54 protein-coding genes and 2 pseudogenes (1 of these 56 running past the window's edge) are annotated in these 54,773 nt (G+C 62.6%); 36 read left to right on the top strand and 20 right to left on the bottom strand.

The genetic code is table 11. The annotated features are described in order from the left end of the window. Nucleotides 1–8: 8 nt before the first annotated feature. Together C2L66_RS36600 and C2L66_RS36595 are read left to right on the top strand one after the other, a co-directional pair. The gene (locus tag C2L66_RS36600; RefSeq protein ID WP_060608886.1) at nucleotides 9–893 is read left to right on the top strand and encodes a LysR family transcriptional regulator; all 885 of its coding nucleotides are present in this window, start codon (nucleotides 9–11) and stop codon (nucleotides 891–893) included. A 73-nt stretch (nucleotides 894–966) separates the two neighbouring features. Beyond that, a complete protein-coding gene (locus C2L66_RS36595; RefSeq protein ID WP_060608883.1) occupies nucleotides 967–1,896 on the top strand; it encodes a LysR family transcriptional regulator in 930 nt (309 codons plus the stop codon). Nucleotides 1,897–1,926: 30 nt separating this feature from the next. Here C2L66_RS36595 and C2L66_RS36590 read toward each other — a convergent pair whose 3' ends face one another. Then, nucleotides 1,927–3,477, bottom strand: a complete 1,551-nt coding sequence (locus C2L66_RS36590; RefSeq protein WP_060608880.1) for an alpha/beta fold hydrolase — start codon at nucleotides 3,475–3,477, stop codon at nucleotides 1,927–1,929. A 118-nt stretch (nucleotides 3,478–3,595) separates the two neighbouring features. Between C2L66_RS36590 and C2L66_RS36585 the strand changes: the two genes are divergently transcribed. Further along, complete coding sequence (locus C2L66_RS36585; RefSeq protein WP_060610536.1) at nucleotides 3,596–4,978, top strand: FAD-dependent oxidoreductase; 1,383 nt, start codon at nucleotides 3,596–3,598, stop codon at nucleotides 4,976–4,978. Nucleotides 4,979–5,166: 188 nt separating this feature from the next. Here the strand turns inward: C2L66_RS36585 and C2L66_RS36580 are convergent, their stop codons facing one another. Next, complete coding sequence (locus tag C2L66_RS36580) at nucleotides 5,167–5,358, bottom strand: hypothetical protein (protein WP_060608877.1); 192 nt, start codon at nucleotides 5,356–5,358, stop codon at nucleotides 5,167–5,169. A gap of 257 nt (nucleotides 5,359–5,615) precedes the next feature. Here C2L66_RS36580 and C2L66_RS36575 point away from each other — a divergent pair, with 257 nt between their 5' ends. Together C2L66_RS36575 and C2L66_RS36570 are read left to right on the top strand one after the other, a co-directional pair. Then, nucleotides 5,616–6,428 carry a gamma-glutamylcyclotransferase family protein gene (locus C2L66_RS36575; RefSeq protein ID WP_054931045.1) on the top strand — a complete coding sequence of 271 codons (813 nt, stop codon included), beginning with the start codon at nucleotides 5,616–5,618 and terminating at the stop codon, nucleotides 6,426–6,428. Between the two features lie 20 nt (nucleotides 6,429–6,448). After that, a pseudogene (locus tag C2L66_RS36570) lies at nucleotides 6,449–6,994 on the top strand (AAA-type ATPase lid domain-containing protein); the annotation flags it as partial. A gap of 101 nt (nucleotides 6,995–7,095) precedes the next feature. On the opposite strand, the gene C2L66_RS36565 reads toward C2L66_RS36570, so the two are convergent. Next, nucleotides 7,096–8,136 carry a hypothetical protein gene (locus tag C2L66_RS36565; RefSeq protein WP_233445064.1) on the bottom strand — a complete coding sequence of 347 codons (1,041 nt, stop codon included), beginning with the start codon at nucleotides 8,134–8,136 and terminating at the stop codon, nucleotides 7,096–7,098. 406 nt (nucleotides 8,137–8,542) lie between these two features. Here C2L66_RS36565 and C2L66_RS36560 point away from each other — a divergent pair, with 406 nt between their 5' ends. The 6 genes from C2L66_RS36560 (at nucleotide 8,543) to C2L66_RS36535 (ending at nucleotide 14,172) form a co-directional block, all read left to right on the top strand. Beyond that, on the top strand, nucleotides 8,543–9,415 hold the full coding sequence (locus C2L66_RS36560) for an ABC transporter substrate-binding protein (RefSeq protein ID WP_060608872.1): 873 nt from the start codon (nucleotides 8,543–8,545) through the stop codon (nucleotides 9,413–9,415). Between the two features lie 86 nt (nucleotides 9,416–9,501). After that, on the top strand, nucleotides 9,502–11,013 hold the full coding sequence (locus C2L66_RS36555) for an amino acid ABC transporter permease/ATP-binding protein (RefSeq protein ID WP_060608869.1): 1,512 nt from the start codon (nucleotides 9,502–9,504) through the stop codon (nucleotides 11,011–11,013). 8 nt (nucleotides 11,014–11,021) lie between these two features. Beyond that, nucleotides 11,022–11,705, top strand: a complete 684-nt coding sequence (locus tag C2L66_RS36550) for a GntR family transcriptional regulator (protein WP_208459769.1) — start codon at nucleotides 11,022–11,024, stop codon at nucleotides 11,703–11,705. A 77-nt stretch (nucleotides 11,706–11,782) separates the two neighbouring features. Then, nucleotides 11,783–12,622: an urea carboxylase-associated family protein gene (locus C2L66_RS36545; protein WP_060608867.1), complete on the top strand. Its 840-nt coding sequence runs from the start codon at nucleotides 11,783–11,785 to the stop codon at nucleotides 12,620–12,622. A gap of 108 nt (nucleotides 12,623–12,730) precedes the next feature. Beyond that, nucleotides 12,731–13,288, top strand: coding sequence for a carboxymuconolactone decarboxylase family protein (locus C2L66_RS36540; protein WP_060608864.1), 558 nt, complete (start codon nucleotides 12,731–12,733; stop codon nucleotides 13,286–13,288). Nucleotides 13,289–13,326: 38 nt separating this feature from the next. Further along, nucleotides 13,327–14,172: a helix-turn-helix domain-containing protein gene (locus C2L66_RS36535; RefSeq protein WP_060608861.1), complete on the top strand. Its 846-nt coding sequence runs from the start codon at nucleotides 13,327–13,329 to the stop codon at nucleotides 14,170–14,172. 69 nt (nucleotides 14,173–14,241) lie between these two features. Here C2L66_RS36535 and C2L66_RS36530 read toward each other — a convergent pair whose 3' ends face one another. The 3 genes from C2L66_RS36530 to C2L66_RS36520 form a co-directional block, all read right to left on the bottom strand. Continuing rightward, nucleotides 14,242–15,123, bottom strand: coding sequence for an NmrA family NAD(P)-binding protein (locus tag C2L66_RS36530; protein ID WP_060608859.1), 882 nt, complete (start codon nucleotides 15,121–15,123; stop codon nucleotides 14,242–14,244). 126 nt (nucleotides 15,124–15,249) lie between these two features. Beyond that, a complete protein-coding gene (locus C2L66_RS36525; RefSeq protein ID WP_060608856.1) occupies nucleotides 15,250–15,822 on the bottom strand; it encodes a TetR/AcrR family transcriptional regulator in 573 nt (190 codons plus the stop codon). A gap of 257 nt (nucleotides 15,823–16,079) precedes the next feature. Beyond that, entirely contained in the window at nucleotides 16,080–16,580 is a 501-nt protein-coding gene (locus C2L66_RS36520) for an HD domain-containing protein (protein ID WP_322789562.1), read from the bottom strand. 90 nt (nucleotides 16,581–16,670) lie between these two features. On the opposite strand from C2L66_RS36520, the gene C2L66_RS36515 reads away from it, so the two are divergent. Continuing rightward, on the top strand, nucleotides 16,671–17,690 hold the full coding sequence (locus tag C2L66_RS36515; RefSeq protein WP_060610533.1) for a GlxA family transcriptional regulator: 1,020 nt from the start codon (nucleotides 16,671–16,673) through the stop codon (nucleotides 17,688–17,690). Between the two features lie 174 nt (nucleotides 17,691–17,864). On the opposite strand, the gene C2L66_RS36510 is transcribed toward C2L66_RS36515, so the two are convergent. After that, entirely contained in the window at nucleotides 17,865–18,545 is a 681-nt protein-coding gene (locus tag C2L66_RS36510; protein ID WP_054931041.1) for a glycoside hydrolase family 19 protein, read from the bottom strand. 394 nt (nucleotides 18,546–18,939) lie between these two features. Here C2L66_RS36510 and C2L66_RS36500 point away from each other — a divergent pair, with 394 nt between their 5' ends. Beyond that, nucleotides 18,940–20,301: a hypothetical protein gene (locus tag C2L66_RS36500; protein ID WP_060608854.1), complete on the top strand. Its 1,362-nt coding sequence runs from the start codon at nucleotides 18,940–18,942 to the stop codon at nucleotides 20,299–20,301. A 411-nt stretch (nucleotides 20,302–20,712) separates the two neighbouring features. After that, entirely contained in the window at nucleotides 20,713–21,081 is a 369-nt protein-coding gene (locus tag C2L66_RS36490) for a hypothetical protein (RefSeq protein ID WP_224100789.1), read from the top strand. 63 nt (nucleotides 21,082–21,144) lie between these two features. Here C2L66_RS36490 and C2L66_RS36485 read toward each other — a convergent pair whose 3' ends face one another. Together C2L66_RS36485 and C2L66_RS36480 are read right to left on the bottom strand one after the other, a co-directional pair. Further along, nucleotides 21,145–22,224: a LacI family DNA-binding transcriptional regulator gene (locus C2L66_RS36485; protein WP_060610530.1), complete on the bottom strand. Its 1,080-nt coding sequence runs from the start codon at nucleotides 22,222–22,224 to the stop codon at nucleotides 21,145–21,147. 102 nt (nucleotides 22,225–22,326) lie between these two features. Further along, nucleotides 22,327–22,779, bottom strand: a complete 453-nt coding sequence (locus tag C2L66_RS36480; protein WP_035993333.1) for a MaoC family dehydratase — start codon at nucleotides 22,777–22,779, stop codon at nucleotides 22,327–22,329. A gap of 266 nt (nucleotides 22,780–23,045) precedes the next feature. Between C2L66_RS36480 and C2L66_RS36475 the strand changes: the two genes are divergently transcribed. The 5 genes from C2L66_RS36475 (at nucleotide 23,046) to C2L66_RS36455 (ending at nucleotide 28,384) form a co-directional block, all read left to right on the top strand. After that, nucleotides 23,046–24,656 carry an acyl CoA:acetate/3-ketoacid CoA transferase gene (locus C2L66_RS36475; protein WP_060608852.1) on the top strand — a complete coding sequence of 537 codons (1,611 nt, stop codon included), beginning with the start codon at nucleotides 23,046–23,048 and terminating at the stop codon, nucleotides 24,654–24,656. Beyond that, nucleotides 24,653–25,450: a shikimate dehydrogenase family protein gene (locus C2L66_RS36470; RefSeq protein ID WP_060608849.1), complete on the top strand. Its 798-nt coding sequence runs from the start codon at nucleotides 24,653–24,655 to the stop codon at nucleotides 25,448–25,450. Before C2L66_RS36475 ends, C2L66_RS36470 begins: the two co-directional genes overlap by 4 nt. Beyond that, nucleotides 25,447–26,112 (top strand): hypothetical protein, encoded by a 666-nt coding sequence (locus C2L66_RS36465; protein WP_224100786.1) that lies wholly within the window; start codon nucleotides 25,447–25,449, stop codon nucleotides 26,110–26,112. Before C2L66_RS36470 ends, C2L66_RS36465 begins: the two co-directional genes overlap by 4 nt. Nucleotides 26,113–26,126: 14 nt before the next feature. Beyond that, a complete protein-coding gene (locus C2L66_RS36460; protein WP_060610527.1) occupies nucleotides 26,127–26,987 on the top strand; it encodes a fumarylacetoacetate hydrolase family protein in 861 nt (286 codons plus the stop codon). 83 nt (nucleotides 26,988–27,070) lie between these two features. Continuing rightward, nucleotides 27,071–28,384, top strand: a complete 1,314-nt coding sequence (locus C2L66_RS36455; protein ID WP_233445063.1) for an MFS transporter — start codon at nucleotides 27,071–27,073, stop codon at nucleotides 28,382–28,384. A 48-nt stretch (nucleotides 28,385–28,432) separates the two neighbouring features. Here C2L66_RS36455 and C2L66_RS36450 read toward each other — a convergent pair. Then, nucleotides 28,433–28,675, bottom strand: a pseudogene (locus C2L66_RS36450) (SDR family oxidoreductase); the annotation flags it as partial. Here C2L66_RS36450 and C2L66_RS42005 point away from each other — a divergent pair. Genes C2L66_RS42005 through C2L66_RS36435 form a run of 3 tightly spaced genes read left to right on the top strand, consistent with a single transcriptional unit; the run spans nucleotide 28,614 to nucleotide 30,571 of the window. Continuing rightward, nucleotides 28,614–28,865, top strand: a complete 252-nt coding sequence (locus C2L66_RS42005) for a hypothetical protein (protein ID WP_060608846.1) — start codon at nucleotides 28,614–28,616, stop codon at nucleotides 28,863–28,865. The pseudogene C2L66_RS36450 and the gene C2L66_RS42005 overlap by 62 nt on opposite strands. A gap of 59 nt (nucleotides 28,866–28,924) precedes the next feature. Continuing rightward, complete coding sequence (locus C2L66_RS36440) at nucleotides 28,925–29,698, top strand: ABC transporter substrate-binding protein (protein ID WP_060610520.1); 774 nt, start codon at nucleotides 28,925–28,927, stop codon at nucleotides 29,696–29,698. A 30-nt stretch (nucleotides 29,699–29,728) separates the two neighbouring features. Continuing rightward, on the top strand, nucleotides 29,729–30,571 hold the full coding sequence (locus C2L66_RS36435) for a phytanoyl-CoA dioxygenase family protein (RefSeq protein ID WP_060608844.1): 843 nt from the start codon (nucleotides 29,729–29,731) through the stop codon (nucleotides 30,569–30,571). 16 nt (nucleotides 30,572–30,587) lie between these two features. Here C2L66_RS36435 and C2L66_RS36430 read toward each other — a convergent pair whose 3' ends face one another. Then, entirely contained in the window at nucleotides 30,588–31,535 is a 948-nt protein-coding gene (locus C2L66_RS36430) for a LysR substrate-binding domain-containing protein (protein ID WP_060608841.1), read from the bottom strand. 128 nt (nucleotides 31,536–31,663) lie between these two features. Here C2L66_RS36430 and C2L66_RS36425 point away from each other — a divergent pair, with 128 nt between their 5' ends. From C2L66_RS36425 to C2L66_RS36415, 3 genes are read left to right on the top strand one after another with little or no spacing between them, the layout of a single operon-like run. Further along, nucleotides 31,664–32,737, top strand: a complete 1,074-nt coding sequence (locus tag C2L66_RS36425) for an aromatic ring-hydroxylating dioxygenase subunit alpha (RefSeq protein ID WP_060608838.1) — start codon at nucleotides 31,664–31,666, stop codon at nucleotides 32,735–32,737. Between the two features lies 1 nt (nucleotide 32,738). After that, nucleotides 32,739–33,890: an FAD-binding oxidoreductase gene (locus C2L66_RS36420; RefSeq protein ID WP_060608836.1), complete on the top strand. Its 1,152-nt coding sequence runs from the start codon at nucleotides 32,739–32,741 to the stop codon at nucleotides 33,888–33,890. A gap of 11 nt (nucleotides 33,891–33,901) precedes the next feature. After that, nucleotides 33,902–35,023, top strand: coding sequence for a DUF2817 domain-containing protein (locus tag C2L66_RS36415; RefSeq protein WP_060608833.1), 1,122 nt, complete (start codon nucleotides 33,902–33,904; stop codon nucleotides 35,021–35,023). Between the two features lie 5 nt (nucleotides 35,024–35,028). Here C2L66_RS36415 and C2L66_RS36410 read toward each other — a convergent pair whose 3' ends face one another. From C2L66_RS36410 to C2L66_RS36385, 6 genes are all read right to left on the bottom strand, one after another. After that, nucleotides 35,029–35,856: an ABC transporter permease gene (locus C2L66_RS36410; protein ID WP_054930975.1), complete on the bottom strand. Its 828-nt coding sequence runs from the start codon at nucleotides 35,854–35,856 to the stop codon at nucleotides 35,029–35,031. A gap of 37 nt (nucleotides 35,857–35,893) precedes the next feature. Further along, nucleotides 35,894–37,147 (bottom strand): ABC transporter permease, encoded by a 1,254-nt coding sequence (locus C2L66_RS36405; RefSeq protein WP_060608830.1) that lies wholly within the window; start codon nucleotides 37,145–37,147, stop codon nucleotides 35,894–35,896. 78 nt (nucleotides 37,148–37,225) lie between these two features. Continuing rightward, the gene (locus C2L66_RS36400) at nucleotides 37,226–38,281 is read right to left on the bottom strand and encodes an ABC transporter substrate-binding protein (RefSeq protein ID WP_054930973.1); all 1,056 of its coding nucleotides are present in this window, start codon (nucleotides 38,279–38,281) and stop codon (nucleotides 37,226–37,228) included. A gap of 1 nt (nucleotide 38,282) precedes the next feature. Further along, nucleotides 38,283–39,470: an ABC transporter ATP-binding protein gene (locus tag C2L66_RS36395; RefSeq protein WP_060610517.1), complete on the bottom strand. Its 1,188-nt coding sequence runs from the start codon at nucleotides 39,468–39,470 to the stop codon at nucleotides 38,283–38,285. Nucleotides 39,471–39,502: 32 nt separating this feature from the next. Further along, nucleotides 39,503–40,651 (bottom strand): SRPBCC family protein, encoded by a 1,149-nt coding sequence (locus C2L66_RS36390; RefSeq protein ID WP_060608828.1) that lies wholly within the window; start codon nucleotides 40,649–40,651, stop codon nucleotides 39,503–39,505. Between the two features lie 190 nt (nucleotides 40,652–40,841). Next, nucleotides 40,842–41,768 carry a LysR family transcriptional regulator gene (locus C2L66_RS36385; protein ID WP_054930971.1) on the bottom strand — a complete coding sequence of 309 codons (927 nt, stop codon included), beginning with the start codon at nucleotides 41,766–41,768 and terminating at the stop codon, nucleotides 40,842–40,844. 243 nt (nucleotides 41,769–42,011) lie between these two features. Between C2L66_RS36385 and C2L66_RS36380 the strand changes: the two genes are divergently transcribed. The 7 genes from C2L66_RS36380 (at nucleotide 42,012) to C2L66_RS36350 (ending at nucleotide 49,064) form a co-directional block, all read left to right on the top strand. Beyond that, nucleotides 42,012–43,349 carry a flavin-containing monooxygenase gene (locus tag C2L66_RS36380; RefSeq protein ID WP_060608825.1) on the top strand — a complete coding sequence of 446 codons (1,338 nt, stop codon included), beginning with the start codon at nucleotides 42,012–42,014 and terminating at the stop codon, nucleotides 43,347–43,349. A 54-nt stretch (nucleotides 43,350–43,403) separates the two neighbouring features. Beyond that, the gene (locus tag C2L66_RS36375) at nucleotides 43,404–43,841 is read left to right on the top strand and encodes a RidA family protein (protein WP_060608822.1); all 438 of its coding nucleotides are present in this window, start codon (nucleotides 43,404–43,406) and stop codon (nucleotides 43,839–43,841) included. 10 nt (nucleotides 43,842–43,851) lie between these two features. Beyond that, nucleotides 43,852–44,529: a DUF1028 domain-containing protein gene (locus C2L66_RS36370; RefSeq protein ID WP_054931034.1), complete on the top strand. Its 678-nt coding sequence runs from the start codon at nucleotides 43,852–43,854 to the stop codon at nucleotides 44,527–44,529. Continuing rightward, nucleotides 44,522–45,691, top strand: coding sequence for an acetylornithine deacetylase (argE, locus tag C2L66_RS36365; RefSeq protein WP_060608820.1), 1,170 nt, complete (start codon nucleotides 44,522–44,524; stop codon nucleotides 45,689–45,691). Before C2L66_RS36370 ends, argE begins: the two co-directional genes overlap by 8 nt. Nucleotides 45,692–45,784: 93 nt before the next feature. Then, nucleotides 45,785–47,200: a purine-cytosine permease family protein gene (locus C2L66_RS36360; protein ID WP_176056931.1), complete on the top strand. Its 1,416-nt coding sequence runs from the start codon at nucleotides 45,785–45,787 to the stop codon at nucleotides 47,198–47,200. Between the two features lie 137 nt (nucleotides 47,201–47,337). Next, complete coding sequence (locus C2L66_RS36355) at nucleotides 47,338–47,721, top strand: nuclear transport factor 2 family protein (RefSeq protein WP_060608816.1); 384 nt, start codon at nucleotides 47,338–47,340, stop codon at nucleotides 47,719–47,721. A gap of 239 nt (nucleotides 47,722–47,960) precedes the next feature. Next, nucleotides 47,961–49,064: a GlxA family transcriptional regulator gene (locus C2L66_RS36350; RefSeq protein ID WP_082670507.1), complete on the top strand. Its 1,104-nt coding sequence runs from the start codon at nucleotides 47,961–47,963 to the stop codon at nucleotides 49,062–49,064. On the opposite strand, the gene C2L66_RS36345 is transcribed toward C2L66_RS36350, so the two are convergent. Further along, entirely contained in the window at nucleotides 49,013–50,233 is a 1,221-nt protein-coding gene (locus C2L66_RS36345) for an MFS transporter (protein ID WP_060608808.1), read from the bottom strand. The genes C2L66_RS36350 and C2L66_RS36345 overlap by 52 nt on opposite strands. Nucleotides 50,234–50,375: 142 nt before the next feature. Here C2L66_RS36345 and C2L66_RS36340 point away from each other — a divergent pair, with 142 nt between their 5' ends. Then, nucleotides 50,376–51,296, top strand: coding sequence for a LysR family transcriptional regulator (locus tag C2L66_RS36340; RefSeq protein ID WP_054930965.1), 921 nt, complete (start codon nucleotides 50,376–50,378; stop codon nucleotides 51,294–51,296). A gap of 34 nt (nucleotides 51,297–51,330) precedes the next feature. On the opposite strand, the gene C2L66_RS36335 is transcribed toward C2L66_RS36340, so the two are convergent. Next, nucleotides 51,331–51,945 (bottom strand): DNA-3-methyladenine glycosylase, encoded by a 615-nt coding sequence (locus C2L66_RS36335; RefSeq protein ID WP_060608805.1) that lies wholly within the window; start codon nucleotides 51,943–51,945, stop codon nucleotides 51,331–51,333. 360 nt (nucleotides 51,946–52,305) lie between these two features. Between C2L66_RS36335 and C2L66_RS36330 the strand changes: the two genes are divergently transcribed. From C2L66_RS36330 to C2L66_RS36320, 3 genes are all read left to right on the top strand, one after another. Next, on the top strand, nucleotides 52,306–52,692 hold the full coding sequence (locus C2L66_RS36330) for a hypothetical protein (RefSeq protein WP_060608802.1): 387 nt from the start codon (nucleotides 52,306–52,308) through the stop codon (nucleotides 52,690–52,692). A 12-nt stretch (nucleotides 52,693–52,704) separates the two neighbouring features. Further along, nucleotides 52,705–52,947: a hypothetical protein gene (locus C2L66_RS36325; protein ID WP_103323742.1), complete on the top strand. Its 243-nt coding sequence runs from the start codon at nucleotides 52,705–52,707 to the stop codon at nucleotides 52,945–52,947. Between the two features lie 264 nt (nucleotides 52,948–53,211). Next, nucleotides 53,212–54,063 (top strand): DMT family transporter, encoded by an 852-nt coding sequence (locus C2L66_RS36320; RefSeq protein WP_233445062.1) that lies wholly within the window; start codon nucleotides 53,212–53,214, stop codon nucleotides 54,061–54,063. A 15-nt stretch (nucleotides 54,064–54,078) separates the two neighbouring features. On the opposite strand, the gene C2L66_RS36315 is transcribed toward C2L66_RS36320, so the two are convergent. Further along, a protein-coding gene (locus C2L66_RS36315) for a LysR substrate-binding domain-containing protein (protein WP_060608796.1) crosses the window boundary here: on the bottom strand, nucleotides 54,079–54,773 show its 3' portion. The gene runs 175 nt beyond the window's last position; only the last 695 of its 870 coding nucleotides appear in the window; its start codon lies beyond the right edge, outside the window; its stop codon occupies nucleotides 54,079–54,081.

Raw genomic sequence — 54,773 nt, 5'->3', positions numbered from 1 at the left:
GAGGAAGCATGGAGTTACGCCATCTGCGCTATTTCGTTGCCGTAGCGGAAACGGGCAGCCTCACGGTCGCCGCGGAGCAGCGGCTGTTTACATCGCAGCCGTCGCTCAGCAGGCAGATCCGCGATCTCGAGGACGAAGTGAAGGCAGAGCTGTTCAGCCGAAGCGCGCGCGGCGTCGAGTTGACCGCGTCGGGCAAGGCGTTTCTCGACCATGCACGGCTTGCGCTCGCGCAGGTCGACGCCGCCATCGAAGCCGCGCGTCGCGCGTCGCGTCCCGCCAAACAGGTATTCGCACTCGGTTTCCTGACGGGACAGGAAATGACCTGGCTGCCGCGTGCCATGCAGGTGTTGCGCGACGAGTTGCCGAACATCGACGTGACGGTGTCGAGTGGCTACTCGCCCGATCTCGCGGACGCCGTAGCGCGCGGCAAGCTCGATCTCGCGTTCGTGCGCAAGGAGCCGGGGCTCGATCTCGATTACCGTGTCGTCTATCGCGAGAAGCTCGTCGTGCTGATGCCGAGCGACCATCGGCTGACGGCGAAGCAGGCGGTGCATGCGTCCGATCTGCAAGGCGAGACCTTCATCATGGCGTCGAACAAGGCGCGCGTGCTGCACGACGTGGTCGCGCAATATCTGCAGGACAATGGGCTCGACCCGGAGCCGGAGCATGGCGTCGATAACCTTGCGATGGCGATGTCGCTGGTTGCATCGACGCGCGGGATTTCGTTGATGCCCGAATACGCGAACAATCTGCTGCCGTGGTCGGTGGTCAGTCGTCCGCTGGCAGGCGAGGCGCCAACCGTCGATCTCGCGATCGGCTACAGCCGATCCAATGCGTCGCCCGTGCTGAAGCTGTTTTTATCGAGGGCGGATGAACTGGTGGAGGGTCGCTGAGCGAGCGGCTGGCCTATATTGGCAGGGTGTGCCGGACATTCACCCGGCTTCGCACAGAACGGGAGTCAGCGCGATGGACCGCCTTGCGGCGATCGAAATTTTTATCCGCGTCGTCGATACAGGTTCGTTTTCGGCTGCGGCGCGACACTTCGATATTGGGCAGCCGGCCGCGTCGAAAGCCGTCGCGCAGCTCGAAGAATGGCTCGGCGTCAAACTGCTGCTGCGCTCGACGCGCGCGCTCACGCCGACGGAGGCCGGCCAGAACTTCTATCAGCGCGCGAGACGGGCAGTCGAGGAAGCGGACGAGGCCGTGCTGGCGGCGCGCGGCACGGCAGCGGGACTGACGGGCAAGCTGAGGGTGTCGGCCGCCGTGTGCTTCGCGCGGCTGCACATCGTGCCGCGCTTGCCGGTCTTTCTCGAACAGCATCCGGACCTCGATCTCGAACTGGTGCTCGACGATCGCAACATCGACCTCGTTGAAGAGGGCATCGACCTCGCCTTGCGCATGGGCGAACTGGCGGACTCGAACATGACGGCGCGCCGGATTGCTATCGCGCGCCGGCGCGTGCTCGCGACGCCCGCCTATCTGGAACGGCACGGCATGCCGCAAGCGCCCGCCGATCTGCACGCGCATCGCGCGGTCGTCTATACACGCGATGTCGGTGGCGGAGAGGAGTGGACGTTTCGCAGGGATACGGCGGAGTTGCCCGTGCGGCTGCAGGGCCGCGTAAGGATCTCCGCGACCGAGGGCCTTCGCGCGGCCGTCTTTGCGGATATGGGCCTTGCCGTCGCGTCGGAATGGGCCTTTTGGCCTGAACTGCAATCGGGCGCTGTCGTCTCGGTGATGGATGACTGGACGCTGCCGGCCATCCCGTTGTCCGCCGTTTATCCGACGGGACGGCAGGCTAGCAGCAAGGCACGTCAGTTCACTGCGTTCGTCGAGGAGTGCCTTGCGCCCGAGTTCGCGCCGGAACGCTTATTCCAGGGTGGGACAGGTCGCTGAATCGAACACTCTTCTCTTTACCGCGCGCCGTTAGCCAGCGAGCCCGCGGACAAATCTCCCGATGTGGTCCAGCACGGGTTGCTGATCGCCTGCAAAGGCCCAGTGATCGGCACCATCGAGCTCGATGAATCGCGCCTGTGCGATGCGGCTGGCGAGATGCCGGCCAGCGCCGATGCGAACCGCGCGGTCGCCGCGTCGATGCAGCACCAGGGTGGGCACGGAAACCCGGCCGAGCAGATCTCGAACATCCATATCGCGCAACGCCTCGAGCACGCCCTTGATGGCGCCCGGGCTCGACGCGGCGCGAAGCAGGCCTGCCCACCAGGCTCTCGCCTGTGGATCGCCGGACAGGCTCGGCGCGAATGTTTCGATGCCCGCCGGTCCGCCCCAGACTGCAATGAGCTGCTGTAGCCACAAGTCATACTGGCCAGCGTGAAGTGCATGGGGATAGTCGTGCGTCGCGGTTCCCTTCGCCAGCGAGGCGAACAGAATGAGGCCCGCGACACGATCGGGGTGATCGACGGCAAACTGGATGCATGCCGGTCCGCCTTCGGACGCGCCGAACAGCACGACGCGGCGGCTAGAAGCGGCGTCCAGCACGGTGCCGATGTCCTGCGCGGTCGCGTCGACGCTGGGATTGAAACCGAGCCGGTCGGAAAGCCCGATGCCGCGACGATCGAGCAAAATCAGACGGCCCATCCCGGCGAGCGAGGCCAGGAACGCCCGGCACCGGGGCTCCTCCCAAACCCGTTCGACGTGAGACACGAAACCGGGCAGCACCAGCACATCGATCGGGCCCGCACCGTAAGTCTGGAAGGCAAGATGGACGCCGCCGCCGCTGACGTAGCGCGTCGGCGGCGGGTTCCCGATGGGCGGCGTCGAGTGGGCGTTCAGCAGCGCGCGAGTCTCCCGTTCGGGTGCTGCATCGAGCTCGTCGCGAAGCCGTTGCTTCAGGGCCTCGAAATGCCGCTGGGCCGCGGCCCGGTCTCCCGCGAGCAGAAGATTGCGGATGAGGTGCCGCCCGTACACTTCGCTGAGCGGATCGAACTCGACGAGACGGCGGGCGTGCGCGGCCGCGCACGCGTAGTCGCCGGCCGCATGGCTGTCGTGCACCACGCGTTCGAGTGCGTGAATTGCCCGGCCCCGCAAAGCCTCCCGGCGAAAAAACGCCCACTCGTCGAACTGCGGGCAGTCGCCGGGCGAAAAACCCGCCAGAAAGTCGCCGGGATAGAAGCGGCATGCACGCTCGAATTCGCCGCGGTCGCAGGCTTGCTCGAACAGTTGGGAATCCACCTGCAACTCGATCGCTGCCGACCATCGGACGGTTGACCGGTCGGTGGTCAGCACGTGGTCGCCGAGTGTGAGCTGGAGACGATGCAACAGACGCCGCAGCCGCGCCCGTACCTCCTCTTCGCTGCCGTCCGGCCACAACATCGTGGCGACAGCATCGCGCCCGACCGTGCCCTTCGTTTCGGCCAGGTAGACCAGCAGCGCCATGCCTTTGCGCAAGGCCAGCGGGCACAGCCGGCCGTCCTGACGGATCTCGGGAAATCCAAGCGTTCGCACGCTGAACAGAGCCATGGCGAGGCGGCCCTCGATGACGGCGTCCGGGGGACGCTCAGGGGACGAGGCAATCCTACCATTGCCCGCAAGCGATGGTCGTTGGACGCATCGCGGCGGATTGAACAGGAGGATGGCCATGAAGAAACTGGGCGAACAGGCGATCGTGATCGGCGCCGGCATGGGTGGGCTGCTGGCCGCCCGGGTACTGTCGGATTTCTATACGCAGGTCACCGTGCTCGAACGCGATGCGCTTCCGGCAGCCGACACGCCGCGCAAGGGCGTGCCGCAAGGTCGCCATACCCATGGGCTGCTTGCACGCGGCAGCGCGATACTCGAGGCATTCTTCCCGGGATACAACATGGAAGTCGTCGCGCAAAGCGGCGGCTTGATGGGTGATGTAGCCAACGATGTAATCTGGATCGGCCGCAACGTCAGGCTTGCCAACGACACGAGCGACCTGACCGGTCTGCTTGCGAGCCGTCCCGTGCTCGAAGGCCATCTACGCCGGCGGCTGCTGGGTTTGCCGAACGTGCGCACCGTGCAGAGTTGCGCTGTGCGTGGACTTGCCACCGACCCGCTTCGCAAGCGCGTGACAGGTGTGCACGCGTGTGTCGAGGGTCGGCCGCATATGATCGCCAAGGCCGACCTTGTCGTCGATGCGACTGGCCGTGGTTCATCCAGCGCGGCGTGGCTCGAGGAACTCGGCTACGAGGCGCCCGCCAATGAGCAGGTCGAGATCGGCATCAGCTACATGACCCGTTCGTATCGGCGCCGGTCGACTGATCTCGACGGCAAGCAGGGTATCGTTGTCGCCGGTAGTGCGCCGGACTGGCGCAACGGCGTCATGCTCGCGCAGGAAGGCGACAGCTGGATCGTCAGTGCCGGCGGTTTTCTTGGCGACGACGCACCCGACAACGACGAGGGCTTTCTCGCGTATCTGGCGACACTGCCGACCATGGAGATTCACGATGTCGTCGCAAAAGCGGAGCCGCTAACCGGTTTCAGGCGTTACCGCTATGCCTCCAGCCTGCGCCGCCGGTACGAGAAACTTGCGCGTTTTCCCGAGAACTACCTGGTTTTCGGTGACGCCATCTGCAGCTTCAATCCCGTCTACGGGCAGGGCATGACCGTCGCCGCGGAGGAAGCGCTGACGCTGCAGCAGTGCCTGCGCTCCGGTTCGGGCGATCTTGCGCGTCGATTCTTCAGGGCGGCCGCGAAGATCGTCGATATTCCGTGGGACATTGCGGTCGGCAACGACCTCCGCCATCCACGAGTCAACGGCGCGCGCCCGCCGATGTTGCGTTTCATCAACTGGTACATCGGCAAGCTTCACCTCGCCGCAACGCGCGACAGCACGCTGGCGACTGCGTTTCTGAAGGTCGTCAACCTGACGATGCCGCCGTCGACGCTGCTCAGCCCTGCGATCGCCTGGCGGGTCTGGCAGGGCAACCGGGGGCCGGCGCGATCGGCTCCGTCACCTGCAATCGAAGCAGCGAGGCGCAGTAGCGCGTCGTCATGATCGGGCCTACTTCACGAAGCTTGGCCACGGCCGAGGTCGTTTGTTGTCTTAAGAGGCCTCAACATCGTGTTGCGATGCTTCGTGCTGGCGCCTGCTTTGTGAAAGTACCGGTCGGGATACCGGTGGCCTGCTGATTGCCAGGGCGCGGATGAGAACAGGCCGGGTGACAGGCACACCAGGCTCGCCGGCTAGCGACGCCCGCTGCGGCCCCACACGTAGCGCACCCAGCGTTGCCACCTGGTGCGCTGCGTGGCAATGGTGTTGCGCGATGCCTGTTCCTGGCGGTCGCGCTCCACGCTTTTCTGAACCTGCTCGTGGATCTGGCGCAACGTCAAGCCGCCGGGGCCTTTCAGCTTGTCGGGATCGGTGTCGTCTGTCATGGGAATGGCCTCGTCCGGATGAGTCGATTCGATCTTGATACAGATGGGTAGGCGCGGCAAGCACATAAAAACAGTCTGTCGCCCTCGCCATTTTCCGGAGCACGCGTTCACTGAGCCGAACCTTTTGATATTCACTCGCGAGCTGCCAAGCCTCATATAGCGGTGCCCGCGCTTGCATCAGTTGATATGGCCGGTTCATGCTGCGCGGCCTGACAAAGGCGATAATCTGCGGCAACGCATTGAACGGAGATCCGACTATGTCAGCGATGGCAAAGTTTCGAGGGTTCGTTGTCGCACTGGCGCTGGTTAGCACGGCGGCGCACGCACAGACCACCGACTTCTGGGGAACGCGTCTTCCCGATCAGCCGACGCAGTTCATTTTCGGCTACGGTTCGCTCATCAACACGCCATCGCGCAACGACACGGCGGGCAAACCGGTTGCGGCGATTCCGGTGCGCGTGTCGGCGGCGTTCGGTTATGTACGCAGCTGGAGCGACCGCGCACGCAGCGGGTTCACGGCGCTCGGCCTGCGGCGTCCGTCCGGGGGTGAAGCGCCGATGACGATCAACGGCGTGATCTATCCCGTTGCCGGCAATGACATGTCCGCGTTCGATGAGCGCGAGAAGGGCTACGTGCGCGTCGAGGTGCCGCGTGCGCTCATCGAGCCCGTATCGTGGCAGCCGCTGCCGGCGCAGGGAACGGTCTGGGTCTATGTGCCGAAAGCCGAAGGCAAGGCGCCGGGTGAAGGGCTTCCCGTTCCGGACGCCAGGTTTCCGCTCGTCGAGTCGTATATCGATGTCGTGATCGAAGGCGGCCTCGAATACGGGCCGGAATTCGCGCGCGAGATCATCGAGACGACCCGGGACTGGAGTCCCTACTGGCTCAATGACCGCACGCTCGCACGACGGCCCTGGGTTTTCGACAAGCAGTTCGCAAAAGTCGATGCGCTGCTCGCGACGTCGGCACCCTGCTTCGCGCAGCGAGCGTTCGCCGAGGACTATGCCGCCGCGAGCGCCGCCATCGCCAGGCGCAAAGGCGATGTGTGTCTTCGTGAGGCGCGTGGCCGTTAGGCAGCGCGCTTTCGGCTGCAGCCGTCCAGGTCGAGCCTGATCTCGCGGCGCGCGAAGGACGGTTTCGCGAGGATCTCTATCATCGGCTGAGTGTGCTCCAGATCGAAGAGCCGCCGCTGCGCGCACGGGGTGCGGACGTCGAGCTTCTGGCGCGGCATCTGCTTGACCAGTTGCGTGTGGATTCGCGCCGCCGGATACGCGGCTTTTCCGACGACGCGGTTCGGGCACTGCGTGCGCACGACTGGCCCGGCAATGTTCGCGAATTGAGGAATCGCGTGTGGCGTGCGGTTGTGCTGTTCGATAACGCTGTCATCACGGCGAGTGACCTTGGCCTTGCGCACTATGTCGACGCGCGCGCGATGTCGCTTGACCAGGTGCGGCGCCGCGCCGAGCAACAGGCGGTCGAAAGGGCTTTGCTGCGTCATCGCGGCAGAGTCGCGGACGCGGCGCGCGATCTCGGTATTTCGCGCGTCACGTTGTACCGGCTGCTCGAGTCGTACGGGTTCGATATCGCTTCGTTTCTGAGGGGCTTGCGCACTGATCGCCCTGCTGCGGCGGTTCGCTAGACCGCGCCGACCGCCGAAGGCTTTGTTGCATGCCTGCGGCGAACCGCGGCCGCGAGCGTCTCGCTGCGGATTCCAACGGACACGACAGGCAAACCCCCGATCTAATGCTGTCGAAACAGGTTCTTGTTCACGGTGAGTGAAAGATCCGCCGTGGGTTCCGCGTGTATTTCAGCTTGAACCGGCCGGGGAACCAGTTGCGCGGCGGGCACAGCGGGTCCGCCAACTGCAGGCTCCCGCATCGCTGTTGTCGTCACCGTGCTCTTTGCGGGAGCCCGTACAGTAGCCGGCTCACGCGTCGCCTGTTCGACATGCGCAAGGTTCTGGTCACACGACTCGAGCGCGCCGCACGCGCCTTTCGCGGTTTTCGAACCAGTCCGTCGCTCCTTCGATGTGGCCGATGCAGCGCGGGCTTGTGTCGTGGTCGCTGCCGAATCCTGAGCGGTCTTTCCCGGCGCAGCGCGCACGGGAGAGGCGATGGTGCTTGCGACGTTCCGCTTGCTGGTGGGATTGCTGGGCGCAGGTGCAGGGGTCGCCGCCGTGACAAGTGGTCTGGGCGGTGCGTCGTGGGTGACGGCAACGCTGGCATTCGCGGCATCGCTGGCGGCATCGCTGGCGGCGGCGCGGGGCATCTCGGTGTCGCGCAAGGCAACCGGAGCGGATGGTGTTTCGATCGGAGCGCGCGCGGCCTGTGCAACGTCTAAGGCAGGTTGACGCGGCGACGCCGGACTATCGCGCTTTGCCGGATGCGGCTTGTCCGCATTGACGAAGTGCCCCATATGGCTTTGCATGGCTTCGCGCTGAGTCAGCGTAACGTAGGTGCCGAATGCGATCACGAAGCCGAACAGGACGGTCGCCACGCCCGCGCTCAGACTCCAGTCCGGCGCGCCGTCTTCCTTGACGACGGCAAGCTGCTTCGGCCGGGACTGCACGCGCATGATCAGCAGCGGGCGAGTGACATCGGGCGCCCGTTTGGAACGGCGCAAAGGTTTGCTGGGCGCGGCGGGCGCATGAGGCGCTTCAGGCGCAACGGGGCTGGACGAAGCCTGTTCATCGAGCGGCTGCGCGGGACCATCCTGTGCCGGCTCATCGCCTGGCGCCACGTCGCATGGCGCTTCCGGCGTCGCTAGACGCTTGCGAATCATGCCCATATCCGGTCTCCCCATCCCGCCGCCAACTCGGGCATTGTGCGTTCTTCTCATTGGCAACCAGGTGAGCGTCGTCACCCCGGCGCGTCGCGCGATGCCGCCCGTTCTATCACCCTATGTGGCGGCGCGCTAACCTGGTCATTGTTCAGCATCGAGGCGGGTTCGTATGTTGGTCGCTGCACAAACATAGGGTTCGCGGCACAACCCTGGTGAAAACGTCAGGCGACCGTGCCCGGTGCCTGCCTCTCTCGAAACCGTCGCCGTCCCCCGTTCTTTCCGGTCGAACTCGCCGTCGTCTTCTTCGCCACGAAAAAACGCTTGCATTCCATTTATTGTTCAACAATAGTTTGCACATTGTTGAACAATGTGACCGACTACCCGACCACCCGACGAGCGAGACCTTATGAAAGCCCACATTTTTACGAAGTCGGCCCTCAAGGGCCTGTCGCACACGATGAAGATCGCCGCCGCGATCGTGCCTCTGTGCATGGCGACACACGCCAACGTTGCCGCCGCGGCCGGGACCGTCGCGCCCGAGAGTCTGCAGATCGGCGCAGACCTCACGTACCCGCCTTACGACTATCTGGACAACGGGACGCCCGCAGGCTTCGATCCCGCGTTCATGGGCAAGCTCGCCACGCATCTGAAGCTCAAGCCGTCGTTCGTCGACACGCGCTTTGCGAATCTGATTCTCGGCGTCAACGCGAACCGCTTCGACGTGATTGCGTCCGCGCTCTACGTGACGCCCGAGCGCGCGAAGCAGATCGACTTTCTGCCTTACCTGAAGACGGGCGGCTCGCTGCTCGCGCTCAGCGGCGCGGGTTTCGCGCCGAAGACACCGGAAGATCTGTGCGGCAAGCGGGTCAGTTCGATCAAGGGCGCGTCGTGGATTCCCAAGCTTGCCGATGTGTCGGGCAAGGTCTGCGTGCCAGCGGGGCGCGGCGCGATCGATGTGCGCGAGTTCGAGACCTCGCCGGAAGCGGCGCAAGCCGTGCTGTCGCATGCCGTCGATGCGCAGTTCGAAGATTCCGCCGTCGCGCAGATCACGGCGAACCGGCTTGGCGGTCGCGTGGCGATTACGTCGACGGTGCCGCTCTACCCGGTGGTCATCGGCCTTGGCGTGAAGAAGGGCAATGACGCGCTGCTGTCGCAGTTGAAGACCGCCTTGGCGTCGATGAAGTCGTCGGGCGAATATGCGGCGCTGCTCAAGCAATACAACGTCGCGGAACCGACGGGCGGCGACATCGCTCTCGCGTTGGGAAGCACGCAAAAGTAAGGTCGCGTTTTTCCATTGTCTGGCGGGCCCGACGGCTCGCATCGCCATGCGCGCCTGCCTTCCCGGCGCGCAGGAAGGGGAGTCGCATGTTGTTCGATTGGCATTACGCGGCGTCGCTACTCGTCGACGCGGCATTCTGGAAAGCTGCGTGGCTCGTCGTCGAACTGAGCGTGGCGACATGGTTGATCGGGATCGTCGCTGGATTCATGCTTGCGCTTGGCAAGCAATCGACGCTTTTGCCATTGCGCATGGCGTGTGGTGCTTATATCTGGCTGTTCCGCAGCTTGCCGCTTCTGGTGCTGCTGATCTTCGTCTATAACCTGCCGCAGGTGTTGCCGTGGTCGGGCGGTGTACTGTCCGATCCGTTCCTGGCCGGACTGATCGCGCTGTCGATCAGCGAAACCGCGTATATCGCCGAAATTCATCGCGGCGGTCTGCTTGCGCTCAACAAGGGACAACTCGAAGCGGGCAGGGCGCTCGGCATCGGATACGTCGGGCTGCAACGCCTGATCGTGCTGCCGCAGGCATTCCGCGTTGCACTGCCGTCGCTGATCAACGAGTACATCACGATAGTCAAGCTGACGTCGCTGGTGTCGGTGATTTCTTTGGCTGAAATACTGCTCGTTGGCGAGCGCCTCTATACGCAGAACTTCAAGGTGCTGGAGACCATGCTCGCGGTGTCGTTCTATTACGTCCTGATTGTCACGGTGTTCGGTCATCTGCTGAAGATGCTCGAAAAGCGCCTCGACGTGACGCGCCGCAAGCATGCCGTGATGATCGACGTGACGGCGCAGTCCGACGATGCATCGAACGCCGCTGCAAAACCCGCCGACTCCCGGGCCACCGAACGCGCACTCGAAGCGGTCGGCATTCGCAAGCGCTATGGCCAGCACGAGGTGCTCAAGGGCATCGATCTGACCGTGAAGGCCGGGGAGGTCGTGTCGATCATCGGACCGTCGGGCTCGGGCAAGACATCGCTGATCCGCACGCTAAACGGGCTTGAATCGCTCGACGATGGCGAAGTGCATCTGCACGGACGCGCGTTCCTGCAGTCCCGCGGCCATGGCAAGGCGCGGCACGGCGACTATATGCGCGGTATTCTCGACATCGGCATGGTGTTTCAAAGCTTCAATCTGTTTCCGCACAAGACCGTTCTGCAAAACGTGACGCTCGCACCGCGCTATCACAACCGCCTGAAGGGCAGCGCCCTCGAAGAATCCGGCATGCGGATCCTGGCGAAAGTCGGCATGGCGGCGCATGCGCACAAGTATCCGCATCAGTTGTCGGGCGGGCAGCAGCAACGCGTGGCGATTGCACGCGCACTGGCAATGCAGCCATCAATCGTACTGTTCGACGAACCGACCTCCGCACTCGACCCGGAACTGGTGCAGGAAGTACTGAAAGTCATCGAGCAGCTTGCGCGCGACGGGATGACGATGATCATCGTCACGCACGAGATCAAGTTCGCGTTCCGCATCTCGGACCGGGTGATATTCATGGAAGGCGGTACGATACTCAGCGATGGTCCTCCACTGGAACTCGCGAAACAGAAAACCTCGCGCATCGCCAGTTTTCTCCAAGACGTTCATATCGCCTGAGCTTACGAATGACAACAGTACGTACGTCCGTTAAATCCGCGCCCGCGCCAGCGGCCGCGGAGACCGATCAGTCCGTGACGGACCGCATCCTGACAACGATCCGCGACGACATCATCGAGGGCAAACTGTTGCCCGGCACGGCGCTCGTCGAAAACGATCTGACGCAATTGCACGACGTGTCGCGCAACACGCTGCGCGAAGCATTGCGCCTGCTGTGCCGCGAGGGCCTTGCGGTGCATTACCGGCACCGCGGCGTGATCGTGCGCACACTCACGCGCCACGACGTGCGCGATATCTACCGCGTGCGGCGCACGCTGGAGTTGCAGGCGCTGACGCGCGAGGAACCCATCGATGCAGACGATCTCGCGTTGATGCGCGAAGCGATCCGCTGCGCGCAGGACGCCGTCGAACGTGAAGACTGGCGCGCAGTCGGCACGTATAGCCTGCTGTTTCACCGGCATATCGTGCGCTTGCTGCACAGCGCCTTGTTCGACGCGTTCTTCACGACGATTCTCGCGCAACTGCGGCTGGTGTTTGGGTCCGCACCGGACGAAAGGCGCTTTCAGAAGCCGTGGGTCGCGAAAGACCAGCGCATTTTCGTGCTGATCGAGCGCGGCCACCTCGACAAGGCGCAAGCAGCGCTCGCCGAATATCTGTCGGAGTCCGAGCACGCAATGCTCGACTATTTGTGACCTGTCTCGCGGCCGCGCGTCTCGAACGGCGCCACGAGAGCGTGGACACGCCGGCCGCCTCATCAAGGAGCGATCTCATGTTGAATTACCCTGCCGCCTATCAATCGACCAAGGGCTCCGCGCTCGAAGCCGACAAGGCATTCTATCGACGCATTGCTGCAGAGCATGACGGACGCGAACTGATCGAATCGATCGTGATTCCGATCCGATCGGGACAGGCGTGGACGGTGCCTGCGGGGCATGTCTTCCGTATCGTGACGATCGAAGGGCCGCAGGTGGCGGACCTCAACATGTGGAACCTGCACAATCCGCGCGAACGGATGTGGGCGTCGCGCACGCGTCAGTTGCAGGCAGCGCACGTCAGCACGTTCGACCGTCTCTGGTCGACGCTGCCGTTTCTGCGTCCGATGGTGACGATCACCGACGACAGTCTCGCTGATTACGGCATCGACGAACATGGCGGTCGCGTGCACGATCTGCTTGGCACGCGCTGTGACCCGTACGTGAACCGCATGCTGACGGGTGAAGATTTTCACTTTCATTGCCATTCGAATCTCACGCGCGCAGTTGCGCCGTATGGTCTGACCGAGTACGACGTACACGACGTGCTCAATGTTTTTCAATGCACAGGTCTGAATCTCGACGACAAGTACTTCATGAAGGCATGTCCGGCAAAGAAGGGCGATTATCTGGAGTTCTTCGCCGAGATCGATCTGCTTTGCGCGCTGTCGACGTGTCCCGGCGGCGATCTTTCTCTGCCGATGTGGGGACCGGACGCGCGTGATCCGCTGGAGGTGTGCCGGCCGCTTGGTGTGGAAATCTATCGGCTTGCGCCAGATCTGCTCGAAGGGTGGTCGACGCCCTCTGTGGCCGCGTACAAAGGGCAGCACGGACTGACGCTGGGCGGCCAGGGATAATCGGCCGCGCGTTGATTACATGCGATGTAATTGGCGCGCAGCAGCGGGACGCCTACTCTGTGGCTGTCGCGTCACCAGTCCGGTGGCGCTCGCAACCAAGGAGATATCATGTCCCGCTATCCCGTTCACACGCTCGAATCCGCTCCGCTGCAATCGAAGCCCGTGCTTCAGCAACTGCAACAGGCGTTCGGCGCGATCCCGAACATCGCCGCGAAGATGGCTGCGTCGCCGGTGCTGATCAACGGATTCATCGGGCTGTTCGAGCGAGTGCATGCGAGCAGTCTGACCGAGCCGCAGATTCAGACATTGCTGCTGACCAACGCAGTGACGAACGCCAGCGAGTGGCCCGTCGCGTTTCACACGGCGCTCGCATTGAAGCAAGGCGTATCGTCCGCCGATGTCGATGCGATCCGGCGCGGTGCCCTGCCAGCGGACGCCCAACTGGCCGCGCTTTCGACGCTGGCGCGCACGTTGATAGAACAGCGCGGCCGTCTTTCCGACGCAGACCAGCAGCGATTTTTCGACGCCGGATTCAACGCCGGACAACTACTCGAGGTCATCGCGGTGGTTGCCGCGTCGACCATCACGAACTACACGAGCAGCGTGACACGGCCGGAACTCGAAGCGCCGTTCGAAGAATTTGTCTGGCGTGCAGCCAGCGTGTGAGTCCGTTATAGTGACCCGCTTCGATCGGAGGAAGTCCGATGAATGTCAGCAGCCGCGATTCAAAGGCGTCGTCGGGAGAACTCGGCAACCTGCTCCGTTATTGGCGCGGCGTGCGTGGCGTGAGTCAGCTCGATCTGTCGCTCGAAGCGGGCATTTCGCAGCGTCAGATCAGCTTTATCGAAAGCGGGCGCAGTGTGCCGGGCCGGGAGACGCTGCTCACTCTCGCGCAGGCGCTCGACATACCGTTACGCGAGCGCAATGCATTGCTGCTCGCCGCGGGTTACGCACCTGTGTATTCGGAGGCGCCGTGGAATGCGCAGGAAATGCACGGTGTGGTTCGTGCGCTTGAGCGGGTCGTTCGCCAGCATGAACCCTTTCCCGCCATCGTCATGGACCGGCACTGGAACGTCCTGATGACCAACGACGCCGCGCCGCGCTTTTTCAACTGCTTCATCGACATGGCCGCGCGCAAAGGCCCGCGCAACATGCTGCATCTGATGTTCGATCCGCAGGGAATGCGACCGTTCGTCGACGATTGGGACAGCGTTGCGCGAAGCCTGCTGCAGCGGGTGTACCGGGAATCGGTGGGCCGTGTGATAGACGGCGACACCGCGCATCTGCTCGACGAACTGCTCGCCTATCCCGATGCACCGCGCGACTGGAAGACGGGACAGGCATCCTCTGCCGCGCCTGCCATGCCCGTCATTCCCATCGGGTTCGTCAGCGGCGGGGACGTGCTTCGTTACTTTTCAATGGTCACGAGCGTGGGTGCGCCGCAAAGCATCACGGCGCAGGAACTACGCCTCGAATGCATGTTTCCCGTCGATGACGCGACTGAAGCGCGTCACCACCAGCTTCTAGAAGCGAGCGCAACGCATCGATGACGACTGCGTGAGCCAATGCGTTTGCGCAGAACGCGGCTCGACAGTACGAGCCGCATCCTCCGTCACGGGTTACTGCTCGAAAACGTGGCGGTGCGCTTTCACGAAGTCGCTGACAGTTTGGGGCGCCTGCCCAGTGATCTCGCCAATCACACCGTCCTCGCCCGAAAAAATACCGTTCTGGTAATCGATGGCGATGGCAAGAAAGTGCTGGATCATGAACTCCGGCAAGTCGTATTTCTCGAGATGCTCGCGGTACTGTTCGATCGTCGACGGGTTGTATGTGATCTCGCGACCCAGAACCTTGCCGATTTCATTGGCGATTTCCTGCTGGTTCATCTCGACCGGTCCAAGCAGCGGATAGGTCTTGCCGATGTGCGCCGACGGGTTCGTGAGCACGGCCGCGATCAGCCGGGCCTGGTCTTCCCCGGAAATCGGCGCGTGACGTCCGTTGCCATACGGCAGCGTGATTTTGCCTTCCTGCACGATCTGATCGCGCACCCACGGGAAGACGAGCCATTCGGAGAAGAACGTCGGGCGAATGTGCACGGCGGGCACGCCTGACCAGTCGATCACGCGTTCCGCGATCCAGTGATCGCGCGCGGCATGACTCTTCGAATCTTCCCGCGCGGAAATCTGCGACATCTCCACGATCACCTCGACACCCGCGCGGCGCGCTGCATCCGCGAAATAAGCGGTCGCCTGGATAAAGCCCGGACGCACGGGATAGCACAGATAGGCGCCCGTCACGCCTTCCATGGCACGTATCACGTCGTCATGTTCGAGAAGATCGCCAACGACGATTTCAGCGCCCTGATTGCGCAGCGCCTCGCTGCGTTCGTCTTCGCGGTGTACGAAGGCGCGTACGGCATGCCCGTCATTCAGAAGATGACGAATGGTGTGGACGCCCGTTTTGCCGGTCGCGCCAGTAATGAGGTATTTGCGTTGCTTCATGATGAACTCTCCAATCTAACGGTTTGAACACTCATCGAGAGTGCAGGGGATGCTTCAGAATCTTTGAAGTGCATATACACATTTTGATGCGTGCGCTTAACGATCGGCTCCAACGACCTGTATCGCTTACATTGCTTCGAGGTGTTGCCTGACGTCCTGGAGGATCGCCGCCGCTGCGTCGGGGTCGTCTGTGATGCGGGCCATCGTGATCGCGCCGATCATTGCCGACAGCGCAAAGACGGCCTCCGACCTTGCCGCCTCGCGTCGCCGCCGTCCGCTTCGTTTTGCCAGGACCTCGACGAGATCGGCAAATCCGCGCGACGCGACCGCGCGAGTCTGTTCGTCCGCACGCGCCAGCTCGCTGCCCATCGCGGCGAGAGGACAGCCGTCCGCGGGCGCGTCCCGATGCGACGACGACACATACGCGTCAACGATGGCTTTGAAACCTGCCTTGCCTTCGCATCCGCTCGCCGCTGCTTCGAGTTTTCCGATGATCGCCGCCAGTCCCGATTCGCAGGCTTGGGCGACCAGTTCATCTTTCGATTCGAAATGCCGGTAAAACCCGCCATGCGACAGTCCCGCCTCGGACATCAGGGCGGCAAGTCCGGTTGCCTGAATGCCGTCGGTTCTGAATTTCCGGCTGGCGACTTCGACGATCCGCCGACGTGTGTCAGCCGATTCTTCTCTGGACTTCCGCATGATTTGCTGCACTCCGCGATTCGATGATTTGGATGATAGTCATCATCTAAATAAGAGTCAACGAATCTTTGCTGCAACACTGCGTTTCAGCTTTCGAACGGCGCGTGATCGATCAGGTCGCAGACGTTCGCGCAGTCGAAACCATGTACGTGCCGACGCCCGATATCGACCAGGCCCGTACCGGGCGCCGTGTGGGGCTTCTTCCTGACAACCTCCGCCAGCGCTTCGGCAAAGGCCGCCTTGAAGCCGGCGCGCGGCTACAGCGTCAGCACATCGTCGACGAACGACGGCGTGATTTCATCCAGCCGCAGTCCGAAGACGTCCACATGAGCGCCCATGTAGACCAGGGCGATTTCCGGCTGCTTGCGCTCGGCGATGCCTGCGCTGGAATGCAGCGCGATCGCGTCCCACACGAGTTCGGCCTTTTGTTCCGGGTAGCCGTTCGACGTCAGGAACAGGCTGGCGGCTTCGGCGCTGTCGACCTCGAAGCGCTGATCGGCGGCGAATGCGCTTGTGAGGCCAAGATCGTGAAGCAGGGATGCAAGGTAGACGGCTTCACGGTCGTATTTCAAACCGCGGGTTCTACCGAGGAATTCGGCGAACCACCACGTTCGGTGCACATGGTTCAGCAGCGCGCCCGAGTGAACGCGTTCGACGAGCGAGCTTGCCTGACGGGTGAAGCTGGAATCGGGCGGGCTGATTCCTCCGATGGTAACGATGGTGCTCATGTGGCCTCCGCCAATGTCGAGTTTGGCCATCGAGTGTATAAACGTGTCATGTGTCGTACATGACTGTTTTTGGACGATTCGTGCCAAAATGGATGCGACGTGTTCTCACAGGACCTGCAGATGAAGAAAGCATCCCGTCCGCTGTCGGGTTCGACGCAAAGGCGCGTTGTGATACTCGGTTTGCCGCCTGTCGACGCGCTCGACGTAATCGGTCCTGCCGAAGTGTTCGCATCAGCAAACCAGTTGCACGCAGGCGGGCCGGCTCCGTATCTACTGGAACTGGTTTGCGCGGGTCCCGATGTTCATCTGGCAAGCGAAACAGGTATCGGACTCAAGGGCCACCGGACGCTCGAAACAGAGCGTCGCGCAAACCGGCCAATCGACACATTGATCGTGACGACCGGCTTTAATTCGGTCGATCGCTTCGACAAGACAGCCATAGGCTGGATCCGCAAGCGTGCGGGCAGTGCGCGTCGCGTGTGCTCGATTTGCGTCGGCGCATTTGCGCTGGCGGAAGCGGGGCTGCTGGACGGTCGCAGGGCGACGACGCATTGGCGGAGGACGCAGCACCTTGCCGAGCGTTATCCGGACGTGCAGGTCGACCCCGATCCGATCTGGGTCAAGGACGGCAACCTGTACACGTCGGCGGGAGTATCGGCGGGAATCGATCTCGCACTGGCTCTGGTCGGTGAGGACCTGGGCAATGACGCGGCGTTGGAGATCGCCAGAAACCTGGTGCTGTTTCTGCGGCGTCCCGGCGGGCAGGCGCAGTTTAGCGTCGCCCTTCAATCGCAGCGCGTATCGGGCTCGAGCATCGACGATCTGTGCCTGTGGATCAGTGAGCATCTGCACACGGACCTCACGACCGACATGCTGGCGGACCGGGCATCGACGAGCGTGAGAACCCTCATCCGCATGTTCCAGCGTGAATTGAAGACGACGCCCGCGAAGTACGTCGAAGATATGCGGCTCGAAGCCATTCGGCGGGCGCTCGAACTCGGTGAGCGATCGATAGAAGAGATAGCGCGCCGGTGCGGCTACGGCAGCGGCGAGGTGCTGAGAAAGGCTTTCACGCGGCGGATGGGGGTGAGTCCGAGAGAGTACGCACGACGCTTCACGCCGGATACGGGACTGCCCTGATGCAGTGTCGCCATCCTGCCTGCAAGGGCGACACGGCCGGCGTGACGGCTACTGAATCAGCGAAATCTGCAATCACTTCAAATACGGCCACCGCGTGTTCAACGTCGGCGACGGCGAGTTCACTCATGCCCATGCGTCGGCATGATCATGAGACTCGCCGCCGTCTTCAGGGCCTTACGCGACGGCTGTGCCGCCGGCTCCAGCAGCAGGCGATACATTGAGCGCGTTGTTCGCGAGCTGGAACGCTTCCAGCCGGCCCGTCTCGCCCGCGTGCGCCGGATTGATCTGCGCCGTGATCGCGGTGAACTTGTTAGCGTCGGCGAGTTCGTTGCAGCCGTGCGATTGCCAGTACCACGCGGACACCAGCGCCGCGGTGGCGGGGTCGTTGCGCACGAGGTCCGGATTGCCGGCGAGATCGGCGCCGATCGCCTGACCGGCGCGGGCGAAGTTGTCCTTGAACGTCAACTGGATCAGGCCCGAGCCGCGATACTTCCAGCCGTCGCCCGTCGCGGCGGGGCCATTGCCGTAGCGGCCGCCATAGACGAGGTTGGCGATCTGCTGCTGGCGCTGGGGCGGCACGCGCGCCTCGCCGGGTTGACGCCCAAGGCTCGCGCATTGTGCGGCCGTCAGCGAGCGGAACGTCGCCCGCAGGCCTTCCACCGAGTAATTGAAGTTTTCCGCTACAGGTGGAGGCGGAAAGCGGCCGCTTTCAAACGCGACTTGTGCCAGAAAGGCGGCCCTGCGCGGGGGCGTGTTGATCTGGAAGCGGTCCATCGCGGCTTGCAGGGCGCCGAGCCACAGCGCGGCATTCGCCTGGGTGCTGCCCGTCGCAGCCATGAACGTGATTGAGTCCATGTGGTACTCCATATCGAGAGAGATCGGATCAGGGTTGCACCGCACGCATGGCGCGAATGCGAACGGATGCGACAGGGCCGGTGGAGTGATGAGGCTGTTTTAGTGAAGAGGCCGATGAAGAGCAGGATCGGGCGAGAGGCCGGCACGATGCATGGATGCACCGCTGACCATTCCGCGCGCGAGGCGGGTCTTGTCTTGGGTTTTAGCAGGTATTTTCCCGCGCGCCAGCTGGGTAGGGCGGCGAATGTGGTCTTCGACACATTCGCTCGCATCTGATTGCAGGCGATGCACCTTTGAGTCCCGGCGAATGTGCCAGGATGAAATGTTGTATCGCTGAGTAACGAGCAAACCGTTGCACAGAGCAGTTTGTCGTGAGCAATCGAGGAGACGCACCATGTCCACCACGACCTTAGCCGTACCGGTATCGGGCACCTCCCGCAAACCCAGCCCCCTCACCGAAAGCCACCTCACCGGCCCGCGTCGCGCGATCATGCTGAGTGTGGGCCTCCTCGCGATCAACCTCGCGGGCGCGGCATTCATCCATTACGTCGTGAAGGCGGAGGCCGCATCGTTCGAACTCGCCGTCACGCTCGCGGCATTCACGACGATCATGGTCGGCGCGCCGCTCATCGTCTTTCTGAGCCTGATCTGGTTCACGCGCTATCGCGAGTTTCAAAACAGCCTGAAGGGCAGTGCCCTTTCGGCGTATCTGCAGCGCTTCTGGTCGCAGCGGCTCATCTACGCGCTGGAGGATGCCGGCGCGCTGCCGTGCTCGCCGCCCGAGCCGCGCCCTGCGGCGGGACACTGGCAGCGCGTGGCTGACGAGCGGCTCGACATCTGCGAGCGCCTGTTCGCGCGCGTCTACCACGAGCAGTACGGCCTCGTGCCCTTCGTGCCCGCCGTGTTCATCCTGCTGGCCATCGTCTACGCGGCGGCGGGACTGGTCGGCACGAGCTTTTTCGACGTGAGGCCATGCGCGACGAGCGAATCTTCCGGCTGCATCTATGGCATCAGCCAGCGCGTGCTGATGGCGTCGTTCGCGGGCTCGTTCATGTTCGTCGTGAGCGATTCCGTGCTCTCTATCCGCCGCAAGTCGCTCAACGTCGCCGATGTCTACTGGTACGCGCTGCGCCTCTTTCTCGCGATTCCGCTCGCGCTCGTCATCAACAATGCGACGCAGTCCGACGGCGCGCGCGCGGCGATGGCCTTCGCGCTCGGCACCTTTCCCGTCGATGCGCTGCTCAAACTGATCCGCCGCTTCGGCTTTCCGCAGATCACCGAAGCCGACAAGACGGAGAATGCGCCCGACCGGCTCATCACGCTCGAAGGCGTGACGTTGCCGATCGTCGCGACCTTCGAGGCGGAAGGCATCAACTCCGTCGAGCAGGTGGCAGCCGTCGACCCCGTGCTGCTGTCGATCCGCACGGGCATGCCGTTTCGCTACATGCTGCGCCTTGGCTCGCAGGCGATCGTGCGGCGCCATTTCGGCGATGCGGCGACGAAGCTGGTGCCCGTCGGGCTGGCGGACGTCGTGCCCGTCTATCTGCTGGTGAAGGCGCTGGATTCGACGGCATCGAAAGATCTGCCGTGCATCGTGCATCCCGACATCGTGTTGAAGGATGCCGCGCAACGGCTCTTTCCCGATACCGCCGACGAACAGCGCATGGCCGTGATCGACATGAAGTTCCGCCAGATTGCCGCGGAGGAATATACGCTGATGCTTGCCCGCATCACGCCGCTTGATCCGTCGCTGTGATTGCGTGTCGTCTGTGTTTCGCGGCAACTACAGGGCTGCAACTACTGGGCGGCAACTACTGCGCGGGGAAGAGCGCTTGCACGCGCGACTTGCGAGGGTGGGCGAGCGGGGCCGCCGCCCGTCTGTCGGACGATGCGGACGTGCGTGCCGCCCACGTCGGCACGATTTGCCGTCATTTGACGGATTCGCAGGTGCGCTGCCATATCGCCTGCGCATTGCGGATTGCAGCCGACAGCAGGCGTTCATCGACGCACTGGTTCTGGCGTGCCGGGCCACGCAGCACGGCTGTCATTTTTGCCTAAGTTTTAGCGCCCAGACTTCGTGCCATGTGCGTGATCCTTGAAACGCACCGCCTACTTCCAGAGGACGACGATGAAACACCCATTGGTCACGGGTTTGATAGCAATAAGCATGAGCGTTCTGATCGCCGGATGTGCCTCGCCCGTCGAACGCGCTAACGAGAAAAACGACCTGCTGTCGGCGGCGGGCTTCCATATCGTCCCCGTGACGACGGACGCGCAGCGCTTGCAACTGCAGACCTTGCCGCCCAATCGCGTCGTGCAGAAGTTCAAGGACGGCAAGCCGGTCTTTCTCTACGCCGACCCATACGTGTGCGGCTGCCTGTATGTCGGCGACGAAACGGCGTGGGACAACTACAAGCGCGAACAGCTCCAGCAACAGTTCATCGATCAGGAACGGATGAATGCGGAGATGAATGAGAATGCGGCGTGGAACTGGAGCATGTGGCGTCCGGGTCCCGGGCCGGGCTGGTGGTATTGACTGGCCGGCTGCGTCGGGCCCGCGTCAGCGGCGGCGACCTTGCCGCCTGCCTCCAGCGCCCGTTCAGTCAGAACGCGGCCGTGCACAAGACTGCCGCACGATCAAGGTCGCCTCACACTCGATGCTCCGCGTATCGCTCTCGCCATTGAGTTGTGCGATCAGCAGTTCCGCCGTGCGCCTGCCGATCTCCGCACTCGGAACGCGCACGGTCGTGATCGGAATCGGCAGTTCGGCCATCACTTCAAAGTCGTCGAAGCCGATCAGGCTGAGATGGCCAGGCACATCGTAGCCGGCCGCCATTGCTTCCAGCATCGCGCCCGTGGCGAACGATCCGTTGCCGCATACGATCGCTGTCGGCGCTTCGATCGGCGCGGCCATGATCTGCCTGAACAGCCGCCGTCCTTCCTGAACGCCCCAGAAACCTTCGGCCATATGCGCGGGATGAATCGCGATGCCGTGCTCGGCCAGCGCCACGCGCACGCCTTCGCGACGCGCGGCGGCGCGGTCATTGGTGTTGGCGTTTTGCGCGATCATCGCGATGCGCCGATGGCCGAGGCCGAGCAGATAGTTCGTCGCGTCGTAAAACGCGCGATAGTTGTCCACGCCGACGCAGATCGAGCGTTGCTTCGCGGCGAAAGTGAAGGTGCTGACGCACGGCACGTTGCGCTGGTCGAGCAGCGTATAGAGATCGGGGTGGTGGCCTTCGCCGACTACTGCGATCGCGTCGACACCGCGCTCCAGCATCTTGCGAACCTGCCGGTATTCGCGCTGCAGGTCGTATTCGGAGCAGCCGAGCAGCAACGTATAGCCCTTTTCTTCCAGTTCGTCCTGCAGGACCTGAATGGCCGTGGCGAAATGCTCGTTGGCAAGGGTTGGCACGACGGCGCCGATCGTGCCCGTTCGCTGCGTCGCGAGTGCGCGCGCGGCGGCATGCGGCACCCAGCCGAGATGATCGATGGCGATCTGTATCCGCTCGCGCACGCTCGGCGACACGATCTCCGGCGAGTTGATGAAGCGTGACACCGTGGCCTTCGACACGCACGCCAGTTCCGCGACTTCACGCAGCGTTGCAGCGCCCGGCCGGACCGAAACGGATGGCTCGGCGGGCGGGTCGTGTCGAGTGGGGCGCGCAGCCTTTGCCATATGGTTTGCCTTGGCGTTTGCCTTAGAGTTTTCCGCTGCAATTATAACGGCGGCTTCCTTGGGCAAACGCATCGGCGCGGCCGCGCGCACCGCAGGTCGCGCTTACTTCGATGAAAGCTTCTTTGCCCACTTCATGATGTGACGCCCCGCCGCGACGACTTCGCCGCGCTGGTTCACGACCTCCATGTCCGCGGTGCTGCGGCGCTTCTCCTCGTCGATCTCGGCGACCCGGTAGATCACCGTGACCGTATCGCCCAACAGCACGGGACGAATGAAACGGATGCGGTCGTATCCCGCCGATACCGGGAATTCCTCGAGATCGTTGCGATGGATCACATGCGCAATGCTGATCGTCGACGCCGTCGACATGTAGCCGACCAGCAGCGCGCCATGCGCGATGCGCGTGCCGATCGACGACTTCTCCTGCATGTACTGCTCGTTGATGTGGGTGTCGCTGAAGTCGCCCGTCAGCCCCGCGAACAGCGTCACATCGGTTTCGCCCACCGTTTTGGCGAACCTGAATTCCTGTCCGATCTCCACGCCCTTGATAGCCATGCTCAAAGCTCCTGAAAAGTGGCGGTCTTGCCGTTCACGCCGTTTCGTCAACGTTTTCGACCTCTCGTGAAACCGGTTGCAAATAAGCCGGTTTCGGTTAATGTACTTCAAATACTAGGCGCATATATCGTGCTTAATGGTTTTCCCTGGAGATTATCGAAACCGCTTTTCACCATCTCTGCAACCGGTTACATTGAATTGGCCGGCGACGTGGTTTCAGTCCGCATCGTGCCGGCCGGATCAACTCAACAAGCGGGACACGCAACATGCACATCATTTCAACGACCGAAGCGGCGTCGCTGGTGCGCGACGAAGACGCTGTTCTCATCAGCGGCTCGGGCGGCGGGCATTCGGTGCCCGAAGCCTTGCTTGCGGCAGTGGAGGCACGCTTCATGAGCGCGGGCGCGCCGCGCAATCTGACGTCGATCAGCGTGGTCGGCGTGGGCGATCGCGCGGCGCTGGGCGCGAGCCACCTCGCGCATGAAGGGCTGCTGCGTCGGGCGATCACGAGCGCGCTGGTCGATTCGCCCGGGCTCGTCACGCTTGCTGCCGCCGACAAGATCGAGGCCTACACGTTTCCGCAAGGTGTGCTGTCGCAATTGATGCGCGACATGGCAGGCGGCCGGCCTGGCCTGATCACGAAAACAGGACTGCACACCTTCGTCGATCCGCGTCAGCAAGGCGCGCGGCAAAGCCCGTGCACGCCCGCGGAGTTCGTCGAACTGATCGAACTCGACGGCGAAGAATGGCTGCGCTTCAAGCCTGTGCCGATCGACGTCGCATTCCTGCGCGGCACCACGGCCGATGAAGACGGCAACATCACGATGGAGCAGGAGGCCGTGCTCGGCGAAATGCTGGCGATGGCGCAAGCGACGCGCCGCGCAGGCGGCATCGTGGTCGTTCAGGTCAAACGGATGGCGACGCGCAACACACTGCCGCCCAAGCAGGTGAAGATTCCCGGCATTCTCGTCGACTTCGTGGTCGTCGTGCCCGACCAGCGGCAGACCTATGCGACGGATTACGACCCGAGCTACGCGGGCGAATTGCGCGTGCCGCTATCGGAAATCAAGCCGTTGCCGTTCGGGCCGCGCAAGGTCATCGTGCGGCGCGCCGCGCTCGAACTGTATCCGGGCGCCGTGTGCAATCTCGGTGCGGGTGTTTCGACGGGGTTGTCGACGGTTGCTGCCGAAGAGGGGTTGCTCGACAAGGTGATCCTGACCAACGAACAGGGTCTGATAGGCGGCGCGCCGATTACGGGCCGCGATTCGGGCGGCGCGCAGAACTTCGCCGCGATGATCGAACAGCCGTCGCAGTTCGACTTCTACGACGGCGGCGGCCTCGATCTCGCGTTCCTTTCGTTTGCCGAAGTCGACGCGCAAGGCAACGTGAATATCAGCCGCTTCGGCGACAAGATCATCGGCGTGGGTGGCTTCATCAACATCAGCCAGAACGCGAAGTGCGTGATCTTCAGTGGCACATTGACGGCGGGCGGTCTCGATATCGGATGGGAAGCGGGGCGGACGGTCATACGCGAAGAAGGCCGTCACAAGAAATTCGTGCGCAAGCTCGAACAGGTTTGCTACAACGCAGCGTTTGCGCGCGAGCGCGGACAGACCGCGCTGTATGTCACCGAGCGCGCCGTGTTCCGGATCGGTGCGCGAGGGCTCGAACTGATCGAAGTGGCGCCGGGCGTCGATGTCGAACGCGACATCTTCGCGCAGATGGAGTTTCGGCCGCAGGTGTCGCCGGATCTCAGGACCATGGACGCGCGCCTGTTCCAACCCGCGCGGCTCGGCATTCACGACGAAGTGGTGGCGCGCGAACGCCGCTTCCGTTCGGCGCGCATCGCACAGTGGCTCGCGGAGGCACAGCGATGAACATCGACGGCGCCACCCGGCTGTACGCGATCATTGGCGACCCTGTCGCGCAAGTGCGCTCGCCATCGGTCTACACGGCGCACTTCGCGCGCCACGACATGCCTGCCGTGATGTTCGCGGCGCAAGCCAGCCGTGATTCGTTCGATACAGCGATGCGCGGCCTGATGTCGCTCGGCAATCTCGACGGCTTGCTGATCACGTCGCCGCACAAGGCCGTCGCGCTCGCGTTCGCCGACCGTCTGTCGACACGGGCGCAAATCGTCGGCGCGATCAATGCGTTGCGTCGCGAGCCTGACGGAAGCTGGACGGGCGACATGTTCGACGGCGTCGGCTTCGTGAGCGCGGCCCAGAAAGTCATGCCCGTCGAGGCAAAGCGCGTATTGCTGTTCGGCTGCGGCGGCGCGGGCGCCGCGATTGCCGCCGAACTGGCGGCGCATGGCGTCCACGCGATTTCGCTCGTCGATCCCGATGCGAACCGGGCCACGACCTTGCGCGATGCGTTGGCCGGACATTTTCGCACTTGCGATGTGAGCGTCGGCAGTGCTGGTGCGAAGTACGACATTGTCGTCAACGCTTCCGTCGTCGGGATGAAAGATGATGACGGCTTGCCCGGCGATCCCGGCGCGATTGGCGCGGGAACGCTGGTGGGCGACGTCGTGCTGAGACCGCCCGCCACGCCGACTATGCTCGTGGGCCTCGCGCGGGAACGCGGCGCTCATGTGGTCACGGGCCAGGACATGCACGGCGGCCAGGTCGACGCGATCCTCGCATTCTTCGACAAAGGAGCCCGATGATGTCCCTGCTCGGCAAGGCCGCTGTGCTGATCTGGAACGACGTGATCGAGACGGAGCGCGACGCGTTCTACCGTTGGCACGACAAGGAGCACATACCCGAGCGTCTCGCGCTGCCGGGTTTCCTGCGCGGCCGCCGTTATCGCGGCAGCGGCGTGACGGAATGGCTGACGCTGTACGAAGCCGACGACGTCGCCGTGCTGACGAGCCCGGCGTATCTGGCGCGGCTGAACGATCCGACGCCGCTGACGCAAAGCACCGTGCGGGCGTTCCGTAATACGGCGCGTTCGATCTGCGTCGTCGAGAAGACGACGGGCGCAAGCACGGGCGGTCACGCGCTGACCTTGCCGCTGCCAGCCGGCTTCGACGCCCGTCATCTGTTCGAAGGCGACGCGCCCGCCGTCACGGCCGACACGTGCGTGCTGGCCGCGCATCTGTTCGTCGCCGACGAAGCGGCCAGCCATCTCGACACGCGCGAAGCGCGAGAACGGGCCTACGTGGTGCCGCCACGCGTGCTGTTCGTCGAAACCTCGACGCTCGAAGCGGCACGCCGGCAACTGGCCCGTCTGCTGGCAGGCATCGACACGGCGCAACGCGATGAAGCGGCGGCAGGCGCGGGCGTTTTCACGCTCGAGATCAGCCGTCTCGCCACACTCAATCACTGATGTCAGGAAACACGATGAAGCTACTCAGATACGGACCGGAAGGACACGAGAAACCCGGACTGCTCGACGAACAGGGCGCGATTCGCGATGCGTCGTCGCTATGCGCCGATTACACGCCCGCGTTCTTCGCGGACGGGGGAATCGAAACATTGCGCGGCGTGGACCTGGCTCGCCTGCCTGTGGTCGAAGGCAGACCGCGCCTCGGTTCGTGCATCGCGCAGCCAGGCAACTTCGTCGCCATCGGGCTCAACTACGTGCAACACGCTATCGAGACCAACGCGCCGATTCCCGCTGAGCCGATCATCTTCAACAAGGCGCCGTCGTGCCTCTCCGGCCCGAACGATCCTGTCATCCTGCCGCGCGGCTCGACCAAGTGCGATTGGGAAGTGGAGATCGCGCTGGTGATCGGACGGCGCGCGCTGTATGTGCCGGAAGAGACGGCACTCGACTACGTGGCTGGCTATTGCGTCTGCAACGACGTGTCGGAGCGCGAGATGCAACTCGAACATGGCGGGCAGTGGGTCAAGGGCAAGATGTTCCCGACCTTCGGCCCGCTCGGTCCGTGGCTCGTGACGCCCGACGAAATCGACGACGTGCAGAATCTCGGCTTGTGGCTCGAACTCAACGGCAAGCGCATCCAGGACTCGTCGACATCGGACATGATCTTCCGCCTTGCGACGATCGTGTCGTACGTCAGCCAACATGTGTTGCTGCAACCCGGCGACGTGATTACGACGGGCACGCCGCCCGGCGTTGGCCTCGGCATGAAGCCGGAGCGTTTCCTCAAACCGGGCGACGTGATGGAACTCGGTGTGCAAGGGCTCGGCACGCAGAAGCAGACCGTGCTCGCATTCGAAGATTCGGCGCTCGCTTGACGCGCTGACAGGTGCCGGGTATTCGCCTCGTGTGGATGACCCGGCCCGGCATCCAATCCAATCCAAGAGACAGGAGACACGGTATGGACAACCGGTCAGGAGGAGGCGTGATGAAAGCCGCCGATGCAGCCGCGAACGTTTCGGCCACGAAGGCGTTGCCCTGGTACAGGGACATTTCCTGGCCGCAATGGCGTGTTCTGATCGCCGCGTGGGGCGTGTGGGTGATGGACGCGGTCGACTTTCTCGCGATCACGTTCGTGCTGAACGACATCGCGAAGCATTTCGATGTGCCGCTCAGCACGGCCTCGCTGCTGCTGTTTGCGACGTATGGCGTGCGCTGGATAGGCGGCTTGATGTTCGGCAGCCTGAGCGACCGTATCGGACGCAAGATTCCATTGGTGATCACGTTGGCATGGTTCACGGCGGGCGCCGTGCTAACGGGGGTGTCGTGGAGTTTCGCATCGCTTGCCGTGTTCCGTCTGCTGCTCGGCTTTGGCATGGCGCCGGGCTTCTCGCTCGGCGCGACGATGGTCGCCGAATCGTGGCCCGAAAAGCACAGGGCGATCGGCATCGGCATTCTCGATACCGGTTGGGGGCTGGGCGCGATCGGCGCGGCGATTGCCTACGATCTCGTCTACCCGCACTTCGGATGGCGTGGCATGTTCTTTGTCGGCGTTATCCCGGCGATCCTGCTCGGCGTGTTCATTCTGCTGTGCGTGCCGGAATCGCAGGCGTTCAGGGCAAGCGGCAGGAAACTGCGCACGCCGTTGCGCGACAATCCCGCCGTCGTGCTGTTCAGGCTCTATCCGCGCCGCGTCGGCTATCTCGCGTTGCTGATGCTCGTGTTGTGCTTCGGATCGTGGCCGTTTCAGGGGCTCTTTCCTACCTATCTGAAGTCGCTTTCATTCGAGCCTTTGACGATCACCTGGCTCACGATGACGTCGGCGGTCGGACAGGTCTTTGGTTTTTTTGCGTCCGGTTTCATCGCGGAACGGCTCGGGCGGCGAGCGGGCATCAGTGCGATGCTAGGCGCGGGGGCGGTGTGCGTGGTGGCGCTGGTGTATAGCGTCAACCAGTTTCTGCTTGCCGAATGCTTTGCGTTCCTGAGCGGCTTTTTCCTGGTGGGATCGTCGGGCATCTGGGGGACGATACTGACGGAGAATCTGCCGCGCGACGTGCGTGCGTCGGGAGTGGGTTTCCTCTATAACATCGGCGTCGTAGGCGGCGGGATTGCACCGTACATCGTGCTGTCGACGGTCAAGGCGGCGAGTATGACGATCGCGCTGGGCATCGCGGTCTTCACCATCGGCGCGGCGCTGGCGGCGATCGTCATTCTGCGGTCGGTGCGCGAAACGAAGGGCATGCAGTTGAGCGAAATCGACGCCGGCGGGCACTAGCCTGGCCGGGATGGCTGCGGCGAACCCGTAAACGGGTTCGCCGCGCGGCTTCGACGACAGGTACGACAGCAACCCGTCCGGACCTTCCTTCGTATCGCCTCCCAGTTCCGCGAGGCCCACAGTCCGGGTCGAACCGGGGCTCACGACGTTGACGCGAATGCCGCGTTCCTTGAGATCGAGCACCCAGCTCCGTGCAAGGGCGCGCACGGCCGCCTTCGACGCGCTATAAATGCTGAACGCCTGCGTCCCGGTCGAGCCCGCAATCGATCCAGCAAGAATGATCGAACCGCCGATCCTGGGCGGCGAGCTGACGGACACGTCGTTGATTGCAAGACGAGTCGCGAGCCTCGACTGGGGCACGTATGCAGGCACGGGATACATGCGATCGCGCAAGCTGCCGAAAAGCTTTAGAAAATCTAAATCATCCGCGACCGACGGGCCACTATTCTTCGTTTTTTTGAGTTCCTATGCTGATCCGTAATCGACGGACAAGGAGATCGTCCGTTTTTTCAACGGTTGCCGTCTGGAACGGGGATGCTCATGAAAAAGCCGCTGGTTTGTCTCGCACTATTGCTCGCAGCATTGTCAGTGCACGCGAAGGAACTGACCGAGTTGAAGTTCGGGGTCGATCCCACTTACGCGCCGTTCGAGTCGAAGGCGCCCGACGGCAAGCTCGTAGGCTTTGAAATCGATCTCGGCAATGAGATCTGCCGCCGCCTCCACGCAAAATGCGTATGGGTCGAAACGGCATTCGACGGCATCATTCCCGCACTACAGGGGCGCAAGTTCGACGCGATTTTGTCGGCGATGTCGGTGACGCCGAAACGCGAAACACAAGTGGCATTCTCGACACCGCTGTTCAACACACCCAGCAGTCTGATTGGACGCGCGGGCGCCGGTTTGCAGCCTTCCGTCCAATCGCTGAAGGGAAAGAACATCGGGGTTGCGCAAGGCTCGACGCAGGAAGCGTACGCAAAAGCATACTGGGCGCCCGCCGGCATCAATGTCGTTTCCTACGCCAATCAGGAACTCGTCTACACCGATCTGCGCTCGGGGCGGCTCGACGCGACCTTGACCGACATGATTTCCGGCAGCGAGGGTTTTCTGAAAACGCCGCAAGGTCAGGGCTATGCATTCCTCGGAGGGCCCGTGAACGATGCGAAGACGCTGGGCAAAGGCGCCGCGATCGGCTTGCGCAAAGACGATCCCCAGTTGCGTGAGATGATCAATCAGGCCATTGCAGATATGATCAAGGACGGAACGTATCAGAAGATCGAACGCCGCTACTTCGACTTCGATATCCTGAACGGCTGAGATCGAAGACGCGCCTTATACGGAGACACCATGCTGCAAGACATCGACGCACGCATCGAACGTGCGCTGACACCGGAACGGATCGCCGACTTTCGCCGCGATGGCGCGGTATGCATCCGCCAGCTCTTCACGGAAGACGACATTGCGCTGTTGCGCGAAGGGATCGAGCGCAACATCGCGCAGCCGAGTCCGCGCGCGAAGGTCGCGAGCCGTCCCGACGATCCGGGCTGGTTCTTCGAAGACTTCTGCAACTGGCAGGACAATGACGCGTATCGCCGCTTCATTTACGGGTCGGCGGCTCCTGCGGCGGCGGGCGCACTGATCGGCGGCGAAACGGTGCGGCTCTATCACGACCATCTGCTGGTGAAAGAACCGAACACGCGGCAGCGCACGCCCTGGCATCAGGACCAGCCGTACTACAACATCAGCGGATCGCAGAACGTCAGCATGTGGATTCCCGTCGATCCCGTTTCGCGCGAATCGACGCTCGAATTCGTGGCCGGCTCGCATCTCGGCCCGTGGCTCATGCCACGCACGTTCATGGACAACCAGGCGAAGTGGTTTCCGGAAGGCACGCTCGCCGATCTGCCGGATATCGAGGCCAATCGCGCCGCTTATCCGATCATTGGCTGGGCGCTCGAACCGGGCGACCTGGTGTGCTTCAACATGCTGACCTTGCATGCGTCGGGCGGTGTAGGCGGTAACACGCGGCGGCGCGCGTTTTCGGTCCGCTTCATCGGCGACGACGTTCGTCATGCACCGCGCCGCTGGCGCACGTCGCCTGATTTTCCCGGCCTCGATGCGCAATTGCCCGACGGTGCACCGATGGACCATCCGCTTTTTCCCGTGCTCTGGCGCGCGAACGCGACCTGACGCACGCTTCCCGGCTTCACGCGACCACGTTCAGCATGCTGTCGTTGAGTTGCTGCTGTTCCTTGCCGCGCGTCACGAGCCAGCGGTGAAAGCTGCGGCAATACGGCCTGTCGAAAGCGTTCGGTTTCCACGTGAGGAAATACGGCCACGGCAGCGACAATCCGAGTGCGAAGGGCATCACCAGACGGCCTGCGGCGAGATCGTCGCAGACCATCGAGCTTTGGGCGAGCACAAAGCCATAGCCGTCGATAGCCGCTTGAATCGCGACGCTCGATAGCGAAAACACCTGACGGTTCTCGTTCAGTTCACTGCAATCGACATCATTGGCCACGAGCCATTCGCGCCACGAAGGCGGCGATGCGAACTTCGGCCGCCAGTCGACCGATATCAACGGATAGCCGAGAATCTCGGCGGGCGCAACGAGCGGTGCGTCCGCTGGGAGCAGTTGCGGACTGCAAACGGGCACCACGTAATCGCGGAACAGTTCGACGGAATTCTCGACATCCGCGATGCGCTCGCCGTAGCTGATACGAAAGTCGATGTCGTAACCATCGGGCGACGGTTCCGTGTGCGTGCCGTCGAGATACACGCTGAGATCGGCATGCCGGCGCTGCCATTCGAGCATGCGCGGTGCGAGCCATTTCGACAGCAGCGAGGGCAGTGCGCTGACGCTGAGATTGCGCGTGTTCTTCGCACGTTCTATCTCCGCATGCGCGACACGCAGGCTTTCGAACGCGGCCGCGCAGCTCTCGTGATACTGGCGCCCGATCGACGTCAGGCTCAGCCGCTTGCCGTCCTTTTGTGTGAGATGCAGGCCGAGCGTATCTTCGAGCAGCTTGATCTGCTGGCTCACTGCACCGGGGGAGATGCCAAGCCGCTTCGCCGCTTCCGTCACGCCGCCGCACCGGCCTACCGCTTCGAATACCTGCAGCGCGCGCAAAGGGGGAAAGCTGTTCGTCGTCATCGTATGGGTGGGGGAAGGTTCGACGATTTAGAAACTCTAAACGAACAGCCAGAGTTTGACATCTGTTCTTTTATGTTTTGGCTTTTTATCCTGACCGCAAGTGAAAACGACATAACGGAGGCAGCGCAATGTTTCTGAGGAATGCATGGTACGTCGCAGCATGGGACGCAGAGGTGACACACGCGCTCATGCCCGTGACGATCCTCGGCGAACCTGTCGTGTTGTATCGCCGCGAGGACGGTACGCCTGTCGCGCTCGAAGACGCGTGCCCGCATCGCAAGCTGCCGCTGTCGATGGGAAGATTGATCGGCGATCAGGTGGAATGCGGTTATCACGGCCTGACTTTCGATTGCGAGGGCGCATGCGTGCGCGCGCCTGGCAGCCCGCGCATTCCACCCGGCGCGAAGGTGCGGAGCTATCCGCTGGCGGAGCGCTACGGCCTGCTGTGGATCTGGATGGGCGAGACCGATGAGGCGGACGCCGCGACGATCGTGCAGATCGACGAATGGGGCGATCCGGCGTGGGGCGTGAATCGCGGCGATGCGATGACGGTGGACTGCCACTACCTCTATGTCACGGACAATCTGCTCGATCCCTCGCATGTGGCGTGGGTGCATCCGTCGTCGTTCGGCAATGCCGCGTGCGAGGCCGAGCCGCTGAAGACCGAGGTTGCCGCGCATGGCGTGACGGTCTCGCGCTGGATGCGCGATGTCGACGTGGCGCCGTTCTATGCGCAGTTCGTCGGCTTCGAAGGGCGGTGCGACCGCAAGCAGCATTACGAAGTGCGCTTCCCGTCGCACGCGATCATCAAGGCGATCTTCACCCCGGCGGGTACAGGCGGCGACGATGCACCGCTTCATCGCGACGTGTTTCTGATGAACTCGTATAACTTCATGACGCCCGTCGACGAATCGCACACGCGTTACTACTGGTTCCAGACCCGCAACTTCGCCCCGCAGGACGAACAGGTGTCGCGCCAGTTCGATGCCGACGTGCGCCATGCTTTCGAGGAAGACCGCGTCGTGTTGACAGCCGTTCATCGCGGCATGCAGAATGCCCGCACGCCGAACATCGATCTCGCGATCGACGCCGGACCACTGCGTTTCAGGCGCGCGCTTGCGCAGATGATCGAACGTGAGCAGCAGGCAAAGGTCGCGCCCGCGCCTGTGTATGTGGTGAGTCGTCAGCGCGCGGAGCACTGACATGAATGTTGTCGTCGACGATCGGGAGACGCTGTCTGCGTCGCGCTTCAGGCGGTTTCGCGTGGCGCGGCGCACGCAGGAAAGCGCATCGATCGTTTCGTTCGATCTCGTGCCTGTCGACGGCGGCACGCTCACCCCGTTCGTTGCAGGGCAGTACGTCACGGTCAGGCTGCTGTTGCCGTCAGGCGAGGGATTGTTGCGCACGTACAGCCTCTCCGGCGATCCCGCCGACAACACGCGCTGGCGCATCTCCGTCAAACACGAACGAGGCGGCGACGCGGTGCCTGCAGGACGCGGATCGTCCCATCTTCACGAGCGGGTGCAAGCAGGCGACGAACTGGAACTGGCAGGGCCTTCGGGTGCTTTCGTGTGCGGCGACGAAGTGACGCGACCCGTCGTGCTGATGAGCGGCGGCGTCGGCCTGACGCCGCTCGTCAGCATGCTCCACCGCTTGCGCGCGATGAACGGCGCGCACAACCGCCGCGTGTACTTCATTCACGCCTGCGAGAACGGCGCGGTGCACGCGTTTCGTCATGAAGTGGAGACCGTCGCGGCGGCGCACCCAAACGTGCATGTGCATGTCTGCTACCGGCTTCCTTCGGCGGAAGACCGCGCGATGAAGTATTTCGACAGCGAAGGACTGATTTCGCGCGACACGCTGCAAGCGCTCTTGCCGCTCGACGACTACGAAGTCTATCTATGCGGCCCGCCCGCCTTCATGCAGTCTAACTGGCGGCTCTTGCGCAGCCTCGGTATCGAGCGTGGTCGCATCCATTACGAGTTCTTCGGCCCTGCGACGGTACTCGAGGACAATGTGGTCGAGGCGCCTTTAAGCGAGAAACCGCACGCCGAAATTCGGATGGCAACCGACACTGAAACGACCATCCGCTTTCACCCGCGAGCCGATCCCGTCGCATGGGACCCAGCCTGCGGTTCGCTGCTCGAATTCGCCGAGCAACACGGCTATGCTCCCGCATTCAGCTGCCGGATCGGCGTCTGCAATACGTGCGTGACGAGTCTCGTCGACGGGAAAATCGAATACACTGAAGAACCGCTGGAGCCGCCATCGGAAGGTACCCTGTTACTGTGTTGCGCAAAGCCCGCAGGAAGCGTTACCCTGGCGCTATCCGACGACGCAAAAGCATTTGAATAACCGGGGACTTTATGAAGATCGGCTTTCCCATCGAACCCAGTTTCGACACGCAGCGCACTCAGTTTATCGATGCGGCCCGCGCAGCCGGCGCCGTCTTGACGACGTACGCACACCCCCTGAAAGGACCAAACGGCGAAGCACTCGCGACCGACGTCGCGTGGCTCGGCAAGCCCGACGCTTCCCGTGTGCTGATGACGCTATCGGGCACACATGGCGTGGAGGGCTACTACGGTTCGACCTGTCAAGCGGCCTGGCTGCGCGAACTGGCATCGCAGCCGTTACCCGACGACGTCGCCGTGCTGATGGTTCATCTGATCAATCCGTGGGGCACGGCGTGGGTCAGGCGCGTGAACGAGGACAACGTCGATCTGAATCGCAACTACGTCGACTTCGCGGCTGCGCTGCCCGACAATTCGCGTTACGAAGCGCTGCATGAGATCTATACGTGCCGCGACATCGACGGCCCTCAACGGCAGCATGCCGATGACCTGCTCGCCAGGAATGTCGCGGCGCTCGGCTGGTCTGGCGTGCAGGCAATCGTCGGCGCGGGCCAGTACCTTCACGCCGACGGTCTCTTCTATGGCGGGCAGCAGCCTACCTGGTCCAACCGTACGCTGCGGGACATTGCCGGGCGTTTTCTGAAACCGGCTCAGGTCGCGTTCGTCTTCGATCTGCATACGGGCGCGGGCGCATTCGGCCATCCAATGCTCATGTCGATCACGCAACGAGCTTATCCGGGCCTCGCCGATGCGCAGCGTTTGTATGGCCCGTGGCTCTATACGCTGCTCACCCACGCGGATGCCGAAGTCAGCGAAACGGGTGTGGTCGCGCGCGCGACAGGCTATACCTCGCAAGCGATGCTCGATGCGTTGCCCGATACGCATCTGATGCAACTCGTGATCGAATGCGGCACCTATCCCGAAGCGCCCATGCACACTGCGTTACGCGACGACCACTGGCTGCATCTTTACGGCGATCCACGCGATGCGCGCGGCCGCGCGATCAGCCGTGCGCTGTTCGATTCGTTCATGCCCGCCGACGACGACTGGCGCGAGCTGGTGTGGACGCGCACGCGGCAGATCTGGAAGCGCGCGCTTGCCGCGTTGCCCGGTATCCAGCCGGTTCAGCGCTAACCGCTCTAGACGAGCGCCTGGCTCGCAGCCGCAGCGCGGCTGCGCAGCCAGTTGATGCTGGCGAACAGCAGCACCGCAAACACGATCAACATGGTCGCGACGGCGAGGATCGACGGATCGATCGAATCGCGGATGCCGCTCCACATCTGCCGCGGCACGGTGGTCTGGTCCGGCCCGCCGATGAACAGAATCACGATCACTTCATCGAACGAAGTGGCAAAGGCGAACACGCTGCCCGTCGCGACGGCGGGCGCAATGAGCGGCAGCGTGACACGCCTGAACGCGATCCAGGGCCTGGCGCCGAGACCCGAGGCGGCGCGCAGCAGACTCTGATCGAACGACAGCAGCGACGCCGTCACGGTGATGACGACGAACGGCGTGCCGAGCGCCGCATGCGCCAGCACGACACCTGGATACGAATTCACGAGCCCGAGCGGCGCGAAGATCAGATAGAAGCCGGCCGCGACCACGACGATGGGCACGATCATCGGCGAAATGATGATCGGCATGATCAGCGAGCGCAGCGGAAACTGTGTGCGGCTCAGGCCGAGCGCCGCGAGCGTGCCGAGACACGTGGCGATCAGCGTCGATGCCGCGCCGATGCCGAGGCTGTTCAAAAGCGCGCGCTGCCAGTCGCCGCTGGTCAACGCCTGCTCGTACCAGCGCAGCGAAAAGCCCTGCAGCGGGTACGAGAAATACGAACCCGAATTGAACGAGAGCGGGATGATCGCGAGAATGGGCGCGATCAGAAAGAATAGAACGAGCGCGGTATGCACGCGCACCCATTGCGTCGCAATGCGCTCCGTCAACACCTTCTTCCGTTGGTTTTGCATGGCGGCCCCTTGTCGTGTGGCGTCGTGTAGGCGTCGCTCAACCGAAGCGCAAACGGTCGATGCCGACGATGCGGTTGAACAGGAAGTAGAAGATCGCGGTGAAGATCACCAGATACGCCGACAGCGCGCCCGCCAGTCCCCAGTTGAGCTGCGTATTGGTCTGCATGGCGATGAGCTGGCTGATCATCTCGTCGCCCGCTCCGCCGAGCAATGCGGGCGTGATGTAGTAACCGAGCGCAAGCACGAACACAAGGAAGCAGCCCGCGCCGACGCCCGGCAGCGTTTGCGGCACATACACACGCACGAATGCGGTGAAGGGATGCGCGCCGAGCGACTGTGCCGCGCGCACGTAAACGGGTGACACGCTTTTCATCACCGAATAGATAGCGAGAATCATGTACGGCAACAGCACGTGCGTCATGCCGATCAGCACGCCCGCGCGATTGAAGATGAGCGGCACGGGATGCGTGGCGAGCCCGAGTCCCATCAGCAGACTGTTGATGACGCCGCCCGGCTGCAACAGCACGTACCACGCGGTGGTGCGCACCAGCAGCGAGGTCCAGAACGGCACGATCACGAGCAGCATCAGGCGGTTGCTGCTCTTCGCGGGTAGATTGGCGAGCATCCACGCGACGGGATAGCCGAGCAGCAGACACAGCACCGTCACGGTCGCGCTGATCGAGATCGTGCGCAGGAACGCTTGCCGATAGACCGACGAATTGTCCGGCACGAATTCGACCGAACCTTGCGGCGTGACCTGTGCATCGACGGCGGCGAGCAGATAGTCCGGCGTCGGCGATGCGGCGGCGCGTTTGAGCAGGCGCCAGGTTTCGGGCGAATTCCAGCGCTCGTCCATTTCAATGAGCGCCGGCTTCCAGGCAGGCGGCGCGTCAGCGGGCACATTGCGCGCGGTACGCATCAGCAGGCTGCGGAACTCGGGCTGAGCGAAATTCAGGCGTCGCGCGACCGTGCCGAGCTGCCCGCTCCCTTGCGCTTCCTTCAAGCCCGACGCAAGCAGCGCGAAGGTGCGCTCGTCGGGTACGCCGCGCCCGTCCCATGCATCGAGCGCGCGCGTGAGCGCGGGCATGCTGTCGGGCACTTCGTGGTTCTGCACGCTGCGCGCGAGCAGCAACGCGATCGGCGCGATGAACGTCGATAGCAGGAACAGGATCAACGGCAGCGCAAGCAACAGCGCCTGAGCCGACGCGCGGCGCTGCGCTTTCTGAAACGACGCGCGGCCGCTGGCTCTCGTCGGAGAGCCCGACGCCGCGGTTTGGGCCGATACGGGCATGCTGGTAGTCACGTCGGGCTCTCTTTGCTCTCGTTGCGCGTTTAAACAGCGAAGTTGCTGCCGGGGTTACTGGCGCGCTTACTGAGTCAGCCAGGTCTGGAAGCGCTTGTTGATCTGGTCGGCGTTGTCGGCCCAGAAGTTCGCGTTGATCTGCAACGCACGCTTGAAGTTCTGCGGCGAGGTCGGCAGATCGGACAGCCGTTGCTTGTCGACGAGTGCGATCGCATCCTTGCGCGGCGGCGCGTAGGCGATGTACTTCGAGAGATCCGCGTACGCTTTCGGTTGCGAAGCGGACACGATGAATTTCGCCGCGGCGTCTGCGTGCTTCGCGCCTGTCGGAATGCCCCACCAGTCGAAGTCGTAGACCTGCGCGTCCCAGACGGCCTTGAACGGCTTGTTGTCTTTCTTCGCGGCATCGTCGATGCGGCCGTTGTAGGCTTGCGTCATCACCACCGCGCCGTCCGCCAGCAACTGCGGCGCCTGTGCGCCCGATTCCCACCAGACGATGTTCTTCTTGATCGTATCGAGCTTCTTGAACGCGCGATCGACGCCTGCGGGCGTGGCGAGTACTTTGTACACATCCTTGGGATCGACGCCGTCGGCAATCAGCGCCCATTCCATCGATACCTTCGGCGACTTGCGCAGCCCGCGCTTGCCCGGGAATTTCTGCAGGTCGAAGAAATCGGCGACGGTGGTCGGCGCGGTCTTCAGCTTGCTCGCATCGTAGGCGAAGACCGTGGACCAGACCATGCTAGCGACCGCGCAATCGCTGATCGAGCCGGGAATGAAATCGCTCGTCTTGCCCAGCGTCTTCTTGTCGAACTTCTGCAGCAGGCCTTCGTCGCAGGCGGTGATTGCGTCGTTCGTTTCGAGGTCGATCAGGTCCCACGTGGTGTTCTTCGCCTGTTCCATTGCGGAGAGCTTGGCGAGGCCGCCGTCGTAGGATTCCGTCGAAAAGCCTACGCCTGTGGCTTGCGTGAACGGCTCGAAATAGGCCTTCTTCGCAGCCGCTTCATAAGCGCCGCCGAAGGTCACGACGGAAAGTGTTTCCGCCGCCTGAGCACTGGCGGCGAAGAACGCGAAAACGGAGAGTGCGGCAAGTGCGGCACGTTGTGCCTTGATTTGAGTGCGCATGTCAGTTGGCTCCTGCAGGTGCGGTCGTAATGATGGTAGGTAAAGGAGACGGCGGGGAATAATTGGCAGGCGCGTTGCGATGCGCGCTTGCCGTCATTGCGAGGATCTTGCAGTCGTCGTGGCGCCATGCGACCTCGACCATGTTGCCGGGCGCGGGCAGGGCGTGGCGTTGTGTGTTGGGCACCTTGACGACGATGGCGTCGCGCGCGCCGAGCTTCAGATGGACGCGGTGATGATCACCGCAATACACGAGTTCCTCGACGCGGGCCTGCACGACGTTGCTATGTCCGTCGACCTGCGTGCCTTCGGCGCTCGGGATATGTGCGCGCTCGGGGCGCAGCGCGAGCATCGCGTCGTCGCCTTCGCGCAGGCCGCTTTCGCAGCGGCCGCGAATGATGCTGCCGTCCGCCAGCGCGAGCGTCGCGCTGGCGTCGCTTACGTCGATGACGCGTCCCGTCAGTCCATTGTTCTCGCCGACGAAGTTCGCGACGAAGGCATTCTGTGCGTTCTCGTAAAGCTCGCTCGGCGTGGCGGCCTGCTGGATGCGGCCATCGGAGAAGACCGCGACGCGGTCCGACATGGTCAGCGCTTCGGCCTGATCGTGCGTCACGTAGACGATCGTGAGCGACAGTTCGCGATGCAGCCGCATGATCTCGTATTGCATCGTTTCGCGCAGACGCTTGTCGAGCGCGCCGAGCGGTTCGTCCATCAGCACGACGCTCGGCTCGAACACCAGCGCGCGCGCCAGCGCGACGCGCTGCTGTTGTCCACCCGACAGTTGCGAGGGACGGCGGTTCGCCAGATGCGGCAGCTCGATCATCTCCAGGGCGCGCTTCACGCGGGTCTTCTGCTCGGCGCGACTGACGCGGCGCACGGAAAGCGGAAACGCGACGTTCTCGGCAATCGTCAGATGGGGAAAGAGCGCGTAGTTCTGGAACACCATGCCGATGTCGCGCTGATGCGGCGGCTTGTCGTCGAGCCGTCTTCCGTCGAGGCGGATCTCGCCTTGCGTGGGCGTTTCGAAACCCGCGAGCATCATCAGCGTAGTGGTCTTGCCAGAACCCGACGGCCCGAGCAACGACAGGAATTCGCCCTTGCGCACGTCGAGGTTCAGATCGTCGACGACGTAATGCGCGCCGTCATACGATTTGCTCACGCCCGAGAATGAAATGAAGGAAGGGTTTGACATCGTGCTGGCGTCCTGTCGGTGTTGCGTCGTAATCAATGCGTGCCGATCTTCGCCGCGAGATAGCGTGCGAAGTCATAGTTGGGGCGTTCGAGATGACTCAGATGACCGGGCTTCGCAAGCGGCGCATGCACGCCGCGAAACACGGCTTCCACGCCGCGCCGGTCTTCCGCGTTCACTTCGTCGAGCAGCTGTTTGAGTGTCGCCATATAGGCGTGCGCTTGCGGATCGGCGACGAACTCCGGCGCCAGGCCGCCGCCAAAGCGGATATGCACGCGCCCCACGCCTTCGGGCTGCAGCACGAGATACCAGAAGTAGCCCGGCGTCAGCGTCACCAGATGCGTCGGGTAAATCGCAAGCAGGGCGGTGGTCTTGCGCCAGTGTCCCGTCAGACGCGTGTTGTCCGGATGTGCATTGCCAATCGGCAAGGATGCTTCCTTCGTGATCCAGTGATAGTTGAAAGCCGGGAGGCCGGGCGGGCATTCCATTTCTTCGAGCCGCGAGTGCGGGCCTACCGTCGCGCGATGCAGCATCGGCAGGTGATAGCTCTCCATGAAATTTTCCGCGAGGATCTTCCAGTTCGTGTCCCACACGTGCTCTTCATAGAAAGTTTCGATGTAGTCGGACATGCCGTATGCGCCAATCAACTCGCTCAATCCAGCGAGTTGCGTGTGCACGGGCAGGGCGTTTTCATCGAGCGTCACGTAGATCCAGCCTTGCCATTCTTCACAACGCACGGCAGGCAGGCGATAGCTTTCCTTGCAGAAGCCTTCTTGTCGATCCATCAGCGGTGCGCCTTTCAGCGCGCCATCCAGCGAGTAATTCCACGCGTGATACGGGCACACGATCCTGCGCACGTTGCCGCGTCCTTCGAGCAGCACCGACATGCGATGCAGGCAGACATTCGACATCGCTTTCAATTGCATCTGCTCGTCGCGCAGGACGACAACCGGCTGGTCGCCGATACGTGCAGTCAGGTAGTCGCCGGCATGCTTCAGTGCGCTCGCGCGGCCGACGCATTGCCATTCGCGCGAAAAGATATTGCGTTCTTCAAGCGCGAGAAATTCGGGCGACGTGTAGACACCGGGCGGCATCGAGCGCGCTTCGCTGAAGGGCCGATCGCAACCGGTCAGCAGCTCGTCGACCAGTGCTTCGATTGCGACCGTCCTTGCCGGGTGTGCCATGTCGCCCTCCTTGTTTCGAGCTCGCGAGAGCGCGCCGACGCTGGATTGCGTGGTGTTGCGCTCGACATGGACATCAATCTATCAAGCCAAATTCCCAGCCAAAATATTGTTTTTGGATGCAAAGCAAAGCTTTTTACTATGTAGAGCGGATGCTGTCGGCGCATGCGCAGGCCTGCGTTTCAGGCAGCGTTCACGTGTCGAGATGCAGCCGCCGGATGTAGGTCTCGCAATACGAAGCAAACCGTTGCACCACCTGCCGGGGCCGCATCGTGCGCGATTGCGCGATGCCGAGCGTCGTTGCGTTGACGTTGTCCTTGAAGCGCTTCACGACGAAATCTTCGCCGTCGACCGTGCGATTCGATTTGAGCGGAAAGTTAAGCATGCTGTAGCCAAGTCCGTTCGCCACCATGCCGCGCACGACCTCCGGCTGCGAAGAACGGAAGGCGGGCACGGGCCGGCTGCCCACGGCATCGAACAGCGCGGCGAAGTACTCGCGGCTATGCGGCAGATCCAGCATCACGTAGGGCTCGTGCAGCAGGTCGGCCAGCGATACCTTGCGCGCGCGGGCAAGACGGTGCGATGTCGGCAGGATCACGTACGGCGGCAGCGACAGCAGCGGCGTGAACGCGATGTCTTCCGTCAGGTCGAGGCTATAGGTCAGGACTATGTCGAGCGAGCCGTCGTGCAGGCCTCTTAGCAGACCGTCCTGATGCGCCTCGACCGTGCGAAACGAAATGCCCGCATGCTCGCTCGCGAACCGGCTGATGAGCCTCGGCATCAAGGGCGGCGCGAGCGAGACAAGGCAGCCGAGCGCGATCGAGCCCGTCATGCCGCCGTCCATCTCTTTGGCGGACGTTTGCAACTCTTCGGCGATCTTCAGCAGATTGCGCGCCTGTCCGAGCAGATCGCGGCCGGCTTGCGTGAGCGACAGGCCGCTCGCGTGATGTCTGATGAAAAGCTGCACGCCGAATGACGATTCGAGGTCGGCGAGTGCCGTCGAGATAGACGGCTGCGAGATATGCAGGCGCTTTGCAGCAGCCGTGAACGACAGCGTTTCCGCCGTGACCACGAAATAGCGCAACTGGCGAAGCGAGTAACGCAGGGGATGGCTTTCCATTGGCAATGCTCCAGATTCGGGCGTTCGTTGCGCACCATTGTGAGGCGGTCAAAAAGCGCTGCATAGGTAAATCCTGTGCGGTGCATTTTTTAAATATATTTTTCGGATTCGGGGGGCGCGCGTAGATTCTGCACCGGGACAGCTGATTCACGGTGCTGCGCGCCGTTCGACAAGTGGCTTCGCCCGGATCGAACGCGCAGTCACGACGGCTCGAATCAAACCGCCTTTGAGAAGGACTTAGCCATGGCAGTGAAAACAACGTCAGTCGACACGCTCGTGGTCGGCGCCGGTCAGGCCGGCGTGGCGATGAGCGAACATTTGAGCAACATCGGCGTGCCGCATATCGTGCTGGAGCGCGCGCGTATCGCCGAGCGGTGGCGCACGGGACGCTGGGATTCGCTGGTTGCCAATGGTCCCGCATGGCACGATCGTTTCCCCAATCTCGAGTTCGCCGATGTCGATCCGGATGGCTTCGCGTCGAAGGATCAGGTGGCGGAGTACTTCGTCGCCTATGCAAAGAAATTCAATGCGCCGATCCATACCGGCGTCGAAGTGAAGAGGGTGGTGCGCAATGCGGGCCACCAGGGTTTCATTGTCGAGACCTCGGACGGTACGTTCGAAGCCAACCGTGTAGTCGTCGCGACGGGACCGTTTCAACGCCCGTTGATTCCCGCTGTCGCGCCGAAATCGGATCGGTTCACGCAGATTCATTCCGCCGACTATCGCAACCCGCAGCAATTGCCGGAAGGCGGCGTGTTGGTGATCGGCGCGGGTTCGTCGGGCGTGCAGATTGCGGATGAATTGCAGCGTTCGGGCAAGCAGGTATATCTGTCGGTCGGGCCGCATGATCGCCCGCCGCGCGGGTATCGCGGCCGCGACTTCTGCTGGTGGCTCGGCGTGCTCGGCGAATGGGATGCCGAAGTGATGCGCCCGGGCAAGGAGCATGTGACCATCGCGGTGAGCGGCGCGCGCGGCGGCCATACGGTGGACTTTCGACGTCTTGCGCATCAGGGCGTCACGCTCGTCGGTTTGACGAAATCGTTCGACGACAGCGTCGTGACGTTCGACTCGGATCTCGCGGACAACATTGCGCGCGGTGACGAAAACTATCTGTCGCTGCTAGACGCTGCGGATGCGTATGCGGCCCGCAACGGTCTCGATCTCCCGGAAGAACCCGAGGCGCGCGTCATTCCCGCAGATCCGGACTGTGTCATCCATCCCATTCTCGAACTCGATCTGGTCAAGGCAGGCGTGACGTCGATTGTCTGGGCGACCGGCTATGCCGTCGATTTCAACTGGCTGCAAGTCGATGCCTTCGACGACAAAGGCAAGCCGAAGCATCAGCGTGGAGTATCGAAAGAGCCGGGCATCTATTTTCTTGGGCTTCCGTGGTTGTCGCGTCGCGGCTCCGCTTTTATCTGGGGCGTGTGGCACGACGCGAAGCATATTGCCGATCACATCGCGACGCAGCGCAAATACCTCGCGTACTACGACGCGCCCGATAGCCGCGCAAAGGCGCCTAACGGCGCTGCCACAGCCCATTCACGCGTTCAGAAGGTCAGCGAACTCGACTTGAGCTGAAGCGCTCACGGATCCGAACCGCATTCTCCCTTTACTTCGTATTAAGGTGCATTGATGAGCCAACCTACGCATACCCGCATCCGCATGTTCAACACGAAGGACACGTATCCGAACCAGACGCTCGACAACGACCTGTGCCAGGCCGTGCGCGCGGGCAACACGGTGTACGTGCGCGGCCAGGTGGGGACCGATTTCAATGGACAGCTCGTCGGGCTCGGCGACCCGCGCGCGCAGGCCGAGCAGGCGATGAAGAACGTCAAGCAGTTGCTCGAAGAAGCGGGCAGCGACATGTCGCACATCGTCAAGACGACCACGTTTCTGACGGACGTGCGGTATCGCGAGCCCGTCTATCAGGAAGTCGGCAAGTGGCTCAAGGGCGTGTTCCCGATTTCGACGGGCCTCGTCGTCACGGCCCTGGGGCAGCCGCAGTGGCTGATGGAGATCGACGTGATCGCCGTCATTCCCGATGGATGGACGCAGTCTCAGGGCTGAGGAACACGACATGACATTTTCTATCGTCGGACGTTGTGCACGAACCGGTCAGCTTGGTATCGCGATCAGTTCGTCGAGCATCGCAGTCGGCGCGCGTTGCCCGTGGTTGCGTGCGGGCGTGGGCGCAGTGGCGACGCAGAACGTGACGCTGCCCGCGCTCGGTCCGCAGATTCTCGATCTGCTGGAGCACACGCTGCTCGAACCCGCCGCCGCGCTGGATCGTGCGCTTGGTGCGAGCGACTGGAGCGAGTATCGACAGGTCACGGTGATCGACGCCAGCGGACGTACTGCGTTTTTCAGCGGCAAGGAAGCGCTCGGTACATATCACGCAGTGGCGGGCGAGCAATGCGTCGCGGCGGGCAACATGCTTGCGGGCACCGGCGTGATCGAGGCGATGGTCCCTGCATTCGAGAATGCGAATGGCGCGCTGGCCGACCGGCTGCTCGCGGCGATGCATGCCGCGATGACGGCGGGCGGCGAAGCGGGCCCTGTGCATTCCGCGGCGTTGAAGATCGTCGGCGAGCAGAGCTGGCCGATCGTCGATCTGCGCATCGACTGGGCCGACGACGATCCCATCGGCAAGCTCGACGGCCTCTGGCAGGCGTACAAGCCGCAAATGCAGGATTACGTCACCCGCGCGCTCAATCCGACGGCCGCGCCGAGTTATGGAGTGCCGGGCGATGAGTAATGGCTCGAGCCGCGCGCTGCTCGAACGGCTGATCGGATTTCCCACCGTCAGCCGGGACTCGAATCTGGAGATGATCGAGTTCATCCGGCATTACCTTGGCGATCTCGGGGTTCGAAGCGAGCTGTTCTACAACGCGGAGCGCACGAAGGCGAACCTGTTCGCGACGATCGGGCCGGACGCGGGCGGCGGCATCGTGCTATCCGGCCACACCGACGTCGTGCCTGTCGACGGACAGCCGTGGACGGTCGAGCCGTTCCGTCTGAGCGAACAGGACGGACGCCTGTACGGACGCGGCACGGCGGATATGAAGGGCTTCATTGCATCGGTATTGGCGGCGGTACCGGCGTTTCTCGCGCGAGATCTGCGCGTGCCCGTGCATCTCGCGTTCTCCTATGACGAAGAAGTGGGATGCCTCGGCGTGCGGCCGATGCTCGCAGAACTGGCGAAGCGCGCGCACAAGCCCGCGCTGTGCCTCATCGGCGAACCGACGGAACTGAAACCGGTGCTCGGTCACAAAGGCAAGCTGGCGATGCGCTGCCAGGTGAAGGGCGCGCCGTGTCATTCGGCGTACGCGCCATATGGCGTCAACGCGATTCAGTACGCGGCGCGTCTGATCAACCGCCTCGAAGAGATCGGCGAGCAGTTGGCTTTGCCTGAGCAGCATGACGAACGCTTCGATCCGCCGTACTCGACGGTACAGACGGGCGTCATCAAAGGTGGTCGCGCGCTCAACATCGTGCCTGCCGAATGCGAGTTCGATTTCGAAGTGCGCGCGCTGCCCGGCTACGACGCGACGAACGTGGCCGACCAGCTGCAAACCTATGCGCAGACCCAGCTATTGCCCAAGATGCGCGCGGTCAATGCCGAGACCGGGATTCGCCTGGCGCCGCTTTCGGCTTACCCGGGACTCGCGACGCCGCCCGATAGCGACGCGGCGCAGCTGCTCGCGCTGCTGTGCGGCTCCCGCGAGTTCGGCACGGTGGCATTCGGCACCGAGGGCGGACTCTTCAATCAGGCGGGCATACCCGCTGTGGTCTGTGGACCCGGCAGCATGGATCAGGGACACAAGCCGGACGAATTCGTCACAGTCGCACAACTCGAAGCGTGCGATGCGATGTTGAGGCGACTGGCCGATCACCTCGCGACCCGGCCCGGCACGTGATTCGAATGGATGAACGCAAGCAACGAGCGCGCTCGGGCCACGCCTGAGCCGCTGAATATCGCAGCGCAGCTGCGCGAGACAGGAGACAGCATCTTGGCCACCACGGACAGTAAAGCTTCCCAATTGATCGAAAAACACACGATCGGTTATGTGCCAACCGAGGATCGTCACGGTAAGGTGCGTGACCTCTTCACACTCTGGTTCGGCGGCAATATCGCGCCGTTGCCTATCGTAACGGGGGCGCTCGGCGTCCAGCTTTTCCATCTGAACCTGTTCTGGGGCATCGTGGCGATCGTCGTGGGACAGGCCGTCGGCGGCGTGCTGATGGCGCTGCATTCGGCGCAAGGCCCGCAAATGGGCATTCCGCAGATGATCCAGAGCCGGGCCCAGTTCGGATCGTGGGGCGCGCTGCTGGTCACCGTCATTGCGGGCGTGATGTACGTGGGCTTCTTCGCTTCCAACATCGTGCTGGCGGGGAAATCGTTGCACGGAATCGAATCGGGTGTGCCCGTGCCGGTGGGCATCATCGTCGGCGCGTTGGGCTCCGGGCTGATCGGCATCATCGGTTATCGCTTCATCCATATCCTGAACCGGATCGGGACGTGGGTGCTCGGCATCGGCATCTTCGTCGGCTTCTGGTACATCCTGACGCACGTTTCGACGGCGGATTTTCTGACGCGCGGCGGCTTCAATATCGCCGGCTGGCTCGCGACGGTCTCGCTGTCCGCGCTCTGGCAAATCGCGTTTGCGCCGTACGTGTCCGACTATTCGCGCTATCTGCCGGAAAACGTCAGTGTCGCGTCCACGTTCTGGGCGACGTATCTGGGCTGTACGATCGGTTCGACGCTCGCGTTCGTGTTCGGCGCCGTTGCCGTGCTGGCCGTGCCGCCGGGCGTCGATGCGATGGATGCCGTCAAGCAGGCCACGGGTCCGCTCGGCTTGCCGATGCTGGTGCTGTTCCTGCTCAGCGTCATCAGTCACAACGCGTTGAATCTCTACGGCGCCGTGCTTGCGGCGATCACATCGGTGCAGACCTTTGCGTACCGCTGGATTCCGACGGCCAGCACGCGGGCGGTGTTCTCGTTCGTCATTCTTGCTGCATGCTGCTATGCGGCGCTCGGGGCTTCGACGAATTTCGTGGGCAATCTGGTCGATCTGGTGCTTGCGTTGCTCGTCGTGCTGGTGCCGTGGACGGCAATCAATCTGATCGATTTCTACGTGATCCATCAAGGCAAGTACGACATCGACTCGATCTTCGAGGCGGACGGCGGCATTTATGGACGCTTCAATCCGCAAGCGCTCATTGCGTACGCAGTCGGTATCGCTGTGCAGATTCCGTTCATGAACACGCCGATGTACGCCGGTCCCGTGCCCGGCTATCTGGATGGCGCGGATCTTTCGTGGGTGATCGGTCTCGTTCTGACCTCGCCGCTTTACTACTGGCTGGCAACGCGGAATACGACGTATCGACGCCGTCTGAATGCAGGGATGCGGGCTTCGATTCGTTGAGCCAGACAGCGCCCATGGACATTTGCGCCTATGCTGCTGACATGGGTCGCTGTGTTCGCGCGGGCAACGCCCGCGCACGTGTCGCTCGGCAGAGGTTACAAAGGCCCGAATTCACATCCTGATGCTGGAGGTGGCCGATGAAAGAGGAACAGATTCGTGAAGCCTTGAATACGCACTGGCGAGCGTCGGCCGAGGGGGATCTCGACCTGGAACATGATATCTATCACGACGATGCCGTCTGCGATTATCCGCAGTCGGGCGAACGCATCGTCGGACGAAGCAATTTGCAGGCATTGCGCGGTCATCATCCCGGTCGGCCTGCGGGTTTCGATGTCAGGCGAATTCAGGGAAACGGCGATCTCTGGATCACGGAATACACGATCGATTACACGGACCGCGCGACGTACGTCGTGAGCATCATGAAGTTCCACGACGATAAGGTCGTGCACGAGACCCAATATTTTTCGGAGCCCTTCGATGCACCCGACTGGCGTAGTCAGTGGGTGCAGCGAATCGGGTGACGGCGCCGCCCTGGACAGCACCCGCACGCCAACGCTTGTTCCGCACGCATACCGCCCGGACTATACGGAAGTATCGTCCATCCTGTTGCAGTGACGGATTCAAACAAGAGTAGGGTGGCTATCTGCAGGCCATACGACTAGCTTTCACAACCAGGTCGAACGTGATTGCGGTCATGTCGATCGGCGTAAGTCGCGCGCAAGGTCATGTCATTCCAGTCGCACACGTGCGGGTCCGGAAAATGAAAATCGCTATTGTCGTGCTGGACGGTGTGCAGGCGCTGGATATTGCCGGCGCGCTCGATGTCTTTTACGAAGCGAATCGATGCCTGCGGGAAACTTGCCAGTATCAGGTGTCGCTGGTAGGTGAGCGGGTGGGCCATATAGCCTGCTCGAATTCCATGCAGCTTTGCGTCCCGTTCGACTACACAGCGTTTCAGGCGCCCGTCGATGTTTTGCTGGTAACGGGTAGACCGTACTTGTCGAACGCTCGCCCGAAACGCGACTTTCTGAACTGGTTGCGCGATTGCGCTTTCCAGTCGAAGCGGATCGGCTCGATCTGCAGTGGAGCATTTCTATTGGCGCACGCAGGTGTGCTCAATGGCAGGGAAGTCACCGTCGGTTGGTCCGATGCCAGTGCGCTGTCCCGGGAATGCCCGCTGGCTCGAATTCGTCCCGACAAGGTGCTGGTACGCGATGGCAATCTGGTCTCGTCCGCCGGTGCGACGGCGGGCTGGCACCTGTGTCTATCTCAGGTCGCGGACGACTGGGGCCATGAACTGGCCGTACGCGTCGCGACGCGTCTTGGCATGGACATGGATCACGAGGGCAGACCGTATATCGATCCCGCCGCACGCAAGAACACGTTCATCGAGAAGGTACAGCGATACGTCACCGATCATATTGCCGATGAACTGTCGATCGAAGAGCTTGCCAATGCCGTCTCGGTCAGCAGAAGAAGTTTTTCGCGGCTGTTTGCGAAACATGCGCAGAAGACGCCATCCGCATTTGTCGAAGAACTTCGTGTGGACGCAGCGAGAAAGATATTAGGTGAGACCGACCACCCTCTGAAGACCATTGCATTCAAATGCGGTTTCCACAATGCCACGCATATGCGCATGGTCTTCCTTAGGCGTATCAGCGCGACACCTATGCAATGTCGACAGCAAATGCGAGGTGTCCAGGGTGTGCACGGCATGCCGCGACATAGGGATCGGGCGGAACAATCCGTCGACCTCGAGGCCACGGCGTATTGCGCACCCGGATACGCTCCACTGCTACACGATGGTACGGGTCACGATTGGGCCGCATTCCGCATGCGCCGGTTGCCGCCAAGCCAGTGGTAGGCGGAAGCGACCAGCCCCAACGCAATGCCGAAGATCACCACGCCCGTCCAGCCGAAGCGGGTCATCAGCCAGCCGCTGATCATCACGCCGATGGCGCCGCCGGAGAAGGTGGCCGTCATGTACAGACTGTTGATGCGGCCCTGTGCCTTGGGATCGACCGCAAAGGCGCGCGTCTGGTTGGACACGAGTCCCGACTGCACACCGATATCGAGCACGATGACCCCGATGATCAGGAACGTCAGCGAGGACTCCGCGCCGGCAAGCAGCACATAGGCAAGCGTAACGATGCCGATGCTGGCCGCAATGACGGCGCGCGAGCCGAGTCGATCTGTCGCGCGGCCGCCGAGTGAAGCGGCAAGCGCACCCGTCGCGCCGATGATGCCGAAACCGCCGGCCCACGCACTGCCGAGATGCTGCGGGCCGTTTGCCAGAAGGGCCGCCAGATTGACCCAGAACGCGTTGAAGCAGGCCCACAGCAGCGCCTGGACAATCATCGATTCGCGAATCGGGCGATGGTCCCGAACCAGTGGCCAGAGTGACGCGAGCAGACGTCCGTAGGACAGATCGGTGGAAGGCACGCCGCGTGGCAGCAGCGACGCGGCGGCGATCCAGACGGGGATCATGAACACCGCTTCCACGCCGTAGACGGCGCGCCAACCGTAGGCCGCGCCGATCACGCCGCTGATCGTGCGGCCCAGCAGAATGCCGACCATGATGCCGCTGACGACCGTGCCGACCGAACGCCCGCGCTCACTCGGCAATGACATGACGGCAGCGAAGGGCACCAGCTGCTGAGGCACGCAACTGACGATGCCAAGACCGAACGACGCACCGATCAGCGGCCAGATGCCGGGTGAAAGCGCGGAACTCAGCGCGAAGACGAAAGCGAGCGCAATCTGCGCGAGCACGAGCTTGCGCCGGTCGAAGCGATCGCCCAGCGGTAACAGCAAGGCGAGGCCCGTTGCAAAGCCGAGCAGCGCCGCGCCGGCGACCAGATCGACGGTGGTCAGGTCGACCTGCAGGCCCGAAGCGATCAACGGCAGGATGGGCTGCGTGCAGTAGATGTTGGTGATCACCGCGCCGGCGATGACCGCCATCATGACGATCTTCGCGCGCGACGCGACCGCGTGGGGCTGGGGATGACTGGATGTTTTCGGCAGGCCGTTCACGGCACTCTCCTTCTATTTCGATCTTCAGGGCATGGGCGGCAAGCTGCCGGGGCCCCGGAGCCTGAAGGCTACGCGCTTGCATTTATAAAGAGAATCTCCCAATATCGGGAATCATCCTTCCATTTTTTGATAGGGCCATCCGATGAATCGGCTTGATTCCATGTCCATCCTTGTCGCGGTCGTCGACTCGGGCAGCTTGTCGGCCGCCGCGCGGCGCCTTGGCATGCCGTTGGCAACGGTGAGCCGCAAGGTGGGCGAACTGGAGTCGCATCTGAAGACGCGTCTGATTCAACGCACGACGCGGCAGCTTTCCCTGACGGAAGCGGGCGCCTCGTATGTGGCGGCGTGCCGGCGCATCCTCGATGAGATTGCCGAAGCCGAGCGCGCCGCGACGGGGGAATACGCATCCCCCAAGGGCGAACTCGTGGTCACGGCGCCCGTCGTGTTCGGCCGCTTGCACGTCGTGCCCGTGGTTGCGGAATTTCTCGCGCACTATCCGGAGATCGACGTGAGCCTCGTGCTCACGGATCGCGTCGTGCATCTGATGGAGGAGCAGGCAGACGTTGCCATCCGTATTGGAGAACTGCCCGACAGCACGCTCATGGCGACGAGAGTGGGGACTGTGCGCCGGGTCGTTTGCGCGAGTCCCGCGTATCTGGCAACGCATGGCGTGCCCGTCAAGCCGCGCGATCTCGCGACGCACGAGTGCATTACCTTCGAGGTGCTCGCATCGAGTCGTGCGTGGGCGTTCGGGTCCGGCAAGTCAGAAGTATCCGTGCCCGTTCATTCACGGCTTGCAGTCAATACGGCGGAAGCTGCGATCGCCGCCGCGATGCTTGGCGTTGGACTGGTACGCGTGTTGTCCTATCAGGTCGCGGACGCGATTCGCGACAACGCATTGAGCGTCGTGCTCGATACGTTCGAATCGGCACCGCTGCCCGTCAGTCTCGTGCATAAAGGCCAGACGCCTCTGCCACTCAAGTTGCGTGCGTTTCTCGACTTCGTGGCGCCGCGTCTACGGACCCGTACCGCGCGCATACTCGAAGCGGCCACGACGCAATGATCGCGGTCCGCTATGACAGTCGCGACGCGCGTGCTCAAGGGTGTTCCGGAAACGGCTTGCTCCAGAACTTCGACGCAGCGAGGCCGAAGCGCCACGGCAACGCGATCGCCTTCGTAATGCCGATGCGCGGCCCCGACACGACCGACACCGGCTCTTGCGGCGCTTCCACGTGAAAAGGCGCTTCCAGTAACGACATGCCGTTGTGCCGGTGTGTGATGCCAAGCGCCTGTCCGACGCGGCCCGGTCCGGAACAGAGCAGGCGGATCGGTTCGAGCCCGCGCCGCTGGCGCATCGCATCCAGGCCGGTCAACGGTTCGAGCGCGCGGATCAGTACCCCGGCGCCGTGACCCTCTTCTCGACACACGAAATTGAGGCACCAGTGAATGCCGTACGACCGGTACACATAGGCGTGTGCGGGCGGACCGAACAGTACGGCGTTGCGTGCCGTCGGCCCGCAAAAAGCATGCGACGCCGGTTCCTCCGGATCGTACGCCTCCGTCTCGACGATGCGGCCGCCTACGCCGTCCACCGTCAGGATGGCGCCGATCAGCCGCCGTGCCACCCGGGCTGAGGGCGCTGAAAAATCGATTGGTTCGATATGGGAGGAAACGTGCAAGGTCACGGTGGGTAACGATTGTGCTGCGAACAGGTCTATGCAGCCGGACAGACGGATTCGCGGTCAAGACGGCTCGCACATGCCATCCTTGTTGCGCGTTGAATGCGGCATCGCGTCGACGAGAGTATTCACTATCGGCACGAATGTTTGAAGACGGGAACGGAAAGGACAGGTTTCGCGTTGCTCAACAGTCCCGGCTTTGATGGTCGATGTCGATTGCGCCCTATGGATTGCAATGACTGAACGAACTGTTTCACGTTGCAGCGTTCGTTAGCGAACGCAAGTCCATCAATACGCAAATGGCAGTTTCCGCGAATCAACTAGATTCAACCAGGAAATACATTCGACCGTTAAGCCTCGCCACGGCCGCAATCCCGCTTTTCGGAGGTGAACATGGCGGTCACTGTCATAGAAGCACTCGTTAGCACGATCGAAACCGGCCATACGATGTTCTGGACAATAACTGGCGTGGACCCGCCTTTTAACAAAGGCCTCAGCAGAAAAGCACGGCCGCCACGGCTAGTTGAATGGCAGGCGGTGCCGCTTCTGGTTGAAATAGGATCGGACGTACTGGATCGACCGGTGCTTGAGCGTCCCCATCGGGAACTACGGAACATAAAGGCCGGACTGCAGATTACGACGATAAGCGTAGTGCAGGAGGACGACACCAGTATTTCGCACATCGTACCGATAACCTGTTTCGACGCCGGGAATGCGCCTCCCGGCATGCATTTCACGGTCACGTACGTCCTGTATGCAATCTGCACAGACGTGCCATAGCGGGAGCGACTCATGAAGCTGAGGGTATTTTACGACTCGAATGGCGTCATTCAGAGCGTTGCACAGATCAATCCAAAAGCGGGAATGCAGCCTTTCATCGCTGCTGCCAGCGGCTATCTCGACATCGACATGAAAAAAGCGGGCGCTGACAGTCCAGGGGAAATTCACGCCTGCTTTAGAGTGGATGCACACGGTGCTCTATATCGACACTCAGAGAAAAAGCTCGTTGCGATTTCTGAACGATCGCGGTCCTGATGCGCGCGGCGGCAGGAGAAGTGCGCGTTTGAATGCGCCGAATATCGGCGCTTCCAATTTTGATTGAAGTCTGGCATTGTCGTCGACTCAGACGTGATGCTCGGTCGCAGTCGACGCCTTGACTCGGGCGACATCGGCGAGAAGGCCGCCTCACATTCCATACTAGCCATCTCGGCCACGCGCCGATCAGGGAGACGCGTGCAGTACCTGCAATATTTGAACCGCTTTTTCGCCGGATCGAGCGTAGAAGCGGGGATCTTCATCATGGTTCTCACAACGGCAACCTTTGCGGGCAGTGACTCCATGGTCAAGGTCATCGGCGCTTCGGTGCCGTTGCTTGCGCTGCTTTGGGTCCGGTATGTATTTCAGACGGTCGTGCTCGCCGTCTGGCTGATGCGGCGCGGAGTGAGCGGTCTCAACGGTGCGCGGCCATTCCGGTTGCAATTGCTGCGGGCCATTCTGCTGCTCCTTAACTCGGCCTCGACGTTTGCGGGGCTGCGCTATTTGCCGCTTCCCGTCACGACTTCGCTCGCAATGATGGCGCCGCTGATCACCACGGTTCTGGCCGCAACGCTCCTCGGCGAGAACGTGGCGAGAAGCAAATGGGCGATGGTCATTCTCGGCTTCATCGGCATGCTGATGGTCGTGCGGCCCGGTGGCGGCGAGTTTTCGTGGGCGGTGTGCTTTCCGATCGCGGCCGCAACGACTTTCGCGTGCTTTCAGGTCGTGTCCAGCAAGTTGTCGAAGACGGGCGACCCAATGACCACAAATTTCCTGACGGCATTGGTGGCGACATTGATGCTTTCGGCACTCTTGTGGACTGCTCAGGCGAGCCTGTTCCCCGAGATAAAAAGCGTGCGCTTCGGCAGCTGGCTGCTTGTTCTCGTAATGGCGACGCTCGCAACGACGGGGCACTCGCTGATGCTGCAGGCGCTTCGACGCGCGCCACTCGCCGTGCTCACGCCTTTCGGCTATGCGCAACTGGCGTTCGCCACGCTCTTCAGCTGGCTCTTCTTTGGTCAGGTACCGGATCTGTGGATGACGCTCGGCATGCTCGTGATTGCATGTAGCGGGATCGGGACCGTGCTGCTTCATGCACGCGGACGCGGCGCCTGATAGGCTGTTACCGGCTCACGCAGTGCTCTCCTTTCCTAGCCACTCACGAAGGTCGCAGAAAGCCTTGTCCGACCGACCGCGCATCGCGCACAAGGCGAAGACGGCGTCGTTCGGTCCGAAGCCTAGCGGCGCGATCAATTTGCCTTGTGACAGTTCGCGCTCGACAAGCAACGCAGGGGCGATAGCCACACCCAGTCCGGCCGCAGCCGCTTCGAGAAGCAAGGACAAATGGTCGAATCGACGGCCCTCGGCGAACAGGGCGGGTTCGACGCCGTTCCGTGACGCCCATTCCATCCACGCGTGCGGGCGCGAACTGGTGTGCAGCAACGGTTGACTGGGCAGATCCGCCGGCATCGCAATGCGATGAGGCCACGACGGTGCACAGACAGGGCCGGCCGTTTCGTCGAAAAGGCTCATGACCTCGACATCCGCTGGCCAGTGTCGATCGCTCACGATCAGACAGTCGACGACCTGGCGTCGCAGATCGTCCATCGCCGTACTCGTCTGCAAGCGAACGCGAATACCCGGATAGCTCGACTCGAACCGGTCGAGCCGCGGGATAAGCCAGTTCGACAGAAAACTGCCGGGTGCACCGAGCACGATTTCGGAGATTGGCGCTTGCTCCGCGATCTCCGCGCATCGGGCCGCCAGCGTCGAGAACGAATGATCGACAGCCTGCTTCAGACTTTGTCCTTCAGCCGTCAAGCGCA

It is taken from the genome of Paraburkholderia caribensis (assembly GCF_002902945.1).
In the GTDB taxonomy this organism is placed as follows: domain Bacteria; phylum Pseudomonadota; class Gammaproteobacteria; order Burkholderiales; family Burkholderiaceae; genus Paraburkholderia; species Paraburkholderia caribensis.
The sequence above is the reverse complement of the archived record's forward strand: the minus strand, read 5'-3'. Positions and strand labels throughout refer to the sequence as shown.

What these genes read in the sequence shown, in the direction of transcription:
- C2L66_RS36600 (WP_060608886.1), top strand. Translation starts at nt 9, where the DNA reads ATGGAGTTACGCCATCTGCGCTATTTCGTTGCCGTAGCGGAAACGGGC.
- C2L66_RS36595 (WP_060608883.1), top strand. Translation starts at nt 967, where the DNA reads ATGGACCGCCTTGCGGCGATCGAAATTTTTATCCGCGTCGTCGATACA.
- C2L66_RS36590 (WP_060608880.1), bottom strand. Translation starts at nt 3,477, where the DNA reads ATGGCTCTGTTCAGCGTGCGAACGCTTGGATTTCCCGAGATCCGTCAG.
- C2L66_RS36585 (WP_060610536.1), top strand. Translation starts at nt 3,596, where the DNA reads ATGAAGAAACTGGGCGAACAGGCGATCGTGATCGGCGCCGGCATGGGT.
- C2L66_RS36580 (WP_060608877.1), bottom strand. Translation starts at nt 5,358, where the DNA reads ATGACAGACGACACCGATCCCGACAAGCTGAAAGGCCCCGGCGGCTTG.
- C2L66_RS36575 (WP_054931045.1), top strand. Translation starts at nt 5,616, where the DNA reads ATGTCAGCGATGGCAAAGTTTCGAGGGTTCGTTGTCGCACTGGCGCTG.
- C2L66_RS36565 (WP_233445064.1), bottom strand. Translation starts at nt 8,136, where the DNA reads ATGATTCGCAAGCGTCTAGCGACGCCGGAAGCGCCATGCGACGTGGCG.
- C2L66_RS36560 (WP_060608872.1), top strand. Translation starts at nt 8,543, where the DNA reads ATGAAAGCCCACATTTTTACGAAGTCGGCCCTCAAGGGCCTGTCGCAC.
- C2L66_RS36555 (WP_060608869.1), top strand. Translation starts at nt 9,502, where the DNA reads ATGTTGTTCGATTGGCATTACGCGGCGTCGCTACTCGTCGACGCGGCA.
- C2L66_RS36550 (WP_208459769.1), top strand. Translation starts at nt 11,022, where the DNA reads ATGACAACAGTACGTACGTCCGTTAAATCCGCGCCCGCGCCAGCGGCC.
- C2L66_RS36545 (WP_060608867.1), top strand. Translation starts at nt 11,783, where the DNA reads ATGTTGAATTACCCTGCCGCCTATCAATCGACCAAGGGCTCCGCGCTC.
- C2L66_RS36540 (WP_060608864.1), top strand. Translation starts at nt 12,731, where the DNA reads ATGTCCCGCTATCCCGTTCACACGCTCGAATCCGCTCCGCTGCAATCG.
- C2L66_RS36535 (WP_060608861.1), top strand. Translation starts at nt 13,327, where the DNA reads ATGAATGTCAGCAGCCGCGATTCAAAGGCGTCGTCGGGAGAACTCGGC.
- C2L66_RS36530 (WP_060608859.1), bottom strand. Translation starts at nt 15,123, where the DNA reads ATGAAGCAACGCAAATACCTCATTACTGGCGCGACCGGCAAAACGGGC.
- C2L66_RS36525 (WP_060608856.1), bottom strand. Translation starts at nt 15,822, where the DNA reads ATGCGGAAGTCCAGAGAAGAATCGGCTGACACACGTCGGCGGATCGTC.
- C2L66_RS36520 (WP_322789562.1), bottom strand. Translation starts at nt 16,580, where the DNA reads ATGGCCAAACTCGACATTGGCGGAGGCCACATGAGCACCATCGTTACC.
- C2L66_RS36515 (WP_060610533.1), top strand. Translation starts at nt 16,671, where the DNA reads ATGAAGAAAGCATCCCGTCCGCTGTCGGGTTCGACGCAAAGGCGCGTT.
- C2L66_RS36510 (WP_054931041.1), bottom strand. Translation starts at nt 18,545, where the DNA reads ATGGACTCAATCACGTTCATGGCTGCGACGGGCAGCACCCAGGCGAAT.
- C2L66_RS36500 (WP_060608854.1), top strand. Translation starts at nt 18,940, where the DNA reads ATGTCCACCACGACCTTAGCCGTACCGGTATCGGGCACCTCCCGCAAA.
- C2L66_RS36490 (WP_224100789.1), top strand. Translation starts at nt 20,713, where the DNA reads ATGAGCGTTCTGATCGCCGGATGTGCCTCGCCCGTCGAACGCGCTAAC.
- C2L66_RS36485 (WP_060610530.1), bottom strand. Translation starts at nt 22,224, where the DNA reads ATGGCAAAGGCTGCGCGCCCCACTCGACACGACCCGCCCGCCGAGCCA.
- C2L66_RS36480 (WP_035993333.1), bottom strand. Translation starts at nt 22,779, where the DNA reads ATGGCTATCAAGGGCGTGGAGATCGGACAGGAATTCAGGTTCGCCAAA.
- C2L66_RS36475 (WP_060608852.1), top strand. Translation starts at nt 23,046, where the DNA reads ATGCACATCATTTCAACGACCGAAGCGGCGTCGCTGGTGCGCGACGAA.
- C2L66_RS36470 (WP_060608849.1), top strand. Translation starts at nt 24,653, where the DNA reads ATGAACATCGACGGCGCCACCCGGCTGTACGCGATCATTGGCGACCCT.
- C2L66_RS36465 (WP_224100786.1), top strand. Translation starts at nt 25,447, where the DNA reads ATGATGTCCCTGCTCGGCAAGGCCGCTGTGCTGATCTGGAACGACGTG.
- C2L66_RS36460 (WP_060610527.1), top strand. Translation starts at nt 26,127, where the DNA reads ATGAAGCTACTCAGATACGGACCGGAAGGACACGAGAAACCCGGACTG.
- C2L66_RS36455 (WP_233445063.1), top strand. Translation starts at nt 27,071, where the DNA reads ATGGACAACCGGTCAGGAGGAGGCGTGATGAAAGCCGCCGATGCAGCC.
- C2L66_RS42005 (WP_060608846.1), top strand. Translation starts at nt 28,614, where the DNA reads ATGCTGAACGCCTGCGTCCCGGTCGAGCCCGCAATCGATCCAGCAAGA.
- C2L66_RS36440 (WP_060610520.1), top strand. Translation starts at nt 28,925, where the DNA reads ATGAAAAAGCCGCTGGTTTGTCTCGCACTATTGCTCGCAGCATTGTCA.
- C2L66_RS36435 (WP_060608844.1), top strand. Translation starts at nt 29,729, where the DNA reads ATGCTGCAAGACATCGACGCACGCATCGAACGTGCGCTGACACCGGAA.
- C2L66_RS36430 (WP_060608841.1), bottom strand. Translation starts at nt 31,535, where the DNA reads ATGACGACGAACAGCTTTCCCCCTTTGCGCGCGCTGCAGGTATTCGAA.
- C2L66_RS36425 (WP_060608838.1), top strand. Translation starts at nt 31,664, where the DNA reads ATGTTTCTGAGGAATGCATGGTACGTCGCAGCATGGGACGCAGAGGTG.
- C2L66_RS36420 (WP_060608836.1), top strand. Translation starts at nt 32,739, where the DNA reads ATGAATGTTGTCGTCGACGATCGGGAGACGCTGTCTGCGTCGCGCTTC.
- C2L66_RS36415 (WP_060608833.1), top strand. Translation starts at nt 33,902, where the DNA reads ATGAAGATCGGCTTTCCCATCGAACCCAGTTTCGACACGCAGCGCACT.
- C2L66_RS36410 (WP_054930975.1), bottom strand. Translation starts at nt 35,856, where the DNA reads ATGCAAAACCAACGGAAGAAGGTGTTGACGGAGCGCATTGCGACGCAA.
- C2L66_RS36405 (WP_060608830.1), bottom strand. Translation starts at nt 37,147, where the DNA reads ATGCCCGTATCGGCCCAAACCGCGGCGTCGGGCTCTCCGACGAGAGCC.
- C2L66_RS36400 (WP_054930973.1), bottom strand. Translation starts at nt 38,281, where the DNA reads ATGCGCACTCAAATCAAGGCACAACGTGCCGCACTTGCCGCACTCTCC.
- C2L66_RS36395 (WP_060610517.1), bottom strand. Translation starts at nt 39,470, where the DNA reads ATGTCAAACCCTTCCTTCATTTCATTCTCGGGCGTGAGCAAATCGTAT.
- C2L66_RS36390 (WP_060608828.1), bottom strand. Translation starts at nt 40,651, where the DNA reads ATGGCACACCCGGCAAGGACGGTCGCAATCGAAGCACTGGTCGACGAG.
- C2L66_RS36385 (WP_054930971.1), bottom strand. Translation starts at nt 41,768, where the DNA reads ATGGAAAGCCATCCCCTGCGTTACTCGCTTCGCCAGTTGCGCTATTTC.
- C2L66_RS36380 (WP_060608825.1), top strand. Translation starts at nt 42,012, where the DNA reads ATGGCAGTGAAAACAACGTCAGTCGACACGCTCGTGGTCGGCGCCGGT.
- C2L66_RS36375 (WP_060608822.1), top strand. Translation starts at nt 43,404, where the DNA reads ATGAGCCAACCTACGCATACCCGCATCCGCATGTTCAACACGAAGGAC.
- C2L66_RS36370 (WP_054931034.1), top strand. Translation starts at nt 43,852, where the DNA reads ATGACATTTTCTATCGTCGGACGTTGTGCACGAACCGGTCAGCTTGGT.
- argE (WP_060608820.1), top strand. Translation starts at nt 44,522, where the DNA reads ATGAGTAATGGCTCGAGCCGCGCGCTGCTCGAACGGCTGATCGGATTT.
- C2L66_RS36355 (WP_060608816.1), top strand. Translation starts at nt 47,338, where the DNA reads ATGAAAGAGGAACAGATTCGTGAAGCCTTGAATACGCACTGGCGAGCG.
- C2L66_RS36350 (WP_082670507.1), top strand. Translation starts at nt 47,961, where the DNA reads ATGAAAATCGCTATTGTCGTGCTGGACGGTGTGCAGGCGCTGGATATT.
- C2L66_RS36340 (WP_054930965.1), top strand. Translation starts at nt 50,376, where the DNA reads ATGAATCGGCTTGATTCCATGTCCATCCTTGTCGCGGTCGTCGACTCG.
- C2L66_RS36330 (WP_060608802.1), top strand. Translation starts at nt 52,306, where the DNA reads ATGGCGGTCACTGTCATAGAAGCACTCGTTAGCACGATCGAAACCGGC.
- C2L66_RS36325 (WP_103323742.1), top strand. Translation starts at nt 52,705, where the DNA reads ATGAAGCTGAGGGTATTTTACGACTCGAATGGCGTCATTCAGAGCGTT.
- C2L66_RS36320 (WP_233445062.1), top strand. Translation starts at nt 53,212, where the DNA reads ATGGTTCTCACAACGGCAACCTTTGCGGGCAGTGACTCCATGGTCAAG.